Source organism: Candidatus Eisenbacteria bacterium, from assembly GCA_013140805.1.
Classification (GTDB): Bacteria; Eisenbacteria; RBG-16-71-46; order RBG-16-71-46; family RBG-16-71-46; genus JABFRW01.
This window is the reverse complement of the sequence record JABFRW010000103.1, coordinates 1-53,655: the sequence shown is the minus strand read 5'-3', so window position 1 is coordinate 53,655 and position 53,655 is coordinate 1. Positions and strand designations below refer to the sequence as shown.

General features: G+C 67.1%; 36 protein-coding genes and 1 tRNA gene. 16 read left to right on the top strand and 21 right to left on the bottom strand.

The window, feature by feature from the left end; translation table 11 throughout:
- From HOP12_08905 to HOP12_08890, 4 genes are all read right to left on the bottom strand, one after another.
- On the bottom strand, positions 1-1,088 hold a 1,088-nt coding region (locus HOP12_08905; protein NOT34272.1), incomplete at its 3' end, for a hypothetical protein.
- 34 nt (positions 1,089-1,122) lie between these two features.
- Positions 1,123-1,830 carry a hypothetical protein gene (locus tag HOP12_08900; protein ID NOT34271.1) on the bottom strand — a complete coding sequence of 236 codons (708 nt, stop codon included), beginning with the start codon at positions 1,828-1,830 and terminating at the stop codon, positions 1,123-1,125.
- Positions 1,827-2,240: a hypothetical protein gene (locus tag HOP12_08895; GenBank protein NOT34270.1), complete on the bottom strand. Its 414-nt coding sequence runs from the start codon at positions 2,238-2,240 to the stop codon at positions 1,827-1,829. Before HOP12_08895 ends, HOP12_08900 begins: the two co-directional genes overlap by 4 nt.
- Before the next feature lie 399 nt (positions 2,241-2,639).
- On the bottom strand, positions 2,640-3,719 hold the full coding sequence (locus HOP12_08890) for an FAD:protein FMN transferase (protein NOT34269.1): 1,080 nt from the start codon (positions 3,717-3,719) through the stop codon (positions 2,640-2,642).
- Between the two features lie 237 nt (positions 3,720-3,956).
- Here HOP12_08890 and HOP12_08885 point away from each other — a divergent pair, with 237 nt between their 5' ends.
- Together HOP12_08885 and HOP12_08880 are read left to right on the top strand one after the other, a co-directional pair.
- Positions 3,957-4,565, top strand: a complete 609-nt coding sequence (locus tag HOP12_08885; GenBank protein ID NOT34268.1) for an RNA polymerase sigma factor — start codon at positions 3,957-3,959, stop codon at positions 4,563-4,565.
- Positions 4,555-6,351, top strand: coding sequence for a protein kinase (locus HOP12_08880; protein ID NOT34267.1), 1,797 nt, complete (start codon positions 4,555-4,557; stop codon positions 6,349-6,351). Before HOP12_08885 ends, HOP12_08880 begins: the two co-directional genes overlap by 11 nt.
- Positions 6,352-6,376: 25 nt before the next feature.
- On the opposite strand, the gene HOP12_08875 is transcribed toward HOP12_08880, so the two are convergent.
- On the bottom strand, positions 6,377-8,848 hold the full coding sequence (locus HOP12_08875) for a tetratricopeptide repeat protein (GenBank protein NOT34266.1): 2,472 nt from the start codon (positions 8,846-8,848) through the stop codon (positions 6,377-6,379).
- Positions 8,845-10,347, bottom strand: coding sequence for an NCS1 family nucleobase:cation symporter-1 (locus HOP12_08870; protein ID NOT34265.1), 1,503 nt, complete (start codon positions 10,345-10,347; stop codon positions 8,845-8,847). Before HOP12_08870 ends, HOP12_08875 begins: the two co-directional genes overlap by 4 nt.
- Positions 10,348-10,626: 279 nt before the next feature.
- On the opposite strand from HOP12_08870, the gene HOP12_08865 reads away from it, so the two are divergent.
- Together HOP12_08865 and HOP12_08860 are read left to right on the top strand one after the other, a co-directional pair.
- Positions 10,627-11,658 (top strand): hypothetical protein, encoded by a 1,032-nt coding sequence (locus HOP12_08865; GenBank protein ID NOT34264.1) that lies wholly within the window; start codon positions 10,627-10,629, stop codon positions 11,656-11,658.
- Positions 11,659-12,055: 397 nt separating this feature from the next.
- Positions 12,056-14,056 carry a sigma-54-dependent Fis family transcriptional regulator gene (locus HOP12_08860; protein ID NOT34263.1) on the top strand — a complete coding sequence of 667 codons (2,001 nt, stop codon included), beginning with the start codon at positions 12,056-12,058 and terminating at the stop codon, positions 14,054-14,056.
- A gap of 76 nt (positions 14,057-14,132) precedes the next feature.
- On the opposite strand, the gene HOP12_08855 is transcribed toward HOP12_08860, so the two are convergent.
- Positions 14,133-15,863 (bottom strand): HAD family hydrolase, encoded by a 1,731-nt coding sequence (locus HOP12_08855; GenBank protein ID NOT34262.1) that lies wholly within the window; start codon positions 15,861-15,863, stop codon positions 14,133-14,135.
- 143 nt (positions 15,864-16,006) lie between these two features.
- Between HOP12_08855 and HOP12_08850 the strand changes: the two genes are divergently transcribed.
- The gene (locus tag HOP12_08850; GenBank protein ID NOT34261.1) at positions 16,007-17,221 is read left to right on the top strand and encodes an MFS transporter; all 1,215 of its coding nucleotides are present in this window, start codon (positions 16,007-16,009) and stop codon (positions 17,219-17,221) included.
- A gap of 18 nt (positions 17,222-17,239) precedes the next feature.
- Here the strand turns inward: HOP12_08850 and HOP12_08845 are convergent, their stop codons facing one another.
- The 11 genes from HOP12_08845 to HOP12_08795 form a co-directional block, all read right to left on the bottom strand.
- Positions 17,240-18,796 carry a T9SS type A sorting domain-containing protein gene (locus HOP12_08845; protein ID NOT34260.1) on the bottom strand — a complete coding sequence of 519 codons (1,557 nt, stop codon included), beginning with the start codon at positions 18,794-18,796 and terminating at the stop codon, positions 17,240-17,242.
- A 62-nt stretch (positions 18,797-18,858) separates the two neighbouring features.
- Positions 18,859-20,178, bottom strand: a complete 1,320-nt coding sequence (gene preA, locus HOP12_08840) for an NAD-dependent dihydropyrimidine dehydrogenase subunit PreA (GenBank protein NOT34259.1) — start codon at positions 20,176-20,178, stop codon at positions 18,859-18,861.
- Positions 20,175-21,503: an FAD-dependent oxidoreductase gene (locus HOP12_08835; protein ID NOT34258.1), complete on the bottom strand. Its 1,329-nt coding sequence runs from the start codon at positions 21,501-21,503 to the stop codon at positions 20,175-20,177. Before HOP12_08835 ends, preA begins: the two co-directional genes overlap by 4 nt.
- Positions 21,500-22,906 (bottom strand): dihydropyrimidinase, encoded by a 1,407-nt coding sequence (gene hydA / locus HOP12_08830; GenBank protein NOT34257.1) that lies wholly within the window; start codon positions 22,904-22,906, stop codon positions 21,500-21,502. The genes HOP12_08835 and hydA overlap by 4 nt, the downstream gene beginning before the upstream one ends.
- Positions 22,907-22,936: 30 nt before the next feature.
- Positions 22,937-23,359: a glyoxalase gene (locus HOP12_08825; GenBank protein ID NOT34256.1), complete on the bottom strand. Its 423-nt coding sequence runs from the start codon at positions 23,357-23,359 to the stop codon at positions 22,937-22,939.
- Entirely contained in the window at positions 23,356-24,222 is an 867-nt protein-coding gene (locus HOP12_08820; GenBank protein NOT34255.1) for an acyltransferase, read from the bottom strand. The genes HOP12_08825 and HOP12_08820 overlap by 4 nt, the downstream gene beginning before the upstream one ends.
- A gap of 35 nt (positions 24,223-24,257) precedes the next feature.
- Positions 24,258-25,760 carry a CoA-acylating methylmalonate-semialdehyde dehydrogenase gene (locus HOP12_08815; protein ID NOT34254.1) on the bottom strand — a complete coding sequence of 501 codons (1,503 nt, stop codon included), beginning with the start codon at positions 25,758-25,760 and terminating at the stop codon, positions 24,258-24,260.
- 195 nt (positions 25,761-25,955) lie between these two features.
- On the bottom strand, positions 25,956-27,587 hold the full coding sequence (locus HOP12_08810) for a hypothetical protein (protein NOT34253.1): 1,632 nt from the start codon (positions 27,585-27,587) through the stop codon (positions 25,956-25,958).
- A gap of 173 nt (positions 27,588-27,760) precedes the next feature.
- On the bottom strand, positions 27,761-28,345 hold the full coding sequence (locus HOP12_08805; GenBank protein NOT34252.1) for a porin family protein: 585 nt from the start codon (positions 28,343-28,345) through the stop codon (positions 27,761-27,763).
- A gap of 210 nt (positions 28,346-28,555) precedes the next feature.
- Positions 28,556-32,629: a T9SS type A sorting domain-containing protein gene (locus tag HOP12_08800; GenBank protein ID NOT34251.1), complete on the bottom strand. Its 4,074-nt coding sequence runs from the start codon at positions 32,627-32,629 to the stop codon at positions 28,556-28,558.
- A 96-nt stretch (positions 32,630-32,725) separates the two neighbouring features.
- Complete coding sequence (locus tag HOP12_08795; protein ID NOT34250.1) at positions 32,726-33,706, bottom strand: hypothetical protein; 981 nt, start codon at positions 33,704-33,706, stop codon at positions 32,726-32,728.
- Between the two features lie 162 nt (positions 33,707-33,868).
- Here HOP12_08795 and HOP12_08790 point away from each other — a divergent pair, with 162 nt between their 5' ends.
- The 4 genes from HOP12_08790 to HOP12_08775 all read left to right on the top strand — a co-directional run bounded on the left by HOP12_08790 (position 33,869) and on the right by HOP12_08775 (position 41,884).
- The gene (locus HOP12_08790) at positions 33,869-34,816 is read left to right on the top strand and encodes a hypothetical protein (protein NOT34249.1); all 948 of its coding nucleotides are present in this window, start codon (positions 33,869-33,871) and stop codon (positions 34,814-34,816) included.
- 5 nt (positions 34,817-34,821) lie between these two features.
- On the top strand, positions 34,822-36,903 hold the full coding sequence (locus HOP12_08785; GenBank protein ID NOT34248.1) for a hypothetical protein: 2,082 nt from the start codon (positions 34,822-34,824) through the stop codon (positions 36,901-36,903).
- A 7-nt stretch (positions 36,904-36,910) separates the two neighbouring features.
- Positions 36,911-40,267 (top strand): choice-of-anchor D domain-containing protein, encoded by a 3,357-nt coding sequence (locus HOP12_08780; protein NOT34247.1) that lies wholly within the window; start codon positions 36,911-36,913, stop codon positions 40,265-40,267.
- 129 nt (positions 40,268-40,396) lie between these two features.
- Positions 40,397-41,884 (top strand): DUF4388 domain-containing protein, encoded by a 1,488-nt coding sequence (locus HOP12_08775; protein NOT34246.1) that lies wholly within the window; start codon positions 40,397-40,399, stop codon positions 41,882-41,884.
- A gap of 53 nt (positions 41,885-41,937) precedes the next feature.
- Here HOP12_08775 and HOP12_08770 read toward each other — a convergent pair whose 3' ends face one another.
- Together HOP12_08770 and HOP12_08765 are read right to left on the bottom strand one after the other, a co-directional pair.
- Positions 41,938-42,294, bottom strand: coding sequence for a hypothetical protein (locus HOP12_08770; GenBank protein ID NOT34245.1), 357 nt, complete (start codon positions 42,292-42,294; stop codon positions 41,938-41,940).
- A 348-nt stretch (positions 42,295-42,642) separates the two neighbouring features.
- Entirely contained in the window at positions 42,643-43,437 is a 795-nt protein-coding gene (locus HOP12_08765; protein NOT34244.1) for a hypothetical protein, read from the bottom strand.
- Between the two features lie 136 nt (positions 43,438-43,573).
- Here HOP12_08765 and HOP12_08760 point away from each other — a divergent pair.
- The 7 genes from HOP12_08760 (at position 43,574) to pgl (ending at position 53,234) form a co-directional block, all read left to right on the top strand.
- A tRNA-Cys gene (locus HOP12_08760) sits at positions 43,574-43,648 on the top strand.
- A 141-nt stretch (positions 43,649-43,789) separates the two neighbouring features.
- Entirely contained in the window at positions 43,790-46,789 is a 3,000-nt protein-coding gene (locus HOP12_08755; GenBank protein NOT34243.1) for a response regulator, read from the top strand.
- A 32-nt stretch (positions 46,790-46,821) separates the two neighbouring features.
- Positions 46,822-48,003, top strand: a complete 1,182-nt coding sequence (locus HOP12_08750) for an MFS transporter (protein NOT34242.1) — start codon at positions 46,822-46,824, stop codon at positions 48,001-48,003.
- Between the two features lie 111 nt (positions 48,004-48,114).
- On the top strand, positions 48,115-49,917 hold the full coding sequence (locus tag HOP12_08745) for a DUF4331 family protein (protein ID NOT34241.1): 1,803 nt from the start codon (positions 48,115-48,117) through the stop codon (positions 49,915-49,917).
- A gap of 197 nt (positions 49,918-50,114) precedes the next feature.
- Positions 50,115-51,011 carry a decarboxylating 6-phosphogluconate dehydrogenase gene (gnd, locus tag HOP12_08740; protein ID NOT34240.1) on the top strand — a complete coding sequence of 299 codons (897 nt, stop codon included), beginning with the start codon at positions 50,115-50,117 and terminating at the stop codon, positions 51,009-51,011.
- Position 51,012: 1 nt separating this feature from the next.
- A complete protein-coding gene (gene zwf, locus HOP12_08735; GenBank protein NOT34239.1) occupies positions 51,013-52,533 on the top strand; it encodes a glucose-6-phosphate dehydrogenase in 1,521 nt (506 codons plus the stop codon).
- The gene (gene pgl, locus HOP12_08730; GenBank protein ID NOT34238.1) at positions 52,530-53,234 is read left to right on the top strand and encodes a 6-phosphogluconolactonase; all 705 of its coding nucleotides are present in this window, start codon (positions 52,530-52,532) and stop codon (positions 53,232-53,234) included. Before zwf ends, pgl begins: the two co-directional genes overlap by 4 nt.
- A gap of 81 nt (positions 53,235-53,315) precedes the next feature.
- Here pgl and HOP12_08725 read toward each other — a convergent pair.
- A partial coding sequence (locus HOP12_08725) for a hypothetical protein (protein ID NOT34237.1) occupies positions 53,316-53,655 on the bottom strand: 340 nt, incomplete at its 5' end.

Genomic DNA, 53,655 nt, shown 5'->3' with positions numbered 1-53,655 from the left:
GGATCGTTGTAGAGGAAGGTCAGGTTCTGCACCGAGAACGAGGCCGGGTCGCCCGGCGTGCCGGTGCCCGACTGATTGAGCGCGAAGGTGTAGAGGCCGTAGTCGACGTCGTCCTCGGTCGCCGCCGGCAGCGTGTACGAAGCGACGTACTTGTTGCCGCCCAGCGGGTGCGGGTACTTGAAGGCGCCGTAGGGCCACGGCTCGCCGTCGGTGTTGACCTGGGCGGTGAGCACGTCCCAGTTGGTGCCCGAGGGGCCGGTGCGCGGATCCGCCGGGCCCTCTTCCATCTTGAGCACCGCGATCGGGCCGGCGTCGTTGTTGATCATGGTCGACTCGATCGCGATCAGGCGACCATCCGGAGTCGGCACCGCGTGGAAGAAGTTGCGATCGTGCGGGCCGTACAGGTGGAAGGTGCTCGAGCCGTCCGGATTGGTGAAGAACAGCGGGAAGCGGTTGAAGTCGCCGAAGTGATCCCAGCGCGTGTACATGATGCGGCCGTCCGGCAGCAGCGCGGGATCGAAGTCGTCGCTCTGGTTGAAGCTGATGCGCTCCATGTTCCCGCCATCGGCGTCGGCGGTGTACAGGTGCTCGGCGGGCGAGTGGTTGTACTCGTCCATTTCATTGTCGCGATTGCTGGTGAACAGGATGCGGTTGTTCGGCAGATAGGTCGGATCGAAATCGTCACCACCGCCGTTCGTCACCTGGCGCAGTCCGGTGCCGTCGGCGTTGATCTCGTAGATGTTGCGGTTCGAGCCGCCGGCCGGACGCATCGAGAACATGATCTTCAAGCCGTCGAACGACACTTCGGGATCGAAGATCGAAGCCCCGGTGAAGTTCGTGAGCGGGGTGACCACGCCGTCAGGCGCGATCGGCGACAACTTGTAGAGGTTGCCGGACGCATTCGAACGATTCAGCGTCTCCTCGGTCTGGGTCTTCACGAACACCAGCGCGTCGGTGGTCGGTTCCTCCTGAATGAGGTCGTCGGGAGCGCTCTCACGACAGCCCGTGACGGCGAGCGAAGCGAGCATCGCGGCGCCGAATAGCGCCGTGAAGGTCACGGAAGCGGGATGGAGGCGATGAGTCCGCATGATGTTCAAGAGCCCTCCGATTGAGATCCGTGCGTCACGGCCGGATCGACCGATAGAAGGAGAGACCGATCGTCTCCTGGACGTAGTTGTAAGTGACGACACCCTCGCGATCGCGATCGCGACCGAACACGGTCGCGTACCGCATCTCACCGCGCAGAGCGAGATCGCTGCGCAGATACAGCTCGAGTCCGCCGCCCACGGTGAGTGCGTTCTTGGTCACCGGGTCGGCGTTCAACGATTGGCCTGGGAACACGATCATCATTCCGTAGCCACCGGTGCCGTAGGGCTGGAAGCGCCCCGGCAGCGGCGCACGGACGATCGCGCTCAACGAGTGGATGACGGCATGCACCGACTGCGCCGGGTTGTGCCCGAGCATGGCTTCGTAGCCGAGCCACGCATTCGGGTTGTAGGCGAGCCGGAAGGCGAACAGCGATTCGCTGCCGAGCCGCCCGTAGCCGGGGCTGAAACTGATGCGGTTCATGAACGCCCGTGGCCCGGGCGCGAGCCGATACGGGTGCTCGGAGAGTTCCGGAACCAGCGCCTCGATCTCGCCGCCGCTGCGCCGCGCGGTGCGCGACGCATCGAAACGCGGGGCTTCGATCGACTCGGTGAGACTCGGGTCGGAGGTCGCGGAATCCGCGGCGACGGGCTCGAGCTCGGCGTGAGCGATCGGTGCGACGGCGGTGAGGCCGGCCGCGAGGGCGAGTGCACGCAGCACGTTGCGGTGCGAGGACGCGCTCAAGGCGTCTCCTCGCTCGTGACCCAGGCGTGCAGCGCGACCCAGTCGGAATCCGACTTGGTCGCGAACGGCTTGAACTGGTGGGGTGTGCCACCTGCGGCGATTGCGAGCGGCTCGGTCAGAATCGGGCTCGACTCGAGCGCCGTCGCCCACACCTGCAGGCTCAGCTGGTTGTAGTCGAACTGCGCGTTCTTGGCGCCCGGCGGCGAGAGCTCCAGCGTGCCGCGAATGCCGCCACCGTGGCAGTCACCCTCGGCGTCGCAGCCGTGGCGCGTGATCACCGGCTCCACGCTCGACTGGAACAGCGCGTAGCTCAGCACCACCTGCTGTCCGCCCGAGGGCGGCGCCGGCGGTTCGGTCGGCGAGCTGCATCCATGCACGACGCCCGGGAGCACCAGCGACGCGAGAATCAACGACGCGCCACGGCGACCTCGAGCTCTGCTCGCGAGTCCAGCCACACGACCTCCGATGCGTGCGAACCGCAGTCCACACACGTGCGATTCGACCGAATTCCATCGCGAGGCCCGAGAGGGATTCTCCCCATGGCGCACACGAGGTTGCGGCCGATTCGAAATCCATCATGCCGACCATCCGATGGTCAGACGGGGAGGGATCACGCAAGAGGTGGGCCATGGAGTCGCGTCACGACTGAACGTGGTGTGTGCGCACGACCTGTGACGCTGGTCGCGGCCTCGGGGAGCGCGACGGATCGACTCGCGGTCGGGGAACGCGCACGCGATCGGGCGCGCTCGAGTGACGAAATGCAATGCGGAGAAGCGAGGGGATCTACCGAGGAGAATCGTTCGAGTGCGTCAAAAATACTCGACGACGATCAATCCCCTGGCCGACGGTTCGAGAACGAAACGATTCTGGAGCGTCGACTCGATCCACAACGTGTCGGGTGCCGCGCGACCGGGCGAGACGAACATCACATCGAGATCAGTGCGCTCGCGCGCCTTGCGTTTTGCATCGCGTGGCCCGAGCACGAAGAACACCTTGCCCCACGCGTCGGCCTCCATGGCAGTGGGCGCGAGCACCGTGACCGCGATCACGCCGTCGGCCGGCTGCCCGTCCCGCGGGTCGATGATGTGCCCGTAGGTCTTTCCGTTGGCGGCTACGAACTGTTCGTACTTGCCGGAGGTGGCGATTCCCCGGCCGGTCAACGGCACGCGTCCGAGCGAGGGCACGCGGTCGCGCGGATCGCGCACGCCGATGCGCCAGGACTCGGCGCCTGGAGGTGCTCCGAGCGCGAACATGTTGCCGGACAGATCCACGAGCGCGTTGACCACGCCTCGCGCGCTCAGCCGCGCCGCCGCCGCGTCGACGCCATAGCCCTTGGCGATCCCACCGAGGTCGATCTTCACCCCCGGCTGCGAAAAGTGAAGCGTGCGTCGCGTTGAATCCCATTCGAGCCGCTGACTGCCGACGCTCGCGAATGCGGTGCGCACCGCTTCATCGCTCGGGACGCGTTTGGGACCGCCGATGAAACCCCAGGCCCGCACCAGCGGTTCGACCGTGATGTCAAACGTGCGCTCGCCCTCGCGCCAGCAGCGCAGCGCCATGTCGAGCACGCGTGCGACCTCGGGCTCGACCTGCGTGGTCTCCCGGGCAGCGACTCGATTGATGCGCGCCACCTCGCTGGTCTGCGTCCAGTTGCTCATCAGGGAGTCGACGCGCATCAGGGCGGCCTGCGCCTCGACCGCGATCGCGGCGGTCGCGACCGAGTCGCCGGTCACGATCACCACCTGGGCATAGGTGCCCATGGTGCGCGTGCGGTAGGCGACGCTGCGCGTCTCGGGTGGCTGAGTGAGCGCCGGGGCTGCGAGGCTCGCAAGTGCGAGCGCGGCCGCTCCCACGAGCGCTAGAACTCCCAGCCTTCCGTGGCCGATCACGTCGCCTCCTTCATAGATGATGAGTGCCCGGGCGGGGAGCCGGCGGGTGACCCGCCGGGTATCGGTCGCGGGGCCGGATCTCCTGAGCCGCACGCTACGAGCCGTACCCCGCCGCCGCAAGGCTGTTCGCCCCTGACCGGCCGGACGTAAAGGAGGTGACAGGCAGCACGGGCCACCCGGATGTGGGGCATCCTTGAGGAGGGGAACGGTGAGTTCGAATCGGTTAGGGTTCCCGCCATGCCGAACCCACCCGAGTCCAATTCCGCTCGAGCGAATGCTGCTTCCGACCTGCTGCTCACCGTCGAGTTGCTGCGTCGCGCGAAGCAGGGCGATCGACCCTCGCTGGAGGCCCTCAGCGCTCGCTACCTTCCGCGACTTCAGCGCTGGGCGAGCGGCCGACTTCCCAACTACGCTCGTTCGCTCTTCGACACCTCGGACCTGGTCCAGGAAACCCTGCTCAAAGCGCTCGAGGGGCTGGATGGAATCGAGGTCCGTGGGCCGGGCGGTTTTCAGGCTTACGTTCGCCAGGCGGTGCTCAACCGCATCCGCGATCAGATTCGCTGGGCGCGACGTCGACCGGGCCCCGAAGGGGTCCCCGAAGACCTCACCGACCGCGCGCCCTCGCCGCTCGAACATGCGATCGGCGCCGACGTGCTGGAGCGCTACGAATCCGCGCTCGCGCGACTCAGCGAAGACGAGCAGCGGCTTCTCCACCTTCGCATCGAGCTGGACTTCGACTACGAGGAGATCGCGGGCATGACGGAGCGACCGAGCAGGGATGCCGCTCGCATGGCCGTTCAACGCGCACTGCGCCGACTGGCGGAGGCCATGAGCCATGAATCCTGACGACCTGCGCCTCGAGGAACTGACCTCGCGCCTGATGGATGGAGAAGCCGTCGACTGGGATGCCGCCGAGTCCGAATTGAAGCGCAGCGACTCGACCGCGAGCGTGCGCGCCCTGCGCGAGGTGTCGCGGATCGCGCAGTTCAACCGAACGCTGCAGCGCGAGCGCGGAGCGATCCCGGCGCGCCACGCGCCGCCGGTCGCGAGCCTCGAGCCCGCGCGCTGGGGGAGCCTGCTGCTGCTCGAGCGGGTGGGCGTCGGCGCCAACGGTGAAGTGTGGCGCGCGTGGGATCCGCGACTTCAGCGCGAAGTGGCGCTCAAGTTCCTGCAGCCCAAAGGCGCCTGGCCCGCGGCCGATGCCGCCGCCTCGCCGCTGCTCGAGGAGGCGCGAGCGCTGGCGCGGGTGCGGCACGCCAACGTGGTCGCGGTCCACGGCATCGGCGATGCCGACGGCCGGGTCGGCATGTGGATGGAGTTCCTCGGCGGCACGACGCTCGAGAAGGCGATCCAGCGACTCGGCAAGTTGCCGGTCGCCGAAGTGATTCGCATCGGTCGCGACCTTGCGCGGGCACTCGGTGCGGTGCATGCGGCAGGACTCATTCACCGCGATCTCAAGCCCGCCAACGTGGTGATCGAGCGCGACGCCCGCGTGGTGCTCACCGACTTCGGACTCGGCCAGCAGGTCGCGCTGGCCGCTGCCGACCCGGTGCGCGATTCCGGCACCCCCATGTTCATGGCCCCGGAACGCCTCGACGGAGATGCGGCGACCGTGCGCTCCGACCTCTACGCGCTTGGCATGACGATGTGGTGCGCACTCACGGGCGCGCACCCGTTCACGGCGACGACGCTTGCGGAGCTGGAAGTCGAAGCGCGACGCGGGCCTGCGCGCTCGCTCACCGCGCTGCGCTCCGACGTGCCCGCGTCACTGGCACGCGCCATCGAGCGCGCGATCGCTCCGAGCGCCGAGTCGCGTTTCGCAGATGCCGAGGCGTTTGCGCAGGCGCTCGAAGCGATCGACACGAGTGCGGTCGCCAGGCCCGCAGTGAGCCGAGCCCCGCTCGGCCGCTGGCTCGCCGCCGCCGCGGTGCTCGTGGTGCTCGCGGGGACCTGGTTCGTGTGGCAGGGCCGGGCGGGGCGCCAGGCTTCGGTCGCGTCGACCGGGACTTCGCAGGCTCCTTCGCTGGCAGCGCAGAACCCGGCGGCGGATGCCGCGATCGCGGCCTACGATGTCGAGGCCAGCTTCGTGCGGCGTGGTGCAGAGGGCGACGAACGGCTTGCGACCGGCGATCGCGTGGGGCCCGGCGACCGGCTGTCGCTCGAGTTCCGCTCGACGCGAGCCGTGCACGTCTATGTGTTGAACGAAGACGAGCGCGGCGAGTCGTACCTGCTGTTCCCGCAGCCGCTGTTCGATCGCGGCAATCCGATCCCCGAGAACGCGGCGGTGGTGCTGCCCGGCACCGTCGGCGGTCGTGAGAACGCGTGGACCGTGACGAGCCGTGGCGGTCGCGAGCACTTCCTGGTGATCGCGAGCCCCAAACCGGTCGCCGAGATCGAGGCCGAGCTGAGCAAGCTGCCGGCGCCGCGCGCCGGGCATCCGATCGAGTACGCGGCGATCGCGCCTGCCACCGTCGAACGCCTGCGAGGGGTCGGCGGGGTGGCCGCGATGCCGCGCGACAGCGGACCGCGCCGGGCGGGGGCATTCGATCGTTTCGCCGCACTCGCGGGACGCGAGATCGGCGTGCGCGGGGTGTGGGTGCGCAGCGTGACGCTGACGAATCCGGTTCGCTAGTCGCGCGGCGCGGCTCGCGCCACGCCTACGGGCCCGCGCCGGCTTTGGTCAGCTTCGCTCGAATCGCGTTCATGCGCGTCTCGTTTCGCGTGGCCTCAGCGGTGAGGCCCAGATCGCGCTGGACGGAGGCGACGGCTTCGAGGTCGTCCGATACGTCGGCCGATTCCGGACCGTGCATCTTCTCGTCCATCGCCAGCACGCGCAGGAGCGCCCGGAGCGCCTGGTCGTGCTGGCCCAGCGCGGAGCGGGCTGCCGCGAGGTGATAGAGCGAGAGCGCCAGGGACGGGCTCGAGGCCGAGACTCGTTCGTGAATGCTCACCGAGCGTTGCAGCAGCTCGAGCGCGCGCGGCACGTGGCCCGACTGCAATTCGAGCAACCCCAGGTTCATCCAGCCCTGCGCGACCTCGGGATGATTCGGCCCATAGACGCGGATCAGAACCTCGATCGACTGCTCGAAATAGGGTCGCGCCTCATCGCCTTTCGCATCCTCTGCGAAGCTGATCGCGACGTTGCCGAGGTCCCTGGCGACCTTCGGATGGTCCTCGCCGTAGATCGCCCGGTGAACCTTCAGCGCGGCGAATGCGAACTCGCGCGCGCGATCGAGGTGCTTGGCCTGGGAATTCGCGCTGAAGAGCGCGGTCAGCACATTGCCGGTCAGATGGTGATTCTCACCGTGGAGCCGACGCGTCAGGGTCAGCGCGCGATCGAGGATCGTGAGCGCCGAGTCGGTCTGGCGGGTGTGGAGGCGAATGTTGGCCTGACCGATGAGCAGATTGAGCAGCCGCTCCTCGTCGGGCGGGCGCCGCTGGGACAGCAGCGACAGAGCGCGATCAAGGCCGCGGTTCGCTTCGCCGTACTCGCCCGCATCGTCGAGTGCAGAGCTCGAGTTGCCGAGTGTCGCGATCAGGCCATCCGTCCCGCTCGCTCCGAGTGCTTCGTAGCGCTCCACCGCTTCTGCGTAGGCTGCTCGAGACTCCTTGACCATGCCGAGCTCTTCGAACACGCGCGCCTGCTGAGCGACGCCCTGCGCGATCTCGGCATCGCCGGCCCGCAGGTGCTTGCGCCTCAGTGCCACCGATGCGTCGGTCATGCTGAGCGCGCTGTCGGGGATCCCGAGACTCAGGTACACACGACCGAGTGCTCCCATCATGCGGGCCTGCATCGCGGGTTCGCTCGCAAGTTCATCGCGCACCTGGCGGGCTCCCACGTCGACGACCTGGCGCGCGGTGAGCGTGGCGCCTCGCGTCTTCTCGGGGTTGGCCTGCTCGAACAGATTGACGAGGAATTCGGAGGTGCGCGTGGCGGTCGCGGCTTCGAGGCGCGCGAGTCGCTCGGACTCGACCGAGCGCACGTAGAGGACACCGAGCCCGATTGCCGCGACCACCAGCAGCAGCAGCGCGACGGCGGCGGTCGCGAACAACGGCTTACGCCGTGCCACGAGCTTCTTGATCTGGTACATCGTGCTCGCGGGGCGCGCCTGAATCGGCTGCGAGGTGAGGAAGCGCTCGACGTCGTCGCTGAACGCGGCGGCGCTCGCATAGCGCCGATCGGGCTCTTTCTCGAGCGCGGCGCCGACGATGGTTGTGAGATCGGGGTCGAGCCGCAGCGAGGACTGCCACACCTCGGCGAGCGGACGTGGAGCCTGCTCGCAGATCACACGCACCGCCGAGAGCAGCGAGGTCGCGTCGACGGCATAGGGCCGTTGCCGGGTGAGCATCTCGTAGAGAATCACGCCCAACGCGTAGACGTCGGTGCGAACGTCGATCGCCCCCGACTCGCCGCGCGCCTGTTCGGGCGCCATGTAGGGGAGTGTCCCCTTGATGTCGCCGGTTTCGGTGACCTGGCTGGCGCCGATGTCTTCTTCGGTGATGCGCGCGAGGCCGAAGTCCAGAATGCGCACCATCGCGTTCAAAGGTGAGGAGCCGGTTGCGGACGCGGGTGCGTCGGTCACGATCAGATTCGAAGGCTTGAGATCGCGGTGGATGACGCCGCGCTGATGCGCGTAGTGCACCGCGTCGCAGATCTGGCGGAACAGCCGCAGACGCAGCTCGATCTCGGTGCGATCGGGATTGGCGGGGCGGCTCGTGAGCCACTCCCCGAGACTCGGGCCGCGCACCAGCTCCATCGCGAAGTAGTGGCGGCCTTCGGGGGTGCGCCCCGACTGATAGATCTTGCCGATGTTCGGGTGGTCGAGCCGCGCGAGCGTCGAGGCTTCGCGCTCGAACATCTTGAGCCGCAGGTCGTCGACGATCTCGGTGCCGCGCACCACCTTGAGCGCCACGAGCCGGCGGGGCGAGGGCTGCTCGGCCTCGTACACCACCCCCATGCCGCCCTGGCCGAGGATGCCGAGAATCCGATACTCGCCGATGTGCTCGGGGAGCGCGCGAATCGAGTCGTGGTGCGGCGGCTTTCCGTGTGAGCTAAGAGTCGGAGTGGCGTCTCCGGCCATCGTTTCAGCGTCGGCCGGAGAATCGCCGGGGCGGTCCAGGTCGTTCATGCGACTCCCGTTTCGTGTGCGGGCTTCGAACCGCGCGTCAGGCTCGTGAGCACCAGATAGACGAGCCCCGCGACCGCGAAGCCGAGGAACCATGCGTAGGAGTAGAGCGACTTCCACAACGGCGCGACGCTCGTGAACGTACTCGGGAACGCCTGTGCGAGAAAACCGGGCACGCACGGGGCGATGCCGACGATCAGCGCGATCAGCGCGATCGGGTTCACGCCGCCGCGATACTCGTAGCGGCCGCCGCGACGGTAAAGATCGTCGAGCGACAATTCACGTCCGCGCAGTACGAAGTAGTCGGCGATGAGAATGCCGCCGATCGGCCCGAGCAGCGCCGAGTAGCCGATCAGCCAGGTGAAGATATAGCCCTGCGAACTCGCGAGCAGCTTCCACGGCATCATCGCGAGTCCGAGAAATGCGGTGATGAGTCCGCCGGTCCGGAATGAAATGCGCCGCGGTGCGAGGTTGCTGAAGTCGTTGGCGGGCGAGACGACGTTGGCGGCGAGATTGGTGGTGAGGGTCGCAACGCTCAACGCGACCATGGCGAGGATCACGGTGAACGGACCGCCGATCCGCCCAAGGAGTTCGACCGGGTCCCAGATCACCTTGCCGCCGGGAAAGATGATCACCGTCGCGGAAGTGACGGCCACACCGATGAAGGCGTAGAGCGTCATGGTGGGGGGTAGCCCGAGCACCTGCCCGACCACCTGATCACGTTGAGAGCGGGCGTAGCGTGTGAAGTCCGGAATGTTGAGCGACAGCGTCGCCCAGAAGCCGACCATTGCGGTCAGCGACGGCAGGAACACCGGCCAGAAGGCGGCGAAGTCCGGGAACCGGGACGGCTGAGAGAGGATCGGCCCGAATCCACCTGCCCGCGTGTAAGCCCAGCCGAGCAACGCCAGTCCCACGATGATGAGAAACGGCGCCGAGACCGACTCGAGCCACTTGATGCTCTCGGTGCCCTTGACGATGAACCACACGTTGATGAGCCAGAACACGATGAAGCCGAGCGCCTCGCCGGTGGTGAGTCCGAACCAGGCCGGCAGGACATTCGGCAGGCTCGCGGCTGCCGGCCACAGCTGCTTCGTGAGGGTCCAGAGGGCGGCGCCACCGAACCAGGTCTGGATCCCGAACCACCCGCACGCCACCAGCGCTCGCAGCAACGCCGGAACGTTCGCGCCCAGCACGCCGAAACTCGCGCGCGCGAAGACCGGGAACGGAATGCCGTAGCGAGCGCCCGCATGGGCATTGAGCAGCATCGGCAGCAGCACGATCGTGTTGCCGAGGAAGATCGTGAACATCGCCTGCGACCACGACATGCCGGAATCGATGAGCCCCGAGGCCATGGTGTAGGTCGGAATGCACACCGACATCCCGATCCACAGCGCACAGAAGTGCCACCAGTTCCAGGTGCGCTTCGAGGCCGGGACCGGGGCGAGATCGGAATTCGAGAGCTGATCGCTGGGATTCGAGAGTGCGGCATCGGAAGCGGCCATGCGGACCTCCAACGGACCGAATTCGAGCGGCGCGAAGTGACGCAGACTAGCACGGTCGATCGCTCTCGGCGTGCGGTTGGGTCGTCGCTCGGGGAGCCGTGAAGTAGCGGAATTCTCGTCGCTTGCCGAAGCCTCGTGCGCGCGCCGTTCCCTCGTTCCGCGTCCAGCGCTCGAGATGGCGCAGCTCTCGCATGATCGGGCGGACTGTCACAAATCGCAGGGCTCATGGGATCCATCACGCGAGCCGGGCCGCAGCCCGAAGCTCGAACAGAGGGGGGCATGACAGGTCGCAGGTACCCTGCAGTGATGTGGATCACGGCGTTCATGCTCTCGAGCGTTACGGCGCGCGCGCAAGAAGCGGCGCCGTGCACTACGGCGCCCAGAGTTTCCGGCTACATCCAGATTTACTACAAGTCGCGAGTCGAACGGAGCGGCGACCGTGTGACCGAACCCGACGTGTTTCGATTCGGGAGAGTGAAGATTCAGGTCGACGGTAAGTTGAGTCCCGCGGTTTCGTACGTGGTCGAGATCGATCCACGTTCTCCGCAGGTCGAGGGGTTGCTGCGCGACTGCTACCTGGAGTGGGGATTTCATCCTCATCAAGCCCTGCGCGCCGGACAAATGAAGACTCCCTTCGGGTGGGAGAATCGCACCTCGACTGCGGACCTCTTCACCGTGAACCGAACCGAAGTCGGGGAGTTGTTCGGGCGCGGATTGAAGCTGCGCGACATCGGTGTGGGGTGGTTCGGCCACGTTCCGCTCGGTCGCGGCTTTCGGATCGAGCATGAGCTCACGGTCACGAACGGCGCGGGACTGAGCGTCCAGGCCGACGACGATCGACGGAAGAACGTGTTTGGGAGGCTTGGGTTTCGCTCGAAGCGCCCGAGCGCAACCGTCTGGCTGGGAGTGTCGGGTGCCTCAGGCAGCGTGAACGAGCCGATCGACCCGGGTCCGCCTCCGGTTCCGGGTCTCTCGATCGATTTCAATCGGCTCGGCGTGGACGCGGAACTGGACACGCGTCGCGCACTGGCAGTGGTCGAGTATGCGCGCGGGGAGGAGAACGCAAGCCTTCCCGACCAGGGCGGCACGCTCGACGCCTGGTACGTGCTGGTCGCGGGAAAGACGCGCTGGAACGGTGGACCGGTGGTGCGCTATGACGTGTTCGACACCGACACCCATCGATGGACCATAGGCGTCTACCACGGACTGCCCGGCGCGCCGCTACGTGCGATCGTCACCTACGAGGTGATGTCGGAACCGGACCTGCGTCACGATGACCGCTTGCTGGTGTGGATGCAGGTCCGATTCTAGCGCTCCGACGAACTCGACGCCGCGACTTCGCATGAGCGAAGGGGAGGGCAAATATCCGTGCCGTCACTTCCCGGAGCTGCCTCCCAGCCCTGCCGCGCGACCCCCACAGCCGAACTCCGCCCCCGAGTCGAACCAGATCGGGTGCGGAGTCGGCATTCGAGACGCGTTGATGAAACTCAAGAGTCGCGCTATCGCTTGCGTCTCGCGGGGGACTGCGGGATGAACTTCGCAATGTCCATGCCGAGACGTCCATTCAAGGAGATCCGCGGTTCGACCACGCCAGAAATGGAGCGAAACGCTACACGTCGGCCACCTGACTGCGACATCCGATACAAGAGTTGCGGTGGCCATGATCGCCCCCTTGAGCGCGCGCGCATACAGGACTACGGTGCCCCCTGTGAAGAACTCAACCGATAGTCCTTCTGCCGCCACTGAGCAGATCTGGACGCGATTCCTGAGCGGCCGCTGTTCGGGCGATGAAATCGAGAACAGTCCGATACTCCGACGCTGGGACCGCTCCGTTCGGCTCGGCGCGACCGCCGAAGGGCTGGCCGAACCCGTCGTCGTGCCCGACTCGCAGCGGCTGGTTGCGCTCGAGCCTCTCAAGCCGCTGCTCACCGCTGATGCGCCGTTCGAGGCATTCGCGAGCTCGCTCGCGAATGCTGGATTCTGCGGCATCCTCAGCAGCGCCGATGGAGTCGTGTTGGCACGTCGCATCGCCGAACCGTTCTCCAATCGAATGACGGAAGCGCGACTCATCGAGGGAGCACTGTGGAACGAAGCCTCACGGGGCACCAACGGGATCGGCACTGCGGTGGCCGAACACTTGCCTGTGGCGGTCGTCGGCTTCGAGCACTTCGAGAAGCGTAACCACGTGCTGTGCTGCTATGCGGCGCCGATTCGTGACGTGCGCGGGCGAGTCGTTGGCGTGCTGGATGCGACCGGGCCCGCCCGCGATGCCTCGGAGTTTGCGTTCGCGTCGGTTCAAGCCGCCGCCGCCGCCATGGAATCCGTCTTACGTGCGCGTGCCTATGACGCCTCGATCAGCGGAGGTCTGTTCGCGCTGGAAGCGCTGCTCGCCAAGCTTCCGCACGCGGCCCTGCTGATCGAGACCACAGGGCGCGTGCGTCGCGCCAATGAACCGCTCCTGAGGCTGCTGCCGCGGCGTGACGAGCCCCAGGAGCTTGCGCTGCTGTCCTGGGATGGGCTCGTTCCAACGGCGAGTCCGCGGCTCCGCGAATCCGACGCCGCGTTGCCCTCATGGTTGCGCGGAGTGCGACTCGAGGTCGAGCCGGTCTCCGGCCCCGACGGAGCGATCGCCGCGATCGTGCACTTGCTCGATCGACCCCCGGCCCGGACCTCCGCGCGAGGCCGCGCTGTCGTTTCTCAGGCATTCGCAGCCATCGTGGGAAGCGATCCGGCTCTCATGGCCGCTCGCGAGCACGCCGAGCGCTTTGCGCGCTCGGGGTTACCGATCTTGCTCCAGGCGGAGACCGGCACCGGCAAGGAGCTGTTTGCGCGCGCCATTCATGCGGGCAGTCGTCGTGCCCACGGCCCCTTCGTGCCGGTCAATTGTGGATCGCTCACCGGTACGTTGCTCGAGTCCGAGCTCTTCGGCTACAGCCCCGGGGCGTTCACGGGTGCTGCCGGGGGCGGGCGCATGGGCAAGCTTGCAGCCGCGGACCAGGGGACGCTGTTCATGGACGAAGTGGCCGAACTCTCACCGACCGCCCAGGCGATGTTGCTGAGATTCCTCGATGACGGAACCTACTATCGAGTCGGCGAGGCCGAGGAACGTCATTCCGATGTGCGACTGATCGCCGCGACTTGCCGTGATCTCACTCCGATGCTCGCCGACGGCCGGTTTCGGAGCGACCTGTTCTATCGCCTTCGAGGTGTGACCATCGGCCTTCCGGCTTTGCGTGAGCGATCCGACCGGCGCGAGCTGACCGAGGCCATTCTCGCCGGCTTCGCCAGGCGAAATGAGCAGACTCATGCCCTCGCCGTATCACCGGCCGCTGCGCGATGGGTCGATCATCACTCGTGGCCCGGCAACGTTCGTGAACTTCGCAGCGCGCTGGAGTACGCGGCCGTGCTGGCCGAAGGCGCGAGCCGTATCGAGAGATGGCACTTGCCCATCGAGGCGGAGCCGGCCAGAGCGGGCGAGCTCGAGGGTCTGCGAACCGCCGCGGAACGCTCGGCGCTCCAGCGCGCGCTCGACCGCGCGAACGGCAACATGAGCGACGCAGCGCGGCAGCTCGGAGTCGCACGGAGCACGCTCTACCGGATGCTCGACCGCTTCGGATTGCGGCGCACCGACGAGCTGCCTCGACTCGAGACTGAACCGGCGCCTGCCGAAGCTCCCGCGCCGGGGCCCCTCACCAACCTGTCGGCCTGATTCGCCGCGCGGCTCGCGAGGCCCGCTGTCATCGACCGCCGGGCGAGCTGAACGCCGCGCGGCCCTGTCGCACGGGCTACGTCCTCTGGTCCACGGCATAGCGCTCGCGAATCATCGTCGTGAGTTCGGCCGTCACCTCGGGCCGCGCCACGATTCGGAGATCGCCCTCGAGTTCCCGGATGAGCGCGGCCAGCTCCTGATCGCCGAACACGCGGTCGATCCAGACGGAAACATCGCCGCGCCGGAGATGGTCTTCGACCACGGCCGGTGAGCGGGCCGCGATCGTGACGAACTCCAGCAGGCTGTGCGCTCGCGCTCCGGTCGGCACGTCCGCGTGTGTGAATACGAACGCCTGGCGGGTGGGGACTGGCATGTCCAGGTACTTGTGCCGATGGCGCACGTGCGGAGTGAGACGAGGCGCGACGCGAAATCGCACGAGCCGACCTCCGGCTTCCTCTGCGCCCGGCAGGAGCACCGCCTCTTCGAGCGAGAGATCGGCGAAGACCGTCGACCATTCCGCCTCCGGAGCCTCACCGAGCAGATCGGCCAGCGCGCGAATCTCCTGCGGGTCGGTCTCGCGTGTCACCACGGTGGCTGCGGCGGACGCCAGCACCGCTGCGTGCAGGCGAGATGCGCGATGGGTGACGAACGTGTAGCCCGCGAGCTCGAGGTCGAGCAGCTCCATGACATCAGGATCGTGCAGAAAGTAGTGCGCCTCGTCCACGACAATTCGATGGGGCAGCCCCGACTCGCGCCGATGTTCGCGCAGTCGATGCAGGGTCGCTTTGACGAACTCACGCTTCGCTCCGGCCGCAAGATGCGAGAGGTCGAGCACCAGGCTCATGTCGGCGTGGTGGAGCGCTCGCGCGATGTCACCCGCGTGCGGCTGGGAATCCGCGGCGTCGATCAGCACCACGCCCGGCAGACGGTTGAGCGTCTGATAGTCGCCTTCCGGATCGATCACGAACACGGCGTAGCGTTGGAGGATCAACTGCTCCGCGAGCAACCCGGCGACCCACGACTTGCCCGACCGCGGCTCCCCGGCAATGAGCACGTTACGGCCTCGCACGGCGAGCGACAGAGGCGCGTGGTCCGCCGTGTGGCCGAGCATGAGCGTGCGGCGCCCAAGGCGCTCGGGCGGAAGGCGCGACTGATCGGCGAGGCGTTTCACGTACTCGACCAGAGCGGGAGGGCCGGTGCCCTCGACCACGTCGTCGGCCGCTGCAATCAGCGCCGGACTTCCCCAGCTCACGGCGGCTCCAAGCTCTACGACTTCCAGCATCTGGTGATCGTTCTCCGCGTCGCCGATCGCCACCGCGTTGTGCGGAGAGAGCCGCATCGCCGCGAGCGCTTCTTTGAGCCCCGTCCCCTTGGTGACCGCCTGTGGAAGCACCATGAGCCGCCCGCGATTGAAGTGGATCACCAGCGGGAGGCTCAAGCGGCGGATGATGTCGAGAATCCTGCCCGCCGCGTCCGCCTCGGCCTCGACGACGCACTCACCGGCCGTGATCGCAATGCCGGCGCTCGTGAGTTCGGCGAGGAAGTGGGGATCGGGTGCGGGGCCGAGCAACTGGCTGCGTCCCGATTCGGGGAACAGCAGCACCGCGCCGTTCTCGCCGACGATGGCGTCGAACTGGCGCAAATCTCCGACCTGAGTCCGAAGGTCTTGGATGATCCGCCCGGTGACGAGCAACACGGCGATGCGCCGATCACGCAGCGCGGCGATGGCATCGCGCACCGCAGGGTGGATTCCATTCGCGGTCGAGATGGTCCCGTCGTAGTCGAGCGCAAGCACGCCAAATTTCATGGCGTCGAATTCTCCCGGATTCCTGGGGCGCTTCGCGGGTCGTGGCCGTCGGCCGACAGTATGCGACTTCCGCCCCGCGGCCACCGGAACCGCATTCCGCGGGGTGGCCGTCTCGCCGCGGACGAAATTGGTACGTTCTCGCGATGCCTGACCTCCTCTTCGGCAAATGGCGCACGTTGCTGATCCTTTCGTTCGCGGAACTGCTCGCCATGGCGACCTGGTTCTCGGCCTCAGCGGTGGTGCCGGCGCTCACCCGTGAGTGGCGGCTCGATGATGCCGGCCGCGCGTGGCTCACGATGTCGGTGCAAATCGGCTTCGTGGTGGGGGCTCTGCTTTCGGCACTGCTGAATCTGAGCGATCGCGTTGCCTCGCGCGTGCTCGTCACCGTGTCGTCGCTCGTCGCGGCGCTCGCGACCGAGCTGATCGCGCGCATGGCGACCGGGCTGCCGGTCGCACTCGCGCTGCGCTTCCTCACCGGAGTGGCGCTCGCCGGCGTCTATCCCGTGGGCATGAAGATCATGGCCACCTGGACACGCGCGGATCGCGGGCGCGCGATCGGCCTGCTCGTCGGAGCACTCGCGATGGGCTCGGCGTCGCCTCACTTGTTGCGCGCACTCGGCGCGACCAGCGACTGGCGCGGGATTCTTCACACGGCCGCTGCGCTCGCAGCGGCGGGAGCGGTGCTCATCGCCGTGTTCGTGCGCGAGGGGCCAGAGCGCGTCGCGGCACCGCCCTTTCGCTGGCGCTACGTGGCCGAAATCGCGCGTGATCGCGAGATGGTGCTCGCGAATCTCGGCTACCTGGGCCACATGTGGGAGCTCTATGCGATGTGGACCTGGATCCCGGCGTTTCTCATCGCGAGCTTCGCGGCGCGGGGGATCGCTTCGTCGAGTGCCAGCCTCGCCGCGTTTGCGGTGATTGCGGTGGGCGGCATTGGCAGCTTCGCGGCCGGCGTGTTCGCGGATCGCATGGGGCGCACCACGATCACGATCGTGTCGCTCGCGATGAGCGGCGCGTGCTGCCTGGTGGCGGGAGCGCTGTTCGGAGCGCCGCCGTGGCTGCTCATCGCGCTGTGCCTCGTGTGGGGCTTTGCGGTGGTCGCCGATTCGGCACAGTTCTCGGCGTGCATCAGCGAGCTGTGCGAGCCCGCCTTCATGGGCACGGCGCTCACGCTGCAGACGAGCCTCGGTTTCCTGCTGACACTCGTCACCATTCGCCTGGTGCCGCTGATCGAAATGCGATCGGGATGGGGCTGGGCATTCGCGATGCTCGCGATCGGTCCGGTCGTGGGGGCGTGGGCGATGGCGGCGCTGCGCGGCTCGCCACGCGCAGGACGGTTGGCGGGAGGACGGGGGTAAGCCCGTGCGAGGCCCGACCTAGCGAATCACCGCGACTCGAGCCGTGGCAGAAGTGGCGCCACGTTCGTCCACTGCCTTGAGCAAGTAGATCCCGGTCCCCAGGTAGCCAGGGTCCCAGTGAATGGGCCGCGAAGTGCCGGGCCTCAGCGACGAGATCCGGCGGCCACTCAAGTCATAGAGGTCCAGCTGGTCGATGGAGAGTCGATCCGCTGCCACGTTCCAGGACACGCCCGACACGCACGGGTTCGGCCAAACCTGCAACCTGGAAGCACCGGCTTCCGGCGGAGCGCCGACTCCGGCTGGACCGCGCGGATGCTCCAGGATCCAGCTCTTCAGGCCCGACTGAATGGAGACTTCGAGGTCGTAGAAGATCTCAGCCACGCCGTTCTTGTTCAGGTCGAAGGTCTGCAGTCCAAAATGATTGTCGCCGGTGGGGTTCTGGTAGACATCGACCAGATTCCAGTGACCGGGGGAGCCGGGCGCATAGATCCAGAAGTGCTTAGCGCCTTGCATCAGGTATTTCCGCTTGCCAGACCCGTCCAGATCCGCGAGCGCGTTGCAGCTCGAACCGATGTATCCGTCCGCCATCGCAAGCGAGTCAACGAGAGCGAACTGGTTGTCCCCGGTCGCTTCGTAGATGCGCGTGGTCCAGCCGAGAGCGGAGTTGCCCGCGATGAAGAGCTCCGGCTTGCCGTTTCCGTCGGTGTCCACGCCTCCCTCCGCGCCGTACGCGTTGGACATCCCGGTTGAATCCGTCCAGGTACGGCTCCAGGTGTTGTCGGCCGAGGACTCGTAGACGGAGATGTCTCCAGAGACGCCACTGAACGCGATCTCGGTCAGACCATCACCGTCGAAATCGCCGATGACCTTCTCTCCGCTCGCGGCGCCCGGTTCCACGATCGTGTGATAGACCTCGGCGAAAGAGTTGTCTCCGGTGTTCTCATAAATGAAGAGCTCGGAAGACCCGCCGAGGAGATTCATCGAATGGATGATCTCCGCCTTGCCGTCACGATCCGTATCGCCGATCGCCGTGAAGCCGACGATGTTGGACATCGCAGGAGAGGTCCAAACCAGATTCGTCGGGTAGGTCGAGGCGTCGGAGCTTTCATAGACGTAGACGTAAGAGCCCTGCTGGCCGATGATCTCTGACTTGCCATCCGCGTCCAGGTCGCCCACGGCGTAGGGGAGGAGGGGATCTCCGGAATACTCATCCGCGTAGACGTTATTGCCCTGGGCTTCGAGGATCCGGTAGTGATAGGTGAAGTTGTCGTTGACGTAGACGATCACCTCGTTACGACCGTCATGGTCGGTATCTCCGAAGGTGGCTTGCTGATAGAGGCAGGGGAAGGCTTCTGCGATGCGGTCGAGTGGGAAGGCCGCCTGCGTGATCGGCTCATGCCGGATGGACGCGTACGGGGCGCAGATCAACCCCGGTGGCAGAAGCGCTCCGCCTGCATCGAACAAGGGGACCCGCTGGAGGAGCGACTCTCCCTCCGCACACAAAGCCGGCCGGCTCGCGAGAATGAGAAGCAGAGGGACCAGGAAGAGGATTGAGAACCGACGTTGCTGAGACATCACACCCTCCGATTCGCACGGCGGCCCGCCCTGTCTACACTGAGAACCACGCCAAGCTAAGACTACGCTCCACCGGTCCCCTTCGCGACCCGATCGTTCCAGCTCTCGAACGGCTTGCCGCGTGTGTCGTCCGCCATCGTGATGCACCCCGGGACTGGGCAGACGGCCGCGCACAGATTGCAGCCCGTGCACTCGTCCCAGTCGACCCATGTCACGTTCACGCCGCTGTCCTTGGCGCGCGCGATCGCGGCGTCCCGGGTCGGTGCGCGATGACCGGCGGGCAACGGATGCGGGCCGGTGTGGATGCAGTCCACCGAACTGTCGCGACACGCCACCAGGCACAGGTCGCAGCCGATGCACTTGGCCGGGTCTACGTGCGCGGCGACCTTGTAGTTCAGGTCCAGGTCCCCCCACTCGGAGTAGGCACCCACCGCGCGGCCGCGCAGCTCGCGCACGCTCTTCATGCCCTTCTCGTCGAGGAAGTTCGTGAGCCCGTCGATCAGGTCTTCCACGATTCGGAATCCGTAGTGCATCACCGACGTGCACACCTGCACGCTGGTCGAGCCCATCGCGATGAACTCCGCGGCGTCACGCCACGTCGCGATGCCGCCGATCCCCGAGATCGGGATCTTCACCCGCTCGTCGCGCGCAAGGGCCGCCACCATGTGCAACGCGATCGGTTTGACCGCGGGGCCGCAGTAGCCGCCGTTGGTCGAACGATTGCCGACCACGGGGTAGGGGACCATGCGATCGAGATCCACGCCGACGATCGACTTGATCGTATTGATCAACGATAGCCCGTGCACGCCGGCTTCCACGGCTGCGATGCCGGGCTCCAGAATGTCACCCACGTTCGGCGTCAGCTTGATGAGCACCGGCACTTTCGAGTACTCGACCGCCCAGCCGGCGACGGTCTTGAGCACTTCCGGCTCCTGGCCGACGGCCGACCCCATGCCGCGCTCGCACATGCCGTGCGGGCAGCCGAAGTTCAGCTCGATGCCGTCGGCGCCGGCGTCCACCACCTTGTGGATGATGTCGCGCCAGTCCTCGCGTGACTCGACCATCAGCGACGCAATCACCACGTGCTTCGGGTACTTGCGCTTCACCTCGCGGATCTCGCGCAGGTTCACTTCGAGCGGTCGGTCGGTGATCAGCTCGATGTTGTTGAAGCCGACCATGCGCTGATTGCCGACGTCGATCGAGCCGAATCGGCTCGAGGTATCCACGATCGGCTCCCCAAGCGTCTTCCACACCGCACCGCCCCAGCCGGCGTCGAACGCCCGCATGATCTGATCGCCGGTGTTGGTCGGCGGAGCACTCGCGAGCCAGAACGGGTTGGGGCTCTTGATGCCCGCGAAATCGATGCTGAGATCGGCGCTCATACGTGCCCCGCATTCATGGGCGCGCCTTCGCGCACCGCAATCCCGATGGCCCTGGCGATCGCGCGTGCGGCGCGTTTGCCGTCCTGTACCGCCGTCACCACGAGGTCGCCGCCCCGCACGGCGTCGCCGCCCGCGAAAACTTTTGCGTGGCCCGTGGCGCCGGTCTTGGGGTCCGCCTTCAGGCGACCCTTCTCGTCCACCTCGATGCCCTTGAATCCGGCCGCTAGAGCCGCGAGCTTGCCCTGCCCGATCGCCACCAGCGCGAGCTCGCACGCGATGCGTCGCCCGTCGGCCAGCGTGATCGCGACGAGCTTGCCGGCCGCGTCGCGCTCGAACGACTTGGGGACCGCGCGCTCCACCAGCACCACGCCATCGATGCGCGCGTGCTCCATCTCGTGCGCGTAGCCGCTCATGTCGGCCGCAGTGCGGCGGTAGAGCATCGAGACGGACGGAACGCGCAGCCGCGCCAGCTCGCGCGCGGCATCGATCGCGGTATTGCCGCCGCCGATCACCACCGCGTTCGTCACGCCGGTCAGCGTGAAGTCGCGCTGCAGCTTCATGCGCTCGATCCAGGCGACCGCACCTTCGACGCCGGCGCCGTCCTGGCCGGGCACGCCGAGTTGCGTATCGTCGCCGAGCCCGACGCCCAGGAACACGGCGTCGTAGTCCTTCACGAGCTGCTCGGCGGTGACGCCGCGGCCCACCTCGACGCCGGTCTTGATCTCGACACCGAGCGAGCGCACGAACGCGACCTCGCGCAGCGACGCCTCGGCGTGCATCTTGTAGGGAGCGACGCCGGTCGTATTGAGCCCGCCCGCCAGCTCACGCTTCTCGAATAGCGTGACGCTCGCGCCTTCGAGAGCGAGATAACCTGCGCACGCGAGCGACGCGGGTCCCGCGCCAACGCATGCGACTCTCTTTCCGTTCGCCGGAGCCTTCGAGAGCAGTGCCGCCGACTCGCCGCGAGTCATGACCGTCTCGGTCGCGTAGCGCTGCAGGCGCCCGATCGCGATCGGCGGGTAGCGGTCCCACGCGTTGTAGACACACGAGCCCACGCACAGCACCTCGACCGGGCACACCCGCGCGCACGAGTCGCCGAGCAGGTTCGCGGACAGGATGGTGCGCGCGGAACCCCGCACGTTCTCGGTGCCGATCTTGCGGATGAACGTCGGAATGTCGATGCCGGTCGGGCACGCCTGGATGCACGGGGCATCCTGGCAATAGAGGCAGCGGTTCGCCTCGGCAATTGCTTCGCCCTTGGTGTAGAGCGGCTTCGCGTCATCGAGCTGCTCCTCGAGTCGCCCGCCATTCAGATGAGGGCTCACAGCGTGACCTCCGGATGGTGGGCGAAGTGCGTGGGTTTGCGCGTGAGCAGCCGACCGCTTCCGCGGGTCGTCATGAGCTTCGTGCCGTCGAACGCCACCGCTCCGGCCACGATGGTCGAGGCGATGCGCCCGACGGTCTCGAAGCCCTCGAAGATGCTTCGATCTGCCTTCGAGTGATGGGTCCTGGCGCTGCGCGTGCCCTTGGCCGCGGGGTCGAAGACCACCAGGTCCGCATCCTTGCCGACCGCGACCGAGCCCTTGGACGTGAGCCCGAAGATGCGTGCGGGAGCGGCGCTGCCGAGCTCGACCATGCGGCACAGGTCGAAGTGACGCCCCAGCACACCGTAGGTGTGCAGCATGACCAGACGATCCTCGATGCCGGCGGCACCGTTCGGAATTTTCGTGAAGTCCTCGAGACCTGCCTTCTTCTGCTCGTGCAGAAACGGGCAGTGATCGGTGCCGACTGAGTCGAGCAGGCGATTGGTGAGTCCGCTCCACAGTGCTTCGTGGTGGCCCTGACCCGGAGGCCGAATGGGCGGGCTCATGACGTACGCAGAGCCGCCGAAGTCGGGCTTGTCGAACACGGTGTCGTCGAGCAGCAAGTACTGCGGGCAGGTCTCGCCATAGCAGTGCTGGCCGCGCAGCTTGGCGCGCTCCAGTGCCTGCATGGATTCGCGGCACGTCATGTGGACGATATAGGCGGTGGCGCCGTGAAGCCGCGCCATCATGAGTGCGCGCTCCGTCGCTTCGCCCTCGACCGAACTGGGGCGCGAGACCGGATGAAACTCAGGCCCGGTGCAGCCCCTCGCGAGCAGCGCGCGCTGCAGATGCCACACCGCTTCGCCGTTCTCGGCGTGCACGGTCACCACGGCGCCGAGCTTCGCTGCATGCTGCATCACATCATAGAGCGCGCCGTCGTCCACCATGATGGCGCCCTTGTAGGCCATGAACACCTTGAAGCTCGTGATGCCGTGGTCTTGAACCACCGAGCGCATTTCGTCGGCCGACTTGGGCCCCCACGACGTGATCGCCATGTGGAAGGTGTAGTCGGCGACTGCTTTCGAGGCGCGCATCTGCCAGGTCGCGAGTGCTGCGAGCATCGACTCGCCGGGCGCCGGAATGCAGAAGTCGATGATGCAGGTGGTGCCGCCTGCGACTCCCGACGCGGTGCCGGTCTCGAAGTCGTCGGCGGAGACGGTGCCCATGAACGGCAGTTCCATGTGCACGTGCGGGTCGATGAAGCCCGGCATCACGTACTTGCCGAGCGCGTCGATCACCGTGTCGCCGGTGCGGGGCTCGAGCCGCGACGCCATCTCCGAGATCCGACCGTCGTCGCACCTCACGTCGGCCCCAAAGCGCTCACCCGCGTTGACGACTTCGCCGTTCTTGATCAGCAGGCCCACGTCGTGTACCTCCCCGCGATGCGTCGTCGATCAGTAGTTCGCCCAGGTCCCGGGTGTGACGAGTTCGAGCGAGTGTCCATCGGGATCGCGAAAGTACAGGCTCTTCCCGCCGCGCTCCCAGCTCACGCGGCTCTCGACCTGGACGCCGTGCTCACCGAGTGTGGTGGCCCACTGCTCGACCGCCTCGCGCCCGATGGCGAACGCGATGTGCAGCGGCCCCGCGCCGTCGTGCGGCGGGATGAACCCGTCCTCCCACTTGAAGCCCTCGGCCGTCGCGCCACGTCGGAACAGCAGCAGCACGGTCGCACCGTTCGCGTCGAACGCCGACAGCCGCTCGCCGGTCGAGAGCGCCGTCAGACCCAGCACGTCGCGATAAAACGCGACGGCGCGTTCCATGTCGTCGACGTACAGCGCGGTCTCGAGGACGCGATCGATGCGGGGGCTGGTGCTCACAGGGCGGTCAGTGGCTCGTAGGTCTCGGGACGCCGGTCGCGGTAGAACTGCCAGATGTTCCGCACTTCACTGATCAGGTCCAGGTCCATCTCGGCGACCACCAGCGCGTCGTCGTCTTCGTTGGCCTGCGCGAGGAAGTTGCCGCGCGGGTCCACGAAGTAGGACGAGCCGTAGAACTTGCCCAGGTTCCAGGGCGCTTCGGTGCCGGTGCGATTGATCGCGCCCACGAAGTATCCATTCGCCACCGCATGCGCCGGCTGCTCGAGCTTCCACAGGTACTGCGAGAGTCCCGCCACCGTGGCGCTCGGATTGAACACGATCTCGGCGCCGTTCAGGCCCAGTGCTCGTGCGCCCTCGGGGAAGTGGCGGTCGTAGCAGATGTACACGCCGATCTTCGCGTAGCGGGTCTGGAACACCGGGTAGCCGAGATTACCGGGCTTGAAGAAGAACTTCTCCCAGAACCCCGAGGTGTGCGGGATGTGGTTCTTGCGGTACTTGCCAAGGTAGCTGCCGTCGGCGTCGTAGACCGCGGCGGTGTTGTAGAGCACGCCCGGCATGTCCTTCTCGTATACCGGCACCACCACCGCCATCTTGTACCTGGAGGCGATTTTCGCAATCGCGTCGGTGGTCGGACCCGGCACCGACTCAGCCGAGTCGTACCAGCGCTTGTCCTGCCCGGGGCAGAAGTACGGTCCGTTGAAGATCTCCTGCAGGCACAGGATCTGAACGCCCTTCTTGCCGGCTTCCTCGATGAACGGCACGTGCTTGTCGAACATCGCCTGCTTGATCTTCTCGACGGGCTGCGACTCGTCGTTCAACGGATTGCTGCACTGGATCAAACCGCCGATCAGCTTGCGCGGCATGGGGGCCTCTCGAGGGTGGGAACGAAGGGTCGTGACTAGAACCAGCGAGTGATCGAGACCTTCTTGTCGGTGTAGAACTCGATCGCGTCGAGACCGTGTGCCTTGAGATCGCCGTAGAAGCTGCCCTTGGCGCCGCCGAACGGGAAGAACGCCATCGGGGCCGCGACGCCGATGTTCACGCCCAGCATGCTGGGCTCGACGTGCCAGCGATACTCGCGCGCCCACTTGCCGCTCGAGGTGAAGATGCTCGAGGCGTTGCCCAGCTCGTGGCGCTTCACGATCTCGACCGCCTCTTCGAACGTGCCGGCCTTCATCACGCACAGCACCGGTCCGAAGATCTCTTCGCGTGCGATCACCATGTCGGGTTTCACGTCGATGAAGATCGAGGGTCCGAGGAAGTAGCCATCGGGGTTTTTGGGGTCCTTGAAGGCGCGACCGTCGAGCGCCAGCTTGGCACCCTCCGCGACGCCCTTCTCGATATAGCCCAGCACCTTCTCGCGATGCGGCTGCGAGATCACCGGGCCCATCGTGACGCCGGATTCGAGGCCGTCGCCGACCTTGATCTTCCTGGCCTCGTCCACGAGCCGCTTCGTCATCTCGTCGTAGGCCGAGCCCACCGCCAGCACGACGCTGTTCGCCAGGCAACGCTCACCGGCGCAACCGAAGCACGACTCGCTGCTGACCTGCGCGGCGCGATTCATGTCGGCATCCGGCATCACCAGCACGAAGTTCTTGGCGCCGCCCAGCGCCTGCACGCGCTTCCCCTGCTCGGCGCCGCGCTTGTAGATGTAGTGAGCGATCGGCGAGCTTCCGACGAACGAGACGCCGGCGATCCCGGGATGATCGAGGATTCCGTCGACTGCATCCTTGGCGCCGTTGACCATGTTGACCACGCCGTCGGGAATGCCGGCCTCGTGCAGCAGCTCGAAGATTCGGACCTGCGACATCGGCACGCGCTCGCTCGGCTTGACGATGAAGGTGTTCCCGCACGCGATCGCGTGCGGGAGGAACCACATCGGCACCATGGCCGGGAAGTTGAACGGCGTGATCGCCGCGAACACGCCCATCGGCTGGCGATAGGTGTAGCAGTCGATGCCGGTCGCGATGTCCTCGAGCGCGCGCCCCTGCATGAGCGACGGAATGCCGCACGCCACTTCGACGTTGTCGATCGCACGCCGCACGCTGTTGCGCGACTCGTCGAGCGTCTTGCCGTGCTCGAGCGTCACGATGCGGGCGATGTCGTCGAGGTATTTCTCCATGAGCCCGCGCAGCACGAACAGCGGGCGCACGCGATGGACCGGAGGAGTGGCGCGCCACGCGGGGTAGGCTGCGAGCGCCGCCTTGACCGCGCGGTCCACGTCGGCCGCTCCGCCCATCGGAACGCGGGCGAGCAGCTGGTGGTTCGCGGGGTTGCGCACCTCGCCGAACTGGGTGGCGCTCGAATCGACCCAGCGCCCGCCCACGAAGTTCTGCAGCGTGCGCGCGGTGGTCGTGGTGTCGCTGCCATTGGCCAGCGTCTGCTCGCGAGGTGCCGTCATGACCGGATGCCCCTTTCCTGAAGTCAGCCGGCCAAGTCGGGGCTCACGGGCACCGGATCTCCCAGCGAATCGTCGCAATGGCCGGGCGCCCGATGGCGCCATCAGCGATGAATGAAGCGAGGCAACGATACACCCGGACGTGCTCCCGAATCACCTCGGCGACGCGTCGCGGAGCGCTCGCGCTGGAGGGTAGGCTCAGCGAACGAGGGCAACGCGCCGAGCCGTGCTTCCGTGCGACGTGCGCACGAGCGCGAAGTAGATGCCGCTCGGGAGTCCGTCTACCGCGAGCCACTGCGCGTGCCGGCCCACGGGCAGCCGCCCGAAGCCGGTCGAATCACGCAGCCGGCCTCGAACGTCGTAGAGCAAGAGTTCGACCGACTCGGGCCGATCCAGCACGAATTCGAAGCGCACCCGCCCGCGCGCGGGATTAGGGCCGACCGACAGCAGATGGAGTGCGGGCCCGGCCGGAGCGCGCGGCGTCGGCACGCCCACCACCGGCGCGGTCACCAGGCTCTCGGCCATCACGCGCTCGAACAGCAATTGGTGAGCACCGTCGTTCAGGTGAATTCCGTCGCCGGCGGAATAGCCCGAATCGATCGTTCCGTCGGGGTTCGCGACCGTGCTCCAGAAGTCGATCGCGCGTGTGCCGAAGCGCGTGAGGGTCCAGTCGCGCACGACCATCAGGCTCTCTCTCGCCGCAGCACTGAGGTCACGCGGCTGAGTGGTCGTGACCCACACGGGGACTTCGGCCAGTTCCGCGAGTGCGACCACGCGCTCGTAGTTCTCGAATTGCTCCGCCAGTGTGTAGCCATTGGCCGCGTCGTTGCTCGGCAGGTTGATGATGAGCAGGTCGGGCGCCAGACCGAGTGCCGTCGTGATGTTGTGAGTCGGGTCGGGCGAGGGGCGCCCCGCCGGGGCCACGAACCCGGTCGGCTGAACGTGATAGGTGGTGAACCCGCCCACCGCGAGATTGGTGACCTGATGGCCGGGGAAGATCTGTTGGACCGCGGCGCGGTAGCGATTGACCCACGCACTGTCGGGGTGCGAGGGACCGATACCGGCGGCGGTCGAGGAGCCGAGCACCACGATGTGCCGAGTGGTGTCGGTGCCGGGTGGAGGTGAAGCGACCACGATGCCTGCGGCCAGCACCCGATCGAATAACAGGCGATGTCCCGCGTCGTTCGGGTTCACGCCATCGCCGCTCCCGTAGGCCGGGTCGATGCTGCCGCTCGCAGTCGCGAGCGATGTCCAGAAATCGAGTGCCTTGGAGCCGAACTTCGCGAACGTGTAGTCGCGCATTGCCGCCAGGCTATCGCGCGCGGCCGGAGCGAGATCGCGGGGTTGTGGGGTCGCGACCCACACCGGAACGCGAGCCGCGTCGGCGCGATCGAGCAGGCTGTCGAAGCTCGCAATCTGTTCCCAGCTCGCGAACCCGCTCGCCACGTCGTCGCCCGACAGGCTGATCACGATCGCGTCGGGATCGAGCGCGAGCGCCGCCGTGATGTTGTGCGCGGTGTCCGGAGACGGACGCCCGGCCGGCGGTGAGGTTCCCGTGGGCCGCAGGTGATAGCCGGTGCTGCCGAGCGTCGCCAGATTGACGAGCTGATGGTCGGGGTTGAGCGCGGTCAACGCGACTTCGAATCGTTTCACCCACGCGCTGTCGGGGGTCGAAGCGCCCGCACCGAGCGCGGTCGAGGAACCCAGCACCACCAGGCGCCGTGCCGTGCCGGGGTCGGCATGCGCGATCCCGGTGGACAGCGCGCGCGGCCCGAGAACCAGCAGAAACGCAAGAGCGGCGGCCGCGCGAATCCGGACAGCGGAGTTCAAATGGTTCCCCTCGTTGCCGGGATCGGGTGGACTGAGGTGAGGCGGGCGATGATTGTCGCCGAAGCCCTGCCCCTCGGCCAGTCCGATTTCGCAGTTCGACTTCTCGCGTTCGCAAACGATTCGGCCGAGGCGCGAGCCCCGGCCGGTTCGAGAATCTCAGGGTGCTGAACGACCTACTTGCCGTTCATTCCCCACATCAGGTTGACGCCGAGCGTGAACTCATTGACGTCGGCGCCCGGGTCGTCCACAGGAACCATGTGATAGGCGCCATTCAGGCCCCACATCATGTTCCCGCTCGAGATGAAGTTCATACCGCCACCGAAGTTGAATCCGAGCTTGCTCTCCGAGCTGTCCAGCGTGCTCGTTCCGCCGCTCGAGGTGCCCTTCAGGTTGTAGAGTCCCACACCCGCCTTGGCGTAGGGCTTCATGTTGCTATTCGACGGGATGAGCATGACCGCGTGGCCCGTGGCCTGAATCGCGCTCAACTTCACTTCGGCATTCGGCCCGAAGGACGCATTGAGATCTTCCGAGCCGTTCCACGCGTGGTAGCCCACATCGCCACCAAATCCCCACTGGTCGTTGACCATGTAGGTCCCGACCGCGCCGAGGTTCCAGCCGGTCGCGGCGGCATCGCCGAAGTCACCGCTGGGAATCGCACCGCCGGCGTTCGCGCCGAGCCAGAACGAGCCCGCGGCATTCGCGGCACCCACGCTACAGACCATGATCGCCGTCGCAAGGATCAGAGACTTGAACTTCATTTGAGGTCCTCCCTTTCGGAGCGGCCCCGCCGGACAGGTTGCGGGGCACCCGCTTGTTTTCGGCGCCGGGGCGGGGAGGCTTTACCGCGGAATTGGGTCCAATTCCCGGCCGCCCGCCGGGGGGCGGCCGCTGCCACCCTGACAAGACGAAGGGCCCGAGGCGGTTAAGCCCCGGGCCCTCGCACTTCTGAAGCGTCGACTGAGTGTCGCCTACTGGCTCACCACCACCACGCGGCGTGTGCCGGTGAAGCTTCCGGCCCGCAGGCGGTAGAGATAGACCCCCGAGGCAACCGGGCGTCCCGCGGCATCGCGGCCGTTCCAGCGCTCGCTGTGAGTGCCGGCCTGCAGCATGCCATCCACCAGCGTGCGCACCCGGCGTCCGCTCACATCGAAGATCTCGAGTGCGGCGTGCGTCGAGGTGGGCAGCGCGAAGCGGATCTCGGTTCCACTCGCACGCACCGGATTCGGCTGTGCCGGAGCGAGCCACGCCACCGACGGCGCGGTCGGATTCGTGACCGCCACCGCCAGCGTGGTGTCCGGAACGCCATGCAGCGTCAGGCACCACTGCGCGATGTTGCCGAGGTCCTGGCCGGCGTTATCCGAGACGAACAGCGTCCAGGTGCCGTTCGACGGACTGCCCGCGAAGTTCGCGAGCGTTCCGGGTCCGTCCGGCGTGTTCACCGACGGATAATTCCGCACCAGGTTCGCCAGCGATCCACCGGTCCGGTTGTGGACCCGCACGGTGGTCGCACCGTGACGGAGTTCCACGATCAGGTCGCCGATGAAGGTGTGCGGAATGTTCACCGACAGCTCGACCGACGCGACCGTGAACGCAGGCGCCACGATCATGTCGCTGGTCACGCCGACCGCATTGTTGTCCGGAATCGCGGTGCCAGGCGTGAGGCATGCCTGGAAGATCGGCTCCGGGTAGAGGACCAGGTTGACGTGAGAGACGGTCGAGTTCTGCGCCAGCGTGACGCCGGTCTGGTTCGCGGTCCGATAGCCGGTCTTGGACGCGCTCACCGTATAGGTCCCCGCGTACTGGCCCGAGAACGCGTAGTTGCCGGTCGAATCCGTCACCATCGACGCACCGCCCGGAGACAGAGTCACCGTCACGCCCGAGTAGTTCGACTGCGCCGCGATGTAGACCCGACCCGACACGCCACTGGTCGGCGGCGCTTCGGGGGCCAGCAGGTACTGCACCGTGTTCTCGAGCAGGTTGGTGCGGGTCGCAAGGTCGGACACGAGCTTCCAGTCGAATCCGAACAGCACGATCTGGGCACTCTGCGGTGACGGCGTGTTGTCGTACACCAGAATGCCGCCGTTGCCCGGCTGCGCCGTCACGCCGTACACGATGTATGCGGGCGCGGCCGGCTTGTACGAGTCCTCGCTCGCGAATCCCACGTAGGCGATCGGGAGCGTGGTCGGCAGCACGTTCGGGATGTTCGCGATCGGATGACCGGCCTGACCCGCCAGCTTCTGGAGCGAGCCGGCGTTGTCGGCGTCCCAATCGATGGTGTGCAGCACGTTCGCAGCGAACGTCGGGTAGCCCGGCGTGCTCGCTCCGTCGTACTCGACCTCACCGCCCTCGACGAGCAGCTTGCCGCCGCCCGCCACGTAGGCTTCGAGTGCCGCGCGGTACGGTGCGTTGGCGACCGGATCCAGATTGCTGCCGCTCGACGAGATCACCAGACCGTAGCTCGACCAGGTGGCCGAGTTCGAGGTGAACGCGGACTCGAGCGTCGCCGTGAAGCCGAGCGTGTTGAGCGCCGCGGCGAGGTTGACCGCCGAGGTGATCTGCCCGGCCGGCGTCGACTTGGCCTCGACCAGCGAGTTCTCGCCCTTGGGCGTGTCCTCGGGGCTGCGCAGCTTGGAGCTCGCGTGCGCCGCAACTTCGTCGTTGTCGAGCACCAGCACGGTGCCGCGGCTCGCGATGATCGTGAAGCTGTGATCACCCGAGGGCGGGCTCGTCGCCAGGTTCGGAACCGTCGCCACGTCACGCGCCGTGATGCGATAGGCGATCACGTCGCCCACGATCACCTGCGTCGTGTCCGACGGGAAGGTGCCGGCGTAGTTGGTGGTCAGTCCGATGCGCGGCATGTAGAACGGAGCCTTCGGAGCGGCGTTGATGCTCCAGTCGACCCGCACCGAGTCGTGGTTCACGCCCAAATTGTCGGTGACTCCGGCCTGAATCGAGGCCGGCCACTGAATGCGCGGGAAGGTCGCGCGGGGCGTGTGCACGATGACCGGCGGCGTGACGTCGGCGCCGACGTGGAACTGATGGAACGAAGCCGGCGCACCGGTCGGATGCGTCGCCGTGCCGTTCGAATTGTCGCGCGCGATGATGTAGTACCGCACGTTCACGTTGCTGAGCGGTCCCGGGATCGCCGCCGAGTATTCGTTCGGGTTGGCGGTCGCCGTCATCAGGAGCGAGTCGGTGAAGCTGCCCGTGGTGCCGTAGTGCACCTTGAGCGACGAGACGTCGAGCGGCTGAGCCGACGTAATGGTCGCCGTGATGGTGTAGGGACCCGCGGTGTTCTCGGTGTCGGTGAGGGGCGTATGCGTGATCGTCGGGATGAAGTCCTCGGCGTTCACGAAGCCCCAGGTATCGAACACCGTCACCAGCGTGCCGACGTGCGTGCCACCATAGAGGTCGAAGTCGGACTGGATGATCTGCTGGGCCGCGTCCGCCATCGTCGCCGAGGTTCCGAGTGCGAAGTGGTGGTCGAACACGACGCGATCCATGACCGTGCGGCCGAGGATCTGCCAGGCATCGGTCAGGCCGGAGCACCACAGCGTGCCCGAGTCGTGGACTTCGCCGCAGCAGTTCTCGGGGTAGTGGAGCGTCGGGTCGATCAGCAGGCGCCCGTCCCAGAACTCGTTGTGACCGTCCCAGTTGAACACGAAGTTCGGCTGGTAGAGCGGGAACAGATCGCGGGAGTACGAGCCGGCGATGTAGTCGCCGAAGCCTTCGCCCATCGCGCCTTCCTGCCCGCCACCCCAGCCCGGAACGATGTTGTCCTGGATCGAGTGGCCGTACTCGTGCACCACGATGTCGGTGTCCTCGGCGTCGTCGACGCCGCCTTCGCCGAACGCGATGCGCTTGTTCGACGGGATGTAGTGCGAGTTGTCCGCGCCGCTCAGGCCGTGCGTGTCCATTTCCTGCACGCGGTTGTTGATGTTCGTGAAGCCGAGGCTCTGGATGTACCGCTGATAGTTGTCGAGCTGGTAGTAGTCCATCACGTCTTCGAACGCCTGCGCCGAGCGCTGGAAGCGGAAGCTGTCCGGATGCGTCGCGGTGTAGGGCGTGACGACCGGCGACTCGAACTCGATGATGCGCGCGAACGGTCCCGACAGGCTGTAGGTGCCGGCGGTGTTCGTGATGTCGAGCAGCGTGCGAATGTCGTAAGCACCGGGGAACGGGATGCCGGTGTCGGCGTCGGCGTTGTCCGGCAGCGAGGGGTTGTTGAGCTTGGTCTCCGGATCCGGATCGAACACCTGTCCGGTGCCGGTCGCGTAGACCATCTGGTCTTCGACGCCGACGATCGAGCCGGACTGCGCATCGACTGAAACCACCCAGTCGCCCATCGGCGCTTCGACTGGAACGCTGACCCGGTAGACGAGACGCGGCCGTGACGCGAAGTTCACGATCGCCAATTCGGCCTGGAACTCGCCGAGCGGCTTGCCGGTCGGCTGCACGGCGTCGATCGCGCGCGCGAGCGCTTCGGCCTTGCCGAGCGTCGGCTTGGTCGCGAGATCGAGACCCATCACCAGATTGTTGTGCACCGACGAGATCTCACCCGACGGCGCGACCTTGACGACGATCTCCGACCGATAGACCGGGACGCCGTTGAAGGTCTGGTTCCAGCGCAGATGGGTGCCGGAGGGCGAACCCTTCTCGTAGGCCAGCACCAGATCGCGCTCGATCTGATCGGGCGTGAAGCCGATCGATCCGGCGTTGGCGAGCAGGAACTCACGCGCCGCCAGCTGCGGGGCGATGTTGCGCGCCTGAGCGACCGGGGCCGAGTGGCGCCAGTAGCGGCGCAGCAGGCCGGACTCGGCGCCGAAACGGCGCTGGATCGCGCCTTCGACCTTCATGGGCTCGAGCGCCTCGGCCTCGCGCATGGAGGCCTTGCGGGCCGTGAGCGCGGCGGACTTTTCGTCCCGCACCGGCGCGCGCTTCGCTGACGCCGGAGCGGCGTGCAGCACAGCGAGCAGCGGAAGCGTTGCGATCGCGAGAGCGGCGAGTCGCGTGATCGGGATGGAACGCAGATGTCGGTGCATGGGGGACGAACCTCCGAGGCCGATGTCGGAAAACCTAAGGGCGCGCGGAAGGAAATCCCGCCGCGCGCCCTTAGGTGGTGTGACCTGACTGCTCGACTAGCGGTAGATCGACTTGATCGATCCCCACGTCGCACGACGCGTGGGAGTGGCAACGCACTGCAGCGCACCGTCGAGAGTCCAGAAGCCGCTCGAGTTGGTTCCGAACGTATCCAGCACCAGGTAGTAGGTGCCGGCGGTCGGGAACACGTAGCTCAGCACTTCCGGGGCTCCGCCCAGCGTGGCGTCGGCGCCTGCGACGCACGTGGTCGTCGGGTTGTTGCAGTCCGTGATGATGTAGATCGAGCCGTCGCCGCTCGACGTGTACGTCACGTTGAGCTGATCGGCCTGGCCCGCGTCGATGCGGTACACCACGTCACGGCCGAGGGCCGTGAAGCCGGTGCAGCCGCCGGTGCCGCTCGCGAGCGGGGTGTAGTTGTTGGTGTAGCACTGCGTACCGCCCGACAGCGACAGGTTGCCACACGGCAACGGCGTCGCTCCGGCGCACACATCATTCGCCGGAGGGGTCGACGGGCAGCACACCAGGAACGCGCGATAGCCGCCGGTTTCGGAGCCGAACGCCGCGATCCCGACGTAGTACGTGCCGGTGTACGGCGCCACGAAACCGGCGATCAGCGAATAGAGACCCGGGCCCGCGTCGTCGTCACTCGCAAGCACCCCGCCTGCGTTGTTGAACAGTCGAATGCGCGTATCACCCACCTGACCGGTGGTGCCGTTCGCTTCGGTGCCGACCGTGATGAGATCACCGGCGTTGGCCGTGAACGTCACGTAGTCGGTATCGGGCGGGGCTGCGCCGACCGCGATGGTGGCCGGCGCGAGGATGTTTCCGCACCCCAGGAACTGAGCGGTCGCCAGCGAGTTGTTCGGCTCGGTCTCGGCCACGTTCGCGAGGAACGAGGGCGCAGCGGACCAGGCCTTTGCATCGGTCTCGATCACCACGTTGGCCGGATTCGCGAACGCGATTGCCGACCAGGTGAGCGCGACCAGACAGATTGCGACGCTTGAGTACCAGCGCTTCATGCTAGCCTCCGTGTCGTCGTCTCGGCTGCAAGGAAGGTCGAGGCGGCAGGGGGATGAGGGGATCTCGACGGGATGGGCGCGGCGCCGCGTCCTTGCACGCGGATGAACCAAGGTAAGTCCGCAACTCGTCACAAACAAGTTGAAAACACGAGGGAAACGTCGATGTATCCGAATCGGGCCAGCCTCCGAGTTTCGTTCACCGCGGCATGGGTCGTACTGAGTCTGGTGATTGGCACCCCCGAGCCATCGAACAGTCAGCCAGTCGTCGGTTTCATCGAAGATTTCGCGGCCGGCACCGGAGCGCACGGCTGGTCCGGCGGCATCCCGTCGTTCGGCAATCCGAACACCGGAGGGGTGCTTGGTGCGGCGGACGGATTCCTGCGTGGCGCGACTGTTTCACCCGCCAACTGGGGGCTGCGGTGTCGCGGGTGCACGCCGTACACCGGCGACTGGAACTCGGCGGGCATCACCCAGCTGATCGTGTGGCTCAACGATGTCGGCGTCGACGAGCCGTTCGAGATGCACGTCACGGTCGGCAACGACACGACGCTCTGGCAGTACGACATCGGCTTCGTACCGCCCTCGGGCCACTGGGCGCCGTTCGTGGTCGACCTCACCGACACCGCGAACTTCACGCAGATCAACGGACTCTCCGGAACGCTCGCGACGACACTGAGCGATGTCTCGATCGTCCTGATCCGCCACGACCTGGCGCCGTTTCCTCAGGTTCCGAATCCGCCCGATCCGATCCAGGGCGATGCCGGCATCGACCAGATCCTGCTGACCGACGGCATCGTGGGGGTGGCGCCACGTGGGACGCGGGCCCCCGCGGGCCCCTTGAGGCTGCTCGCCCCGTATCCGAACCCGGCCTCCGGACCCGTCGCCTTCGGCCTCGAGATTCTCGACGCCGGCCCGGTGACGCTCGACATCGTCGACGTGTTCGGGCGTCGTCTGCGACGTGTCGAACTGACGGCGCAGGTCGCGGGGCCTCGCACCTGGCTGTGGGACGGGCGCGACGAGTCCGGCCGTCGGGTACCTGCGGGCCGCTACCGCGTGGTGGCGCGCAGCGCGTCGGGTGGCGAGAGCCGCTCGTTCACACGCCTCCACTAGTGGTCGTGCGCCGACTCGCCACGCTGCTGGTTGCCGCAACGATTCTGCCGCTGGTGCTGTCGCTGGCCCCGCGCAGCGGAGGCCCGTTGCCGCGGATGCTGTTCGTCATTCGAAACGCCGACTCGACCTCGGACATCATTCCGGGCGTTGGACCGCTCGGGCGACTCTCGAGTGCACCCGCGGTGCTGATGGTGCGCGAAGCGAATGGACTCGTGCGCCCGTTCCTTCGGAACTCCAATCGCTTCTTCCTCGCGGTCAGCGATCCGGCGGTTTCCTACGACGCCCGGTGGGTGGCGTTCGCGGCGATCGCGCCGCCCGACTCGTGCTGGCGAATCTACCGTTGCAGTGCGGCGGGAGACTCGGTGGTTCGCCTCACCGACGACTCGCCCGATGCCGATCCCGGCCAACGCTATGGCCGCGATGCCGCGATACGTTACGCGCGCTTCGACGACTTCGATCCGTGTTGGATGCCCGATGGGCGCATCGTATTCGCGAGCACGCGATTCCCGATGCGCGCACCACGCGGCGAGCGGGTCTCCAACCTGTGGACGATGCACGCCGACGGGAGCGAGCGGCTGCGCATCACCAGCGAGCGCAATGGCGCCGAGGAGCCGTCGATCGACCCCACCTCGTCGCGCATCGTTTACGCCCGCTGGTGGTTCAATCCCTATCGGGCGAGCGACGTCGTGGCGCGCAATGCCTCGCACGGATTCGACGGCGCGCTCCCGGCCGACTCGGTCGACCTGTGGCATGCGATCTCGAGCGAGCGCGATGGCGACCTGGCGCGACTTCAGGGCGGCGATGCGCGCCATCGCTCCGGGCAGTGGGCGTATCAGCCCGTGGTGCTGTCCGACACCACGCTGGTCGGCGTGATCTCGGAAGCGGCGGGGCTCGCGAGCCCGGGCCGACTCGGATTGCAGAGTTTCGATCGCGGCATCGCGCCGGCCCGTCCGCTCGCGGGGTACGGCGCGCCGATCGGCCACTCGGCGTGTTCGCCGGTCGGGCTGCCCGACGGCCGAATCGTGTTCTCCATGGATGCCGACGGCACCGGCGACTGGGGCCTCTATATAGTGGAAGCGAACGGTCGCGGACTGTCCCGCGTCTTCGACCGGCCCGGTTCACTCGAGCTCGATGCCGCCGTGCTCGCTCCGCGCCGACTGCCGCCGCGGTCGATCTATCCCGAGTACAACCCGCACGCGCCCGAGCCGCTTCCACCGATTTCGCTCGCGCAGATTCTCGCCAGCGAACACACGGTGCGTTTCGACTGCCTGAACGTCTTCGCCAATGCGCCGATCGATGCCGCGATTCCCGATGCGCCCAAACTCCAGCAGGGCCTGCGCATTCGCTTCTTCACGACGATCGTGAATGCCGACGGCAGTGGCCAAGACTCGCTGGTGGTGGTCGACGAGCAGCGCGTCAACCCGCAGGGCGGCGTGTTCGTGGATCGCGCTCCCGCCGATCAGCCGATGTTCGAGCAACTGATCGATGCGCACGGCCACGTGGTGCGCAGCACCGCCGGCCCGGCGCACGTCGCGGGCTTCAACGCCGCGCGGCCGGGAGGCGGCACCAAATGCGTGGGCTGCCACGTCGGCCACAGCCAAATCTTCGTCGAGACGAGCCGCGGTCGCGGGCAGTTCACCAATGTTTCCACCTCGGCGACCGTCACCGCGTCCTCTCAGGCGGTGGGGACCCTCGGGCCCATGGCACTCATCGACCGCAAGACCCGCGGCGCGTGGGGGGAAGTGGCATGGGTGGCCGGGGATCCGGGCCCCCAGTGGGTTCGGCTCGCGTGGCAAGTTCCCATTGAATCGAAGGGGATCAGACTCTATCGTCTGGAGCGCCGCGACCGTGCACCGGCGACCTCCCAGCGGGGCCGCCTCGAGCTGACGCTCTATTCCGCCGGTGCGGTGGTTCGACACCAGAGCTTTGACCGGGAATGGCGGTCGAACGACGGGTGGCTGGGCTTCCCGCTCACCCGCATCGATGCCATGGAGTTGCGCTATTTCCCGGCCCTCAATCGCGGTCGCGATCCGGCTCCCCTTGCCCTTGCCGAGATCGAGACCATCGCTCGCATCGCCTGGGAGTAAGCCGATCATGCGACGTATCGCCCCCCTGCTCGTGTGCCTTCTCGCGCTGCTCGCGGCGACTTCGACCGTCTCGCAGGCGGTCGGCTTCCATGCCGTTCACTCCAAAGACGGCACCCATGTGTGGGCGGTCGGCGATTCGGGCGCGATTTTCCGCTCCTATGACTCGGGCATCACCTACGTGAAAAACAATCTCGGCACCGCACCGCTGCGTGGAGTCGCGCACCGTCAGCTGGTGCCGCTGATCGTCGGCGACGGCGGCGTGGTGTGGCGCAGCACCAACAACGGCGGCACCTTCGCATCGCAGGTCGCCTCGGCATCCGATCTCAACGCGGTCTCGATGCCGACCGACCTGGTCGCGATCGCGGTCGGCGACGCCGGAACCATTCTGCGCAGCACCGACGCGGGTGCGAGCTGGAACGCACAGGTGAGCGGGAGCGGCGCGAATCTGTTCGGCGTCGCGTTCACGAATGCCGACGACGGCTGGGCGGTGGGTGCCTCCGGCACGCTGCTGCGCACCACCAACGGTGGCGCCAGCTGGAACCCGGTGGCACTCGGCTCGACCGCCGAACTGCTGAGCGTCGCGCAGCACGGCTCGCGCGTGTGGGCGGTTGGCCGCGGCGCGACCGCGTTCAAGAGCACCGACTCGGGAGCCAACTGGAACGCGGTCAACCTGCGCACCGACGCGCGGCCGGACGTGCGCGCGGTGGCACTCGACGCCACGCGCGTGATCCTCGGCGGCGGCGGCGGCTTCGTGCGCTCGAGCGTCGACGACGGCACGACCTGGACCTTTCCGATCCACTCGCTGCACGGCCAGGTCTCGGGCATCGGGATCGCGGGCGGCAAGACCTTCGCGGCATCGAACGTCTACAACGTGGTGTTGCGCGACAGCTCGGCGACGAACTGGGTGATGCAGCGTGGCGGCGGTGTGACTCGCACCTGGCTGAAGATGCACAACTTGAGCAATGGCTTCCGCGGCCTCACCATGGATTACAACTATCTCAATCCGAACATCATCTATGTGATGTCGCTGAACTCGGTGCGCTACTCGCCGAATCGGGGCGAGACTTGGAGCACCATCGCGACCACCACGCTCTCCAGTGATCCGAATGCGTTCATCGTGTCCGATCGCGACACCAACACCTTCATCGCCGCCGTCTCGCTGGATGCCGGCGGGCGCGGCGTGATCCGCTCGACCGACCGCGGTGCCACCTGGTCGACCACGCACGCGCACGAGTTCGGCACCTACGGCATTCCGCTCGAGCAGCACCCCGACCGGCCCGACACGCTGATCTTCGGCGGTGACGACGACGTGCTGCAGATCTCGACCGATCGCGGTGCGACCTGGAGCGACTACGGCACGCAGGTGTTCAGAAGCCCGTGCGACATCATCGTGCTTCCGGATTCGAACGACGTGTGGCAGGTCGGAGACGGCATCACCGGATCGGGCATCGGCGAGCTGTTCCGCTCCACCAACAACGGCCTCAACTTCTCGCTGCGTCAGAACGCGAACGGCAGCGAAGTGCCGGGCATGTCGACCTCGCGCCTCCGGAAGGAACGCACCTACGCAAGCACCTGGTCAGCCGCCGGCGCACGCGCCACCAGCGACGGTGGCAATACCTGGCCGACCATCTCGGCGCTCGCGGGCTACGGCTCCTCATGGGGCACCGATGTCGCCAAGGACGATCCGAACGTTGTGGTCATCGGTCAGTACAGCGGGGGTTCTTCGCGCTTCTCGCTCGATGGTGGCATTAGCTACCAGAGCATCCCGCTGAACGGTACCAACTACTCGTTTCTGATGGTGGATCGTGCCACCATTTTTGCTCAGCAGTCGGATTCACTCTTCAAGATGCGCTTCAACTACAACTACACGCCGGCGACGACGCAGTCGCTCACGGTCGCGTCACCGAACGGCGGCGAGTCTTTGGCGCGCGGCGCGGTGGTGGCGATCAACTGGAACTCGACCAACATCGGGCTCGCACGCGTCGAGTGGCGAGAGAACAACGCGTCGTCGTGGCAGTTGATCAGCGAAGTGCCCGGCTATCTCGGCACCTTTGCCTGGACCGTCCCCGACGTGCCGACCACGCAGGCGCAGGTGCGGGTACTCGACGCATGGGACAGCGCGCCGCAGGACGAATCGAACGCCACCTTCACGATCCTGGCACCTCGCATGGTGGTGACGCCCGGCAACCTGTCGTTCGGTTCGCACGCGGCCGGTAACACCGCACTGCTGCCGGTCACGGTTCAGAGCACCGGAACCGTTGCGCTCATCGTGACCTCGGTCTCGACCGGGACCGCCGCGTTCACGGAAGGCCGCATCTCTCTGACGATCGCGCCGGCCGCCAGCGATTCGATCGGCGTGACGTTCCGTCCGACCGCCGGTCAGGGCTATGTCGACAGTCTCACGATCGTGAGCGACGCCGGCACCGTGAAGGTGCCGCTCGACGGCACCGGAACCGCGTCGGGTGCGCTGACGGTGCTCGCGCCGGGGGCCGCTCAGACGTGGAAGTACGGCACGACGCACCCGATCACCTGGCTCGCGAGCGGCATCACACAGGTCGGGATCGACTACCGCACCGCGCCCAACCTGCCGTGGGAGCTGATCGCCGACAACATCGACGCGACGCTCGGCACCTTCGACTGGGTGATCCCCAATGCGCAGACCACCACCGGCGCTGTGCGAGTGCGCGACATGGGTGGCTCGATCACCGACGTGAGCGAGGACGATCTGGCGATCACGGTGCCGGGATTCAACGGCCTGCCGACGCCGCTCGACCTGGGCGCAGTCGAGATCAACACTGCGGCGAGCGGAGCATTCTTGATCGCGAACCCCGGCACCGCGTTCCTCGGGGTGCTGGGTGTAGCGAGCGACAACCCGCGCTTCGTTCCACACCGCACCACGTTCGCGGTCACCGAGGGCGACGACGACACGCTCGGCGTGACCTACAACGCACCAGGTGCCGCCGGAGCGGACAGCGCCACGATCACGGTCACGACCGATGATCCGGCCGGCTCGCACACGCTCAAGGTGCTCGCACAGGCGCAGGCGCTGGTGGCGGTCGGGGATCCGAACCCGGTCGCATTCGCGCTGCGGCCGAATCTGCCGAATCCGTTCTCGCGCAGCACTTCGATCCGCTACGCGCTGCCGACCCGTGCATCGGTGCGACTCGAGGTGTTCGACCTGCAAGGTCACCGCATCGCGACGCTCGTCGATACCCAGCAGGAGGCCGGCGAGTACGCGGTCTCGTTCGGCCCCGGCGCTGCCAATCGCGGCAGTTCGATGGGACGGATCGCGGCCGGTGTCTACTTCTACCGCCTCACGGCCGGCACCTTCCGCGACACCCGGCGGATGCTGGTTCTGCCCTAGCCGGGCGCACCCGGGGCTCGAGGGTCAAGCCTTCGAGCCTCGGGGCCGATCACTCCCTGAAACTGGCTCCACCCATGCACCCGCCGATCTCGGCGGGTGCGCCAGTCGCTCCGCGGGGGAGTTTCGATCGTGCGCTTCGATGCCCAGGGAACGGTGCTGCTCGTCTCGACCGACGAGACCCTCATGCAGACCATGGAGCAGCTCGGCTCCGAGAGCCTGCGCCTGACCGTCCGCTCGGTGCGCAACTGGGAGCGGGCACTCGAGGTGCTGTCTCGGGTGCGCGTCGACCTGATCGTTCTGCACGTGCACGTGGGCGAGAGCCTGACCGAGGGACTTCTCGACGAGCTGCGGCATCATCGGCGTCTCGCCGTGATCCCGGTGCTCGCGTTGCTCGAGTCCGCGACCAGCGAGCAGGTCGCCGATGCGATCGATGCCGGAGCCGCCGACTGCATGGCCTATCCGGGCTCGCATTCCGAACTGGCCGCGCGCCTGCGGGCACTCGCGCGCGTGGCGGGCCGCCATCGGCGCAAGCTGACCGAACGTCACTACAACCTGTCCGGTGATCTCACCGCACTCGGCTTCACCGATCTGATCGGGCTGCTCGAGCTCGGGCGTGCGAGCGGACGGCTGCGACTGCTCACGTCCGATGGCGAGGGTCGCGTGCTGTTCGGCGAAGGCCGCGTGATCCATGCCGAGTTCGGAAACCTGGTGGGCGAGGAAGCGTTCTTCGAGTTGATGCACCTCGAGAAGGCGCAGTACGAGTTCCGTCCGGGAGACCCGGCGGCCGAGCACGAACTCGAAGCCACGATCGACTCGACGACAGCGAGCCTGGTGCTGCGTGCCGCGACCCGCTTCGATGAGGAGCAGGGCGAGGCGCGCGCGTTCCTGCCCGCGCCGCTGACCGCGGTGCCGGATCGCAGCAACGGGGAGGGCGCCTCCTGGGAACCCGACGTGAGCTGGGCCGCGCGCGGGGAAGCGCTGCTCGAGCACACCAAGCCGCTTGGCGAGCTGCAGCTGCTTTCGCGCGCCGCGTATCAAGCCTGGAGTGTCGAGCGTCGCATCACGCAGCGGATCCAGATCTGGCTCGTCACCGACCTTCACTGCGGGGTGCAGGCGCTGAGTGCCGTCGCCACCCCGCTCGCCGATGAGCAGGTGTGTCACGCGTTGCACGATCCCCCCGAAGCGCTGGTGTGGTCGCTGCGCATGGACGCCGAGACGCGCCTCGAGGTGATCCTGATCGATCAGGATCGGCCGCGTACGCTGATCGACGAACTCAATCGCCGCCCGGTCGCGATGATCGTTGCGCCGACCCACGGGGATTTTCAGACGCTCGATCTCGACGCCCGCTCGGGACTCATCGAGTTGCTCACGCGCTGGTCTCCGCGCGGGTGCGTGTCGATCGGAAACGTCATGATCGAGCGCCACGTCAAGGAACTGGCGACGCTTGCGAACCGTCCGCTTCCGCAACGTGGCATCCTGGGCACGCTCTGGAACCTCGAAGTGGACCTGCGATTCGCGATCGCCGAATCGTTGCGACTGTGGGCGAGCAGCACGCCGGTCGCGGTCGAGCCCGCCGCCGAATCGGACGCCGAAGGGCCGGGCGAAGTCGCGGCTTAACGCACGCGGCCGACGCGACACTCCCGACGCGTCGGCCGCTGCGAGTCAGCGAACTACGGGCACAGGACTTCGGGTGATCCCGGCGTCCCGCACGACCGTGTGGCTCTGCTTCCGGTCGCGCCTCCGAGATCCTCGCACTCGTCACTTCCCGGTGAGCTCGGGCTCGGAATGTTGGCGAACTGCGTGGCGCTCGTGAAATTGCATTCGGTGATGGCCGACGATGACCAGCGCACATCGTACTCGGCGACGGTCGCGTTCGTGCACGCGTCGCCTGGCGCTGTCCATGAGACGACGGCCGTGGTCTTTCCGGTCCCGATCGTGATCGTGACTGTCGGCGGCTGCACCTTGTCCTGGGCGAATGCGGCGCCTGCGCACAGCGTGAGTGCCGCGATGACGAGAACTGCCTTCATGGGGGGTCTCCTTTCGACTCCGAACAACCGGGTGGGAAGGGAGTGTGCGAACCCCGATCGAGGTTCGCTCGCGCTGTGCATCGAAGATTCGCGCGTGTCCTCGACGCTCGCGCAATTCGCCAATTAGGCCTTCGAGCCACGGCGCGCAAGAGTCAAATTGGCCGGTGCAATTGTTCCGGAACATTGGTCCGCTGCAGATCGCGATCCGACCGCAATTCGGAGCATTGTTCCTGTTCGCCGGCGCGAATCACTTCTTCCCGAGCGGGGCGGTGCGCATCGAAGTGAACTGAACGGGGCGAGCGGGCCGCACCGCGTGGTGCGGCCCGCTTCGCTTCGATCGGGCGCGGACTATCGATACAGCGACTTGACCGCTCCCCACGTGGAGCGTTGTGCGGCCGTCGGTCCGCTGGCGGGGCACAATCCCGGGCTGTTCGGTCCACCCTGCCAGGTCACGACGTTGCGGACTTCGGGCGACTGAATCAGCACCGAAGGGCCGACGACTCGAAACACTTCCATCGACCTCAGGTAGATGCAGGCGGGAATCTCGCAACCCTCGCATGCATTCGGGTTCTGGCTGGAGATCCGAAGCCGCCAGGCGCTGTACAGCGTTCCCCCCGTGAGCGCGACCGCCGTGTCGCGAACGATGTCGTGCCGGATCTGAAAGGCGTTCGGTTGCGCGGGTGAGTCGGGCTCCACGAGGTGCGCTGCGAGTTGATTGGCCCCCGAGTAAGGATTGGCGCAGCCGGCCAGCGCCGTGACGGGCGGGACCGTGAGGGCCTCTTCGCGGCAGCCGGCGCTCTGGAATGCCCACCAGTTCGGGACGCTCGCTCCGTCGAATCGAATCGACAGGGTAGTGCTCACACCGACGAAGCCGGTCAGATTGCGGTTGAGTCGAAATGACCCGACCAGTTCGTAGACTGCGGCCGGGGCGCTGCAGTCGACGAACTGATTCGAATTCGCAGAGGTGAGACCGCAGTCGTTCCAGCCGAGGTTCATCAGCCCCGTGACACCGAGCTGGGCGTCTGAGGGAGGAGCAGCCGCGGCGAGCAGCGACAGGCTCACCAGCAGGGCCGCGAGACGCGGAAGGAAACAGTGTTCTTGCGACAACGTCACCGAGTAGCGGGGGAGTTCGCGTGGACTCATGTGGCCTCCGTCGCCCGGCACGAGGGACGTTGGACCGAGTGCCCTCGACGGTCAAGGATTATTCAAGTTCGCCCCGTCGCCGCGGCCTCCACCTTGTTCGGTTTCGCGGCCCGGTGCTACCTTCCACCGCCCCCGAGGCGGCATGGCCAAGTGGTAAGGCGAGGGACTGCAAATCCCTTATTCCCCGGTTCGAATCCGGGTGCCGCCTCCAATCTTTTTCGCGGGCGATTCACCCCAAGCTTCTCCTCAAGGCCCCTCGGACGGCCGCCGATATCTCCCGGGACAGCCCGGCATGCGCACAGGGACGTTTCGCGCGCTGCCACGGACCGGTCTCGAACCCTTCCGAGGAGTCATGGACGATCGCAAGTCGCAGGATGCGTCTGCCGCTCAGCGCACTCACGCTGCCGCCGCGGCAGCTGCGCGCCCCGCCAGTTCGCCGAGTGGCTCAACGTTCGATCCCCGCGACATCGTTCCCGAGCCGCTGTTCTGCTGCGACTCGGACGGCCGCCTGGTCTGGATGAATTCGGCCGCCGAGCAGCTCGCCGGACACCCTTCGCACGAACTGTTGGGGCAGACCTTCCCGATCCTGTTTCCATTCCCGGATCGCAAGCGCATCAGTCGTCACATCGCGCGTCAGCACCTGAAGGGCAAGAACGAGTTCTACTGCGAAGCGCCGTTCGTGACCGGCGAAGGCCGCGTGCACTGGGTCGGCCTCAAGGTCAAGAAGGTGCTGTCGGGCAGCGGCAAGGCCGGCTACGTCGCCTCCGCGCACGATCTGCAGGACGTCCACGAGGAACTCGAGCGCCTGAAGATGCGCGAGCGCGAATTGCGCGCCAGCGTCGAAGAGACCAAGAGCGCCTCCCAGCTGAAGAGCGATTTCCTGGCCAGTATGAGCCACGAGATCCGCAATCCGATGAACGGCGTGATCGGCATGAGCCGGACGCTGCTCGAATCGACGCTGAACGAAGAGCAGCGCATGTGGACGAACGTCATCCTGGGTTCGGGTGAGGCGCTGCTGCAGCTGGTCAACGACATCCTCGACTTCTCGCGCATCGAGGCCGGCAAGATCGATCTCGAAACCCTCGACTTCGACCTGCGCGTGGCGGTCGACCAGTGCAGCTCGCTGCTGGCGCCGCGGGCCGCGGCCCAGGGGCTCGCGTTCACGGCCGAGGTCAAGCCGCGCGTGCCGTCACGCCTGACCGGCGATCCGGGGCGCCTCCGCCAGGTGGTGCTGAACCTCGCGGGTGCCGCGATCAAGTTCACCGAACGCGGCGCCGTGGACGTGGTGGTCGACCTCGCCGAGGAGACCGCACACCAGGTGGTGCTGCGCGTCTCGGTACGTCAGAACAGCGCGGAACTCACGGCCGAGAACATCGACCGCCTGTTCCGCGTGTTCGGTAGCGGCGACCCGGCCGCCATGAAGCAGTACGGCGGCAGCGGACTCGGCCTCACGATCGCGCGACAGCTCGTCTCGCTGATGGGCGGCGAAGTCGGAGTGGTGGAAGAGCCGGGGCGCGGTGCCACGTTGTGGTTCATGCTCCCGCTCAAGAAGCAGCCCGACGAAGTGGCGCCGGAACCGCGCGCCGAAGCGGATCTGCGTGGCGTGCGCGTGCTGGTCGCGGATGCGGCGGTCGCGGCGCGCGAGGAGATGAAACTGATGCTCACCGCCTGGGGCTGCGAGGCTGAGGAAGCCGGCGACGGTCTGCAGGCACTCGAGCGTCTGCGTTCGGCGGCCTCGGATGGCAAGCCGGTTCAGGTCGCGCTGATCGACATGGACCTGCCGATTCTCGACCCCGAGTCGTTCTCCGCCGCGATGCGATCGGAGCCGGGCCTCAATCGCACCCGACTCATGCTGCTCACCAATCTCGGCCGCCGCGGCGACGCCGCCCGCGCCGAGGACTGGGGCTATCTCGCTTACCTGCTCAAGCCGGTGCAGTCGTCTCAGATGCACGAAGCACTGGTCCAGATCGTGAGCCGCGGCGACTCGTTCGGTCCGCCGCCGGGCGCCAAGGTCAGCACCTCGCCACGCATCATCACGCGTCACGTGATCGCAGAGCAGCAGCGGCAAAGGGTGCGAGTGCTGCTGGTCGAGGACAACCCGGTCAATCAGCTGGTCGCGGTCGCGAGCCTGCGCCGCATGGGCTACTCGCCGGACGTGGTCTCGAGCGGTGAAGCCGCTCTCGACGCGGTCGCGCGCGCGCCGTACGACATCATCTTCATGGACGTGAATCTCGGCGAGCTCGACGGTCTCGAGACCACGCGCCGCATTCGTGAGAACGAAGCCGACACGCGTCACACGCCGATCGTCGCGATGACCGCCCACGACCGCTCCGAGGAACGACGCGCGTGCCTCGACGCCGGCATGGACGACTACCTGGCCAAGCCGATCAATCTGGAAGACATGTGCGAGCGGGTGGACCGCTGGGTCAGGCGCGATGCCGCCGGCGCCGTGCGGGCGAGTGGCGCGCATGACGCGAACGACGCGGCGATCGCCGGCTCGGCGATGGGAATGTTCTTCGAGGCACCGGCCGAGGCGAGCGCTGCGGCGCATGTGGCGCGCCAGGTCGAACCCCTCGAGGTTCCGCCGACGACGATCGAGGCATCGAGTGTCGAGCCGCTGCCGTTCGGCGACCCGGGAGTTGCTTCGGCCTGGGACACGCCGGCGGTGCCGTCCGAGCCCGTGGTCGAGCACTGGGAAGTCGAGGAGGAGCCGGATTCCAATCCGAACTGGGCGCGGCCCGAGGTCGAGTCGCCGGCATTCGAGCCTGCGTCGCTCGAGTCTTCCATCGAATCGACCACATTCGAAGCGCCGGCGCTCGGTCTGGTGCCGCCGCTCGAGCTTCGCGCGTCCGACGACTTCGCCTCGAATCGCTCCACCGGCGAACCCGGGGCGAGTGCAGAGGCCGAGGCTGTCGACGACTCGCTTCCGGACCTCGCCGCCAGCTCGGACGACGCTTCCTTCCGCCCGGTGGACTGGGATGCGGCCAAGGAGTCGGGCATGCACGAGACTCCGGTGCTCGACACCAAACGTCTCGAGGCCTCGAGCATGGGGAACCCCGAGCTCAAGGCTCTGCTCGTCAAGGCGTTCACCGCCCAGACGCGACCGCGCTTCGAGAAGCTCACTGTGGCCGCGACGCAAAACGATGCCGATGGTGTCGCGTTCGAAGCCCACGCGTTGCGCGGCATGTGCGCGACGGTCGGCGCTGCGCGCTGTGCGCAGGTGTTCGAAACCATCGAGCGCCTCGGTCGCGAGGGCCGACTCGAACCGATCTCCTATCTGCTCCAGCGCGCCGAGATCGAAGTGGCGCGCATGGAAGCGATGTTCCGCGACGGGTTCGCCGCCGCCGCCTGACCCCGCACGGTGTGCTAACGTGCGTGGCCCCGATGCGCCACCTCTCGCCACGGCTGTGGATGCTCGCGATCGCGCACTTTACGATCGACGCCTATTCGAGCTTCTTCTCGCCGCTCCTGCCACTGCTGGTCCACAAGCTCGACCTCAATCTGGGCCTGGTCGGCGGGCTGGTGGCGATCGCCTCGCTCGCTTCGTCCTTCTCGCAGCCGCTGTTCGGCTGGCTCTCGGATCGAGTGAGGCGTCCGTGGTTCCTCGCGCTCGGGCCGCCGGTCGCCGCACTGTTCATGAGCGGGATCGGGCTCGCGCCGACCTACTGGGCGCTGGTGGGACTGCTGGTGCTGGCGGGATTCGGCGTGGCCGCGTTCCATCCGCAGGCAGCGGTGCTGGCGGGGGAGTCGTCGCCGCGTCGCGGGCTCGCGATGTCGGTGTTCGTGACCGGCGGAACGCTCGGCTTCTCGATCGGCCCGCTGATCGCGGTCACGCTGGTCTCCCGCTTCGGTCTCGAGCGTACGTGGATCGCGATCGGTCCCGGCCTCGTGATGGGCGTGCTGCTGACGGTGTGGGCGCTGAAACTGCCGCCGCACGCAATCGCGCGCCGTGAGCGCCCCGACGTGCGCGAGTTGAGGCCGCACCTGCGCCCGCTCACGCTGCTCTACTTCGCGACCGTGTGCCGTTCGGCGGTGTCGTATGGCTTCATGACCTTTCTGCCGCTCTATCTCACCGGGCGTGGCGCGTCGCTCGAACACGCGGGGCGCCTGGTCTCGCTCTATCTGGTGCTGGGTGCCAGCGGCGGGCTGCTCGGCGGCTGGCTGTCGGATCGTTGGGGTGGTCGGCGCGTGGTGACCTCCTCGTTCCTGCTCGCCGCACCGCTCTACATGGCATTCCTGGCGGTGCCGCTTCCCTACGGACTGGTTCCGCTCGTGGTGGGGAGCTTCGTGCTGCAGGCCTCGCTGCCGGTCAACGTGGTGCTGGGCCAGCAGCTCTCGCCACGACACTCCTCGGCGATCTCGAGCCTGCTGATGGGTGCGGCGTGGGGCGTGGGGGCACTGCTGATCGGGCCGATCGGCGTGCTCGCCGATCACTACGGACTGCGCGCCGGACTTCTCGCGCTCAGCGTGCTGCTGGTGGTCGGCTGGCTGCTCGCGAACGCGTTGCCGCGGCTCGCACCGCCCGCAACGGTTCGCGCCTCATCCGGTCCAGCGACCGCCTCGTAGTCGGGGTGTCGCAGGAAAGCTCGGCGGTCCCCGGGTGGCGGGCGTGCGCAGGCTCTTCCCGCCCCTGCGACATGACCCCTTGCGCCCCACGGCGCCCCTGGAGGATCTCTCATGTCGTTCCACCGACTCCGCACCGCAATCGCGGTGCTCGCGGGACTCGCGCTGTGCGCGCCGGTCGCCGCGCTCGCATCGAGTCACAGTGAAGCACCGGGCACCACCAAGGATCGCTCGGCCGACGATACCGATCTCTACGCATTCGTCGCGCGTGACGCGAACGACGCCGTCACGATCGTCGGCAACTGGTATCCGTTGATCGAGCCGAACAGCGGTCCGAACTTCGCGGCGTTCGATGACGGCGCGCGCTACTACCTGAACGTCGACAATGTCGGCGACGCGCAGGCGCACGTGCGCTTCGAGTTCACTTTCAACACCACGCGTCGCAATCCCAATACCTTCCTGTACAACACCGGCGTGGTGACCTCACTGGGCGACGCGGATCTCAACGTGGTGCAGACCTACACGCTCACGCGCTGGGACAACGGCGCCCCGACGGTTCTGGTCCAGGACGCGCAGGTGGCGCCCTACTACGTCGGACCGGTCTCGATGCCGCGCTACAACGATCTCGCGGCTTCGTCGATCCGCAATCTGCCGGGTGGCGGCAAGGTCTTCGTGGGCCCGCGCGACGATCCGTTCTTCGTGGATCTGGGCGCGATCTTCGACCTGCTCACGATCCGCAAGCTGCCGGGTGACCGCGGCCGCGGCGTCGACGGCGTCAGCAACTACAACGTGCTCTCGATCGTTCTGCAGCTTCCGAAGTCGGCGCTCACGAAGGACCGTCAGGCACCGAGTGCCGCGCTCAACAATCACATCCTCGGCTTCTACAACTCGGCCGAGCGTGCGGCGACTCGCACGTTGAATGGGGACGGTACGCTGTCGCTGAGCGGCCCCGGCGTGCAGGTCTCGCGACTCGGCATGCCGCTCGTGAACGAAGTGGTGATTCCGCTCAAGGACAAGGATCGATTCAATGCGTCGTCACCGGCGCAGGATGGTCAGTTCCTGAGCTACGTGCTGAGCCCCGAGCCCGCGGGCCTGTTGACCGCGCTCTACGGCATCAAGGTGCCGCCGGCGCCGCGCAACGACCTGGTGGCGATCTTCCTGACCGGCCTCCCGGGCCTCAATCAGCCCGCCGGCGGCACGCCGTGCGAAATGCTGCGGTTGAACCTCACCACTCCGCCCGCCATGAAGCCCAATCGCTTCGGCGTGCTGGGTGGAGACGTCGCCGGTTTCCCGAACGGCCGTCGACTCGGCGATGACATCGTCGACATCGAGCTGCGGGCACTGGCGGGGGCAACGCCGTTCACGCCGGACTTCAACATCGATCCGAACCAGAGACTCGGCGACGGAATCGATTGCAACGATCGTCCGTTCTCGCCGAGCTTCCCGTACCTCGCCCCTCCGTTCAGCCCGCTGACCCGTCGCGGTCATGCGATTCAGATCGGACGGCGCAACGGTCACGCGCTGATCGTCTCCGCTTCCGCCGACGAATCCGCTTCGGGCACCGAGTCGATGTCGAGCGACGCGACGCTCGAGCTGGAACTGGGCGACGGCGAAACCGGCGAGGTCTCGGCCACTTCGAGTGACGCCACCACGCTGCGCGAGCCCGGAGTGTCGAACGACGCGCGCAATGGAATCCAGTTCGCCGTGCCGCGCGACGGCCGCGTTCAGGTGCGGGTGTTCGACGTGCAGGGCCGTGTGGTGCGCACGCTGGTCGATCAGCAGGCTGCCGCTGGCCCGTTCATGGCGCGCTGGGACGGCGCTCGCGACGACGGTGCCGTGGCCGCGCGCGGCGTCTACTTCGTGCGCATGATCGGCGACGGCGGGGTGCAGGACAGTCGCAAGGTGATCCTGCGGTGACCTGGCGCGGGCCCGGCGCCGCCGCCGGGCCCGCCGTCAGCGGGGGCCGGGATGCCGAAACCGCCCCGGAATCTGCGCCCCATCGCCCCACCGCGAGCTCTGTGCTTGAATGACGCCGAGTCGGCGCGAGATCGGCCCCGTTCGGCCCTTCCGCCGCAGGGTTTTCTGCCGATCCTAGTCGCGGGGAGGTGCTCCGAATGGATATCGGATTCGTGGGTCTGGGTCGCATGGGTCTCAACATGACGCGACGCCTGCTGCTCGGCGGGCATCGCGTGGTGGCATTCGATCGCTCGGAGAGCGCAGTGGCGGAAGCGGTCGGCGCGGGAGCGGTCGCGGCGACCTCGCTCGCGGATCTGATTGCGAGGCTCGGCAGTTCGCGCGTGGTGTGGATGATGATTCCCTCCGGCAAGCCGGTCGACGACACGCTCGACGCGTTGTTGCCGCTGCTCGCGGCCGGCGATCTCGTCGTCGACGGCGGCAATTCCAACTTCAAGGACTCGAAGCGCCGCTACGCGAGCTCGAAGGAGCGCGGCGTCGCATTCGTGGATTGCGGAACTTCGGGCGGGATCTGGGGACTCAAGGTCGGCTACTGCATGATGCTCGGCGGTGATCCCGAGGCACTGAAGCGGCTCTCACCCGCGCTCGACACGCTCGCGCCGCCCCAGGGGTGGCTGCACGTCGGAGCGCCGGGCTCGGGGCACTACACGAAGATGATTCACAACGGCATCGAGTACGGCATGATGCAGGCGTATGCCGAGGGCTTCGAGATCTTGCAGGCGAGCGAATACAAGCCCGACCTCGAGAAGGTCTCGCATCTGTGGAATCAGGGCAGCGTGGTGCGCTCGTGGTTGCTCGAACTCGCGGTGCTCGCGTTTCGCAAGGATCCGGCGCTCGAGCAGATCCGCGGCTACGTCGAGGATTCGGGCGAAGGTCGCTGGACCGTGATGGAGGCGATCGACCTCAACGTGCCGGCCGAACTGCTCACGCTCTCGTTGCTCAATCGGTTCCGGTCGCGACAGAGCGACTCGTTCCGCGATCGGGTGCTCGCCGCGCTCCGCGCCGAGTTCGGCGGCCATGCCGTGAAGGCCAAGTGAGATGACGACCCAGATCGAGGTGACCGCGGCTCAGGCGGTCGCGGCACTCAAGCCGAACCCCGCGCCACCGTGCGCGGTGGTGGTGTTCGGCGCGACCGGCGACCTCACGCGTCGGAAGCTCCTGCCGGCGCTCTACAATCTTCAGGTCTCGGGTGCGCTGCCGGAGCACTTCGTGACGCTCGGCGTTGCGCGCCGACCGCTCACCGACGAGCAGTTCCGCACCGACATGCGCGCGGCGTGCGACGAATTCTCTCGCCGCAAGCCGGACGCGGCGACGTGGGAGGGTTTCGCCGGGCGAATCGACTATGTGGCGGCCGACTTCTCGGATCCCGCCGGCTTCGAGCGCCTCTCGATGCGTCTGCAGCAGCTCGACTTCCAGCACGGCCTCGAAGGCAATCGCCTGTTCTACCTGGCGACGCCACCGAGCGAGTTCGAAGTCATCCTGCGCGGCCTGCGCTCACACGGCCTGCTGCTGCCGCCGGGCGGGGAGGGTCCGTGGTCGCGCGTCATCATCGAGAAGCCGTTCGGCCGCGATCTCGCCTCGGCGCGCGCGCTCAACACGCTGGTGAGCGAAGTGCTCGACGAGTCGCAGACGTTTCGAATCGATCACTACCTCGGCAAGGAGACGGTCCAGAACATCCTCGTGATGCGCTTCGCGAACAGCATCTTCGAGCCGCTCTGGAATCGGAAGTACGTCGCCGCCGTCGAGATCAGCGCGCTCGAGACCGTCGGTGTCGGGACCCGAGGGGCCTTCTACGATCAATACGGCGTCATGCGCGACGTGGTGCAGAATCACCTGCTCGAACTGGTGGCGCTCACGGCCATGGAGCCGCCGACTTCGGGTTCGGCGGACGACGTGCGCTCCGAGAAGCTCAAGGTGCTGAACGCGCTGCGCGATGGCTGGGACGACACGGTGAGTCGCGACGTGGTGCTCGGCCAGTACGACGGTTACCGTGCCGAAAAGGACGTGGCGCCCGATTCGTTCACGCCGACCTATGCCGCGCTGCGACTGTTCGTCGACAACTGGCGGTGGCAGGGCGTGCCGTTCTATCTGCGGGCGGGAAAGAAGCTGGCGAAGCGCGCGACCGAGATCTCGGTGCACCTGCAGCCGATTCCATTGAGCCTGTTCGGACGACACGACGTGTGCGAGAGCGTGCCGCCGAACGTGCTCACGATCCGCGTTCAGCCCGACGAGGGCGTGCAGCTCCAGTTCGCTTCGAAGATTCCGGGCGAGGATACGCGGGTGGGACGCGTGCTGATGGACATGCGCTATCAGGAGGCGTTCGGCGGCGAGCCGCCGGAGGCCTACGAGCGGCTGCTGCTCGATGCGATGCGCGGCGACGCCACGCTGTTTTCGCGCCGCGACTGGGTCGAGACCTCGTGGTCGTGGATCGATCCGCTGCTGCAGTACTTCGACCGCCATCCTCCCACCGACTTTCCGAACTACGCGCCCGCTTCGTGGGGCCCGAAGCGTGCCGACGAGTGGATCGCGCGCGATCGCCGCGCCTGGAGATGCGATTGACCGTCGGCGGACCACGCGTGCACCGCTGCGAGAGTGCGGCCGACGCCGGGCGAGAAGTCGCGCATCGGTTGCTGCACCACTTCGAGGACTCGATCGAGCAGGGTGCGCGGATTCGGCTCGGCGTGTGCGGCGGGCGCTCGATCGTGCCGGTGCTGCAGGCGCTCGTGGTCGGGGCGGATCGGGAGCAGTGGCGCTGGAGGCAGTGGGATCTGTTCCTGACCGACGAGCGCGCGGTTCCGCGCGGCGATGCCGAACGCAATGACGCATTGATCGAGCGCGAGTTCGTGGTGCCGCTCGGCGCCTCGCCGGTGGTGCTGCATCGCATGGCGGCCGAGGCGTCCGATCTCGAAGCGGCCGCGCTCGACTACGATCGTCAACTCGCCGCGCCGTTGCACGCCGTGATCCTGGGACTCGGCGAAGACGGCCACGTCGCCTCGCTGTTTCCGGGCTCGCCCTGGCTGCGCGAGAGCGAGCGCCGCGTGGGCGTGGTGCTCGACAGTCCCAAGCCTCCCGCGCGGCGGCTGACCCTCACCTCGCGCGCGATCACCGAGACGCCGTTGCGGCTGGTGCTCGGCTTCGGGGCTGCCAAGGCGGCGGCGGTCCGGCGCTCGCTCGCGATCCACGGCGACGTGCTCGAAACGCCCGCGCGCATCGCTCGGGACGGCGTGTGGTTCGTCGACGCGGCGTCCGCCGGCGGCTAGACGAGCGAAGAGCCCGACGGTGGGCCGGGCTCAATCGATTCGCGCGACGGTGCGGGGCGTGAAGGCCGCGCCGCGAACGGGCTACTTCTTCTTGGGCGGACGACCGAGGCGCTTGCCGGGTGGACGGCCGCGACGCTTGCCGCCGAACAGGCTCGCGACGTAGCTCTCGACCTCCAAACGAACGATGCCCTGGACCATCTCGCGCACCCGCGCCTGCACGGTGCTTCGAACCTGCGCTCCGATCGAGCCCAGATCGAGCCCACCGCTGGCGCGCGCCGGAGCGGCGGTCGCTGCCCGGCGTCCGCGGCGCTTGCGACCGACGCCGTACTTCTTGCGCCACGAGTAGTACGTGACCGGCGTGACGCCGAACTGCTTCTTCACCGCTTCGGCAGTGAGACCGCCGCTGGCGGCCGCCTCGAGA

Bases quoted from the DNA above. Each gene is read 5' to 3' on its own strand.
- HOP12_08800 (NOT34251.1), bottom strand. From the start codon at position 32,629: ATGCACCGACATCTGCGTTCCATCCCGATCACGCGACTCGCCGCTCTC.
- HOP12_08820 (NOT34255.1), bottom strand. From the start codon at position 24,222: ATGCCGCGCAAGCTGATCGGCGGTTTGATCCAGTGCAGCAATCCGTTG.
- HOP12_08790 (NOT34249.1), top strand. From the start codon at position 33,869: ATGTATCCGAATCGGGCCAGCCTCCGAGTTTCGTTCACCGCGGCATGG.
- gnd (NOT34240.1), top strand. From the start codon at position 50,115: ATGGATATCGGATTCGTGGGTCTGGGTCGCATGGGTCTCAACATGACG.
- HOP12_08745 (NOT34241.1), top strand. From the start codon at position 48,115: ATGTCGTTCCACCGACTCCGCACCGCAATCGCGGTGCTCGCGGGACTC.
- HOP12_08815 (NOT34254.1), bottom strand. From the start codon at position 25,760: ATGACGGCACCTCGCGAGCAGACGCTGGCCAATGGCAGCGACACCACG.
- preA (NOT34259.1), bottom strand. From the start codon at position 20,178: ATGAGCGCCGATCTCAGCATCGATTTCGCGGGCATCAAGAGCCCCAAC.
- HOP12_08780 (NOT34247.1), top strand. From the start codon at position 36,911: ATGCGACGTATCGCCCCCCTGCTCGTGTGCCTTCTCGCGCTGCTCGCG.
- HOP12_08855 (NOT34262.1), bottom strand. From the start codon at position 15,863: ATGAAATTTGGCGTGCTTGCGCTCGACTACGACGGGACCATCTCGACC.
- HOP12_08805 (NOT34252.1), bottom strand. From the start codon at position 28,345: ATGAAGTTCAAGTCTCTGATCCTTGCGACGGCGATCATGGTCTGTAGC.
- HOP12_08795 (NOT34250.1), bottom strand. From the start codon at position 33,706: ATGAAGCGCTGGTACTCAAGCGTCGCAATCTGTCTGGTCGCGCTCACC.
- HOP12_08850 (NOT34261.1), top strand. From the start codon at position 16,007: ATGCCTGACCTCCTCTTCGGCAAATGGCGCACGTTGCTGATCCTTTCG.
- HOP12_08845 (NOT34260.1), bottom strand. From the start codon at position 18,796: ATGTCTCAGCAACGTCGGTTCTCAATCCTCTTCCTGGTCCCTCTGCTT.
- HOP12_08755 (NOT34243.1), top strand. From the start codon at position 43,790: ATGGACGATCGCAAGTCGCAGGATGCGTCTGCCGCTCAGCGCACTCAC.
- HOP12_08880 (NOT34267.1), top strand. From the start codon at position 4,555: ATGAATCCTGACGACCTGCGCCTCGAGGAACTGACCTCGCGCCTGATG.
- HOP12_08770 (NOT34245.1), bottom strand. From the start codon at position 42,294: ATGAAGGCAGTTCTCGTCATCGCGGCACTCACGCTGTGCGCAGGCGCC.
- zwf (NOT34239.1), top strand. From the start codon at position 51,013: ATGACGACCCAGATCGAGGTGACCGCGGCTCAGGCGGTCGCGGCACTC.
- HOP12_08875 (NOT34266.1), bottom strand. From the start codon at position 8,848: ATGAACGACCTGGACCGCCCCGGCGATTCTCCGGCCGACGCTGAAACG.
- HOP12_08885 (NOT34268.1), top strand. From the start codon at position 3,957: ATGCCGAACCCACCCGAGTCCAATTCCGCTCGAGCGAATGCTGCTTCC.
- HOP12_08750 (NOT34242.1), top strand. From the start codon at position 46,822: ATGCGCCACCTCTCGCCACGGCTGTGGATGCTCGCGATCGCGCACTTT.
- HOP12_08765 (NOT34244.1), bottom strand. From the start codon at position 43,437: ATGAGTCCACGCGAACTCCCCCGCTACTCGGTGACGTTGTCGCAAGAA.
- HOP12_08870 (NOT34265.1), bottom strand. From the start codon at position 10,347: ATGGCCGCTTCCGATGCCGCACTCTCGAATCCCAGCGATCAGCTCTCG.
- HOP12_08865 (NOT34264.1), top strand. From the start codon at position 10,627: ATGACAGGTCGCAGGTACCCTGCAGTGATGTGGATCACGGCGTTCATG.